Genomic DNA, 57671 nt, shown 5'->3' on the forward strand with positions numbered 1-57671 from the left:
ACCAATTTGCCATCACCTACCCCTTTCGGACTCGGCTTAGGACCCGACTAACCCTACGATGACGAGCATCGCGTAGGAAACCTTGGGTTTACGGCGTTAATGATTCTCACATTAATTATCGCTACTCATGCCTGCATGCTCACTTCTATTCGCTCCAGCACTCCTTACCGGTATACCTTCGACGCAAATAGAACGCTCTCCTACCACTTGACAAAGTCAAGTCTACAGCTTCGGTACTTACTTTAGCCCCGTTATATTTTCCGCGCAAAATCACTAGACCAGTGAGCTATTACGCTTTCTTTAAAGGATGGCTGCTTCTAAGCCAACCTCCTGGTTGTTTAAGTAACTTCACATCGTTTTCCACTTAAGTAAGATTTAGGGACCTTAGCTGGTAGTCTGGGTTGTTTCCCTCTTGACGACGGATTTTATCACTCGCCGCCTGACTGCTGTGATTACATATAAGGTATTCGGAGTTTGATAGGGTTTGGTACATTGGTGTATGCCCTAGCCCATTCAGTGCTCTACCCCCTTATACTACGACACAACGCTATACCTAAATATATTTCGGAGAGAACCAGCTATCACGAAGTTTGATTGGCCTTTCACCCCTATCCACAAGTCATCCCGGGGCTTTTCAACGCCTATGGGTTCAGTCCTCCACTAGTTCTTACACTAGCTTCAACTTGCTCATGGATAGATCACTTCGTTTCGGGTCTGCAGCATCTGACTAAGCGCCCTATTCAGACTCGCTTTCGCTACGGCTTCGCGTGTGCTTAACCTTGCCAGACACCACAACTCGCAGGCTCATTATGCAAAAGGCAGTCCATCACCCTGGTTTGCACCATAGGGCTCTGAATGATTGTAAGCAAATGGTTTCAGGTTCTATTTCACTCTGATCACCTCAGTTCTTTTCACCTTTCCCTCACGGTACTTGTGCACTATCGATCTGGTATTAGTATTTAGGGTTGGATCGTGGTCGACCCAGCTTCAGACAAAATTCCACGTGTTTCGCCCTACTCAGGATACTGCTAGCTAAAGTTTGGTTTTCGCATACGGGACTATCACCCTCTATGGCTATACTTTCCAGAATGTTCTGCTAACCTCACTTATTGCACATTGCAGTCCTACAACCCCCAATGCAAGGCATTGGGTTTGCCCTCTTACGCTTTCGCTCGCCGCTACTGACGTAATCTCTATTGATTTCTTTTCCTGAGGGTACTAAGATGTTTCAATTCCCCTCGTTCGCTCCTATATTAGGTAATGTATATCTCTATACATTGGGTTGCCCCATTCGGAAATCTACGGATCAAAGCTTCTTGACAGCTCCCCGTAGCTTATCGCAGTCTAGTACGTCCTTCATCGCCTTTACCAGTCAAGGCATCCACCATTCGCTCTTAGTAGCTTACCTTTTTACCTTTTTTTAGTTGATTCTAAAACGCATCACTTCCTTGTTAAAGTTTTTATAATAAGACTTCTTTAATATCTGTCTTAAGACGGAAAGCATTTAAACACTTATATTAAGCAACAATATAAGCTGTGAAGTTTAAAACTTATTCTTTAAAAAAAGAAATAAAGAAAGAAAATTAAATATATTTTTTAATTTTTTATTTAAATATTTATTTATGATAAAAAATAATTAATAAAGCACTAAAAACATTATTTTAAATTCTTTTTAGTTTTTTAAAGAAAAAGACAGTGAAGTTTTATTCTTTAACAAGTTCAGTAAAATTGTTTTTAAAACTTGCTTGTGACTTTTAACATTGGTAAGTAAAAGAACATTTAGGTTTAAAACCTAAAATAAACATATAAAATATTATTTTAGTTTTTAAATCAATTTATATACTTATTTTAGGTTTTAATTTCAAATCTTAATTTAATGGTGGGCCTAACAAGACTTGAACTTGTGACCTCACCCTTATCAGGGGTGCACTCTAACCAGCTGAGCTATAGGCCCTTATCATGGTGGAGAATAGCGGGATCGAACCGCTGACCTCCTGCGTGCAAAGCAGGCGCTCTCCCAGCTGAGCTAATTCCCCATAAATTAGCTTTTCATCAATCTTTGAAATCTAAACAAGGACGATTGAGTTTATATGAAGTAATAGTTGTGAGACTTATTACTTTGTACTCTAGAAAGGAGGTGATCCAACCGCAGGTTCTCCTACGGTTACCTTGTTACGACTTCACCCCAGTCGCTGATTCCACTGTGGACGGTAACTAGTTTAGTATTCCGGCTTCGAGTGAAATCAACTCCCATGGTGTGACGGGCGGTGAGTACAAGACCCGGGAACGTATTCACCGTAGCATGGCTGATCTACGATTACTAGCGATTCCGGCTTCATGCTCTCGAGTTGCAGAGAACAATCCGAACTGGGACATATTTTATAGATTTGCTCCACCTCGCGGTATTGCGTCTCATTGTATATGCCATTGTAGCACGTGTGTCGCCCTGGGCATAAGGGCCATGATGACTTGACGTCGTCCACACCTTCCTCCTCCTTACGAAGGCAGTCTATTTAGAGTGCTCACCCGAAGTGTTAGCAACTAAATACGTGGGTTGCGCTCGTTGCGGGACTTAACCCAACATCTCACGACACGAGCTGACGACAGCCGTGCAGCACCTGTCTCTAAGTTCTAGCAAGCTAGCACCCTCATATCTCTATAAGGTTCTTAGGATATCAAGCCCAGGTAAGGTTCTTCGCGTATCTTCGAATTAAACCACATGCTCCACCGCTTGTGCGGGTCCCCGTCTATTCCTTTGAGTTTTAATCTTGCGACCGTACTCCCCAGGCGGTACACTTAATGCGTTAGCTGCATTACTGAGATGACTAGCACCCCAACAACTAGTGTACATCGTTTAGGGCGTGGACTACCAGGGTATCTAATCCTGTTTGCTCCCCACGCTTTCGCGCCTTAGCGTCAGTTAAGTTCCAGCAGATCGCCTTCGCAATGGGTATTCTTGGTGATATCTACGGATTTTACCCCTACACCACCAATTCCATCTGCCTCTCCCTCACTCTAGATTACCAGTTTCCCAAGCAGTTTAATGGTTAAGCCATTAGATTTCACAAGAGACTTGATAATCCGCCTACGCGCCCTTTACGCCCAGTGATTCCGAGTAACGCTTGCACCCTCCGTATTACCGCGGCTGCTGGCACGGAGTTAGCCGGTGCTTATTCCTTAGGTACCGTCAGAATTCTTCCCTAAGAAAAGGAGTTTACGCTCCGAAAAGTGTCATCCTCCACGCGGCGTTGCTGCGTCAGGGTTTCCCCCATTGCGCAATATTCCCTACTGCTGCCTCCCGTAGGAGTCTGGACCGTGTCTCAGTTCCAGTGTGACTGATCATCCTCTCAGACCAGTTAAGCGTCATAGCCTTGGTAAGCCATTACCTTACCAACTAGCTGATACTATATAGTCTCATCCTACACCGAAAAACTTTCCCTATTCAACTTATGTTAAGTAGGAGTATGGGGTATTAGCAGTCGTTTCCAACTGTTGTCCCCCAGTGTAGGGCAGATTAACTATACCTTACTCACCCGTGCGCCACTAATCCACTTCTAGCAAGCTAAAAGCTTCATCGTTCGACTTGCATGTATTAGGCACGCCGCCAGCGTTCACTCTGAGCCAGGATCAAACTCTCCATAAAAATTATAGAAAAGTTTAATCTTTTTCTTCAAAGAAAAAGTATTTAATATATTTTAGATTAATAAAGAAAACTTTATTAACCCTAATAATTAATATAAATTTTGATTTATTATTGATTATAAAATAATAAATCTATTAATCTGGCTCAATCGATCACTTATTTAGATTTCAAAGATTGACTATAAGATTTGAATAACAATATTAAATTAAAAGAACAAAAACAAAAAATCTTTTTAAATCATTAAAAAATAAAATACTTTTTAATCTTTTAAATTAAAACATTTATAATGATTATATTAGAAGTTTTATTTTTAATAATAACTTTAAAATAAAAAATATTTTAATAATTATAAATTAAAGCAAAGCTTTAATTAAAAATTAAAACTATAATTTATTCTAATAATATTTGTGAAACTTCTTTTAAGATTTTAAGCCCTTCTAAAAAAGGAAATGAAAGTATAACTAATTAAGCTTAAAGGGGGTTTAAAGTGTTAATAAGTTTGGAAGAAATTTTGAATTGTTTTAAGATCTTTAGTTTTAGTTAATGCCAACATAAGCAAAATTCTAGCTTTTTGAGGATTTAAATCTTGAGCACAAATAAAACCCAAATTTTCATCTTCCTTGCTTAAAATAACTTCTCCTGTTTGTATGCGTGAACTGATTACAACAATAAGATTTTTTTTCATAAGTTCTTTTAAGATATTTTTTTGGTTTTTATGTATATTCCCTGATCCACTTCCTGCAATTACTAAAGCTTGACTTCCATTTTCGAACAAAGCTTTTGCTGCAATACCATTTCCATCATTAGAATAAGTGTAAAGTATATCTACCTTAGGTAAATCTTCAAGATAATCAATATCAAATGGTGTATTTTTAGTATGCAATTTTTCAATTGTATTGTAAAAATATACCTTTCCATCTAAAATATATCCTAAATCTCCAAAATCTGGAGAAGAAAAAGCATCCAAATTTAAAGTGTGAGTCTTCACTGCTGCTCTAGCGCTTAGAATTCGATCATTCATAACAATCATAACACCTTTGCTTTTAGATTTTACATTAATAGCTAAAGCTACAGCATTATAAAGATTCTTCGATCCATCTGCACTCATGGCCGTAGAAGGACGCATAGCACCAGTTAAGATTACTGGTTTATCGCTTTTAATTGTCAAATGTAAAAAATATGCACTCTCTTCCATGGTATCCGTTCCATGAGTTATAACAACAGCATCTATTTCATCTTTAGCTAAAAGCTTGTTTATTTTTTTAGCAAGTTTTAACTGAATTTCATTAGACATATCAGAGCTATCTATATTAGATACTTGATAACCTACAATTGATGCAATTTCTTTAATTTGAGGCACAGCATTAAGTAAAACTTCTATATCTAGAGCTCCTGCTTTATATCCTGTTGTACTAATAGCATCATTTATAACTCCTGCTATGGTTCCACCTGTTGCTAAAATCGCGATTCTTGGTTTCATTGATCAATCCTACGTATTTTTTCTTCAGTCAAAATTTCTTTAATGATAAATTGAGGAGTTAAAAGCCCTCTAAATTCATTTTTTGAAATACTTCCTAATATGTTAATATTTTCATTAATATTTGGCTCTTTATCGAAATTAAAAAACAAAGCTTCAACAATTTTATTTTTTTTAGATAAAACTAATTTCAAATGTTTTTCATTTTTTCCTAGAATTTTTTTATTTTTTACTTTCACATTTTCTAAAATAAAAAAGGGGCGAGGATTTTTATGTCCAAAAGGTTCAAAAGCTTCTAAAATTTCCAACATTTCAAAATCAATTTCATTTGGATCTAAAATCCCTAAAATTTCATCAGTATCTAAAAATTCATTATCAGGAATTTTTGCACATTCTTCTTGAATAAGAATTTTAAATTTTTCAAAATTTTCAGCACTTAAACTCATACCTGCAGCACCTTTATGCCCCCCATAATTACTTAATAGAGAATTAGCCTTAGAAATTAAAGATAAAATATCAATCTTCCCAACACTCCTAGCACTTCCTTTTAAATAATCATCATTTTGAGAAAATACAAAAGCTGGTTTATTAAAATGCTTAGATAAACGACTAGCTACTATACCTAAAACCCCTTCATGCCAGTTTATCCCAGAAACCACAATACAGGAATCTTGGTCATTAATTTGACTTAAACTTTCTTCAAAAAGTTGTTTTTCTTCATCTTTTCTATTTTCATTAAAATTAACAATTTGCTCTAAATACTCTAAAGCTTTATCTAAATCTTTTGTATGTAAAAATTCATAAGAAATGCTAGCATCGTCCATTCTTCCAGCACTATTAATAAGTGGAGCGATCAAAAAACCTATACTATCTAAAGAAAATTTATCCTTTTGATAATAATTTTTAATAGCCTTAAAAGCTGCTCTTTTTGATTTGTTAATATAATCAATTCCTCTTCTTACTAGAGCACGATTTAAATCTCTAAGTTCCATCATATCAGCAATAATAGCAATAGCTAATAATTCTAAAAATCGACTCATATCGTATTTTAATTTACAAACCTCTTTTAAAGCAGCAATTAAATACCATGCCACTTGTGCTCCACAAATTTCAATATCTGGAAATTCGCAATCTTTTTGCTTAGGATTAATTATTGCAAAAGCATCAGGCAAAATATCTTGAGGCATATGATGATCAGTAATGATTAAATCAATTTTTCTTTCTTTGCAAAGTTTAGCAGCCTCAAGTGCTGCTATACCATTATCTACAGTAATGATTAAATTCACATTTAATTCATTAATAATTTCAGAATTTAATCCATAACCATCTTTAAAGCGATTTGGAATTCTAACTATATAATCAAAACCTATATCATCAAAAAATTCTGCCATTATCACACATGATACTATACCATCGACATCATAATCGCCCACAATAGCAATTTTTTCATTTTTTTCTATCGCAACTTTTATACGCTCTGCTGCTTTATAGATATCTTTTAAACAACACGGCAAGGGCAAATCACAAAGTTTAGTATGAAGGTCTTTTTCAAAACGTGAAGCTAAAATTTTTTTAACTTCACTTTTATCAATCTTTTTCATAATTAATTGCTGCCTCAATAAATCCAAAAATTACTGGATTTGCATGCTCTAATCTTGAAGTAAATTCAGGATGAAACTGCACAGCTAGAAAAAATGGATGAGAATTTAATTCTATAGCTTCAATAAGTCCTTGACTTTCCCCACTTACAATAAGGCCATTATTTTCAAATTCTTTACGGTATTTTGGATTAGCTTCATAACGATGACGATGACGCTCTTTTATACTTTTTGCATTATTATAAACTCTTGCTAAAATCGTTTTAGGCTTAATTTCACATTCATAAGCGCCCAAACGCATCGTTCCACCCAAAGGTGTTTTGGCTGTTCTAATTTGTTTTTTTCCACTAAAATCAATAAATTCATCTATTAAATAAATGATAGGATTTTCACATTTTTCATCAAATTCATTTGAATTGGCATCTTTTAATTTTAAAACATTTCTAGCAAATTCCACTAAAGCTAGTTGCATACCTAAACAAATTCCTAAAAAAGGAATTTTATTTTCTCTTGCATAACTAATTGCTTTTATTTTTCCCTCTACACCACGGCATCCAAAACCACCTGCAACTAAAATTCCACTCACATCTTTAAACACCTCAGATGATTCTAAATTTTCAAGCTTTTCGCTATCAATCCATTTAAGATCTACTCTAGTATCAAGTGCTGCACCCGCATGTATAATTGCTTCAGTAAGACTTTTATAACTTTCTTTTAAATCAACGTATTTTCCTACAAATGCAATTTTAACTTCATTGCTTGGTGCAATCACTCTTTTTACTAAACTATTCCAATTTTGCATATCAGGTTTTAAAATTTTAAGATTTAATATATTTGCAATTGGATTTAATATATCTTGTTTTAAAAAATTAAGCGGAATTTGATAAATACTTGCCGCATCTATACTTTCTATAACGCAATTTTTTTCCACTCCGCAAGAAATAGCAATTTTATCTTTTAAATCTCTATCTAAAGATTTTTCACTACGACAAATAATCATATCAGGACTAATCCCTATGCGTCTTAATTCCCCTACGCTATGTTGAGTAGGCTTAGTTTTTAATTCCCCTGCTGCTTTTATAAAAGGTACTAGAGTAAGATGAATATTCATGGCATTATTTTTACCCACCTCTAAACGCAAAGCACGAATAGCCTCTAAAAAGGGAAGTCCTTCTATATCACCAACCGTTCCTCCAATTTCTACAATTAAAATATCTTTTCCTTCGCCGGCTTTTTGAATGCGATCTTTAATCTCACCTACAATATGAGGGATAACTTGAATTGTTTTTCCAAGATATTCTCCACGCCTTTCTTTTTCAATAACGCTTTGATAAACGCGTCCTGTTGTAAAATTATTATCTTGAGATAAACTTTCATCCAAAAAACGCTCATAATGACCCAAATCTAAATCCGTTTCGGCTCCATCATCAGTTACAAAAACTTCTCCATGCTCAAAAGGACTCATAGTTCCAGGATCAACATTAATATAAGGATCTGCTTTAAGTATGCTTACTTTCAAACCCGAATTTTTTAAAAGCGTTGCGATGGAAGCTGCAGCAATTCCTTTTCCTAAAGAACTTAAAACGCCACCGGTTACAAAAATATATTTTGTTTGTTTTTTCATTGCTTGTATCAACCTTATTTTTTAATTTAATTATAACTTGATAAAACTTTTTATTTCATTAGAATTTTAAGTAAAAAATGTAAGAATTATAAAAAATAAAATTTCACTTTTCAAGGAAAAATTATGAAAATTACCTTGCTTTTCCATACTCCGCTTTCTGTATGCTCTCACGCGACAAGAACTTGTTGGCAAAGTTTTGAAAAAGGTGATTGTGGTGGCGAAAAAGATAAAGAACTTATTGATCGAGTTGGCAATAAATTTAAGCATGCTTCAACTTTAGAACATTTAAATTATACTTTTTATATCCAAGGAATTTCAAGAGCTTGCTTACAAGAAGTTACACGTCATCGTCATACTAGCCCTAGTGTAAAAAGCACAAGATATACTTTAAAAGAGCTTCGCGATGAAAATGAATTTAAAGTTGGAGATTTTGAAAATGCTAGTCGATATTTGGTACTTTGTGGAAATGAAGAAGTAGATAACGCTAGCATTAAAGCTTTGGAAAATTTAAGACTAATTTTACAAAAAAGTATTAGTCTAGATATAGCTAAATACTGCTTACCAGAAAGCTATAAAACCGAGCTAACTTTAACTATAAACGCTAGGAGTTTGCAAAATTTCATTTCACTTCGCAGCTCAAAATCCGCTCTTTGGGAGATTAGAAATTTAGCTAATGCCTTATTTGAGGCTTTGCCAGAAGAACATAAATTTATCTTCGAACACTGTTTAAATAAAAATACAGAGTAACCTTAAATTAAAAATATTTTTATGATTTAATTCAATAAATTTAATAAGAATTTCTTTAATTTTTGTTACTTTTTAACCCAAATTATCATTATAGTTTAATATTAATATTTATTATATAAAAATTTTTATCAATAAATAAAATATTTCTATATAATAAAATTGGGTAATTTTATATTTATAAATTAATTAATAAAGGAGTATTAAAATGAGTATAAAAATTAAAATGTCTTTAATAGCTAACCTTATAACTATTTTTTGTTTAGTTGCCTTAGGTATAGTTACTTTTATCTTTGTTAGAGAAGCTTTGTTGGCACAAATTGTTTCAATACAAACTAATTATGTTAAAACTGCAAAAAGTTCTATGGCAAATTATAATGAAACTAAATTATCTGTTCTTAAAGAACTTTCTAAAAGTTTAAATAAATTACCTTCTAGTAGTTTTGCTGACGAAAAATCAATCTTAGAGAGTACTGGTATAATTTTTCAAAATTATAGAAAAGGAGGTGATTTATTAGCGGCTTATATTGGATTAGCAAATGGTGAATATATTGGAAGTGATCTAAGAAGCGATAAAAAAAATGTCAATGCTATAATTTATGGTAAAGATAATGGATATGATGCAAGAACTAGGGATTGGTTTAAGAATGCAAAAGATAAAAATGATTTATATGAATCCCCTGCTTATATAGATGCAGCATCTAATCTTCCATGTTTTACTTATTCTATGCCTTTTTATAAAGATGGTAAATTTATAGGCGTATTAGCAATTGATGTTTCAAATGCTAATTTACAAAAACAATTTGATAAATTATCAGGAGATGTATTTGTATATGATAAAGGAAATTATGTTTTCGCTTCTTCAAATAAAGCATTTTTAGGACAAAATTCCAATATTTTAAATATTGAAAAGAAATTTGAAAACATGGGTGAATACAAATCTTTTTCCTATACAAGAGTTCAAGGGGGTGATCGACTAGCGATGTGTTCTAAATTTAATAATTATACAATCTGCTCATCCGAATCAGAAGAAGAAGTTCAAAAATATGTTTCCAAAATAGCTTATATGCAAATTATTATAGTAATTGTAGTAATTATTATTAGTGTGATATTAATCTACACACTTACTGCCAAACTTCTCTCCCCACTCACCATCATCCAAAACGGTCTTAATGCTTTCTTTGATTTTATCAATCATAAAACAAAGAATGTTTCTACTATTAATATAAAAACTAATGATGAGTTTGGTCAAATCTCAAAAGCCATTAATGAAAACATCCTTATTACTAAACAAGGTTTAGAACAAGATAATCAAGCTGTAAAAGAATCAGTCTCTACAGTTCAAGTTGTAGAAAAAGGAGATTTAACAGCAAGAATTACTGCAAATCCAAGAAATCCTCAACTTGTAGAACTTAAAAATGTTTTAAATAAACTCTTAGATGTCTTACAAGAAAAAGTAGGTTCTGATATGAATGCTATTCATAAAATCTTTGAAGAATATAAGAGCTTAGATTTTAGAAATAAATTAGAAAATGCTAGAGGTAGTGTTGAAGTTACTACTAATGCTTTAGGTGAAGAAATCATTAAAATGTTAAAACAAAGTTCTGATTTTGCTAATCACTTAGCAAGTGAAAGTTCTAAATTACAAAATGCTGTTCAAAACCTAACTAGCTCTTCTAATTCTCAAGCAGCTTCTTTAGAAGAAACTGCTGCTGCTTTAGAAGAAATTACTTCTTCTATGCAAAATGTTTCTGTTAAAACCTCTGATGTAATCACTCAATCAGAAGAGATTAAAAATGTTACAAGTATTATTGGAGATATTGCAGATCAAATCAATCTTTTAGCATTAAATGCTGCTATAGAAGCAGCACGTGCAGGAGAACATGGACGAGGCTTTGCTGTTGTGGCTGATGAAGTTAGAAAACTAGCAGAAAGAACTCAAAAATCATTGAGTGAAATAGAAGCTAATACTAACTTACTTGTTCAATCTATTAATGATATGGCAGAATCTATTAAAGAACAAACTGCAGGTATTACTCAAATCAATGAAAGTGTAGCTGCTATTGATCAAACCACTAAAGATAATGTTGAAATTGCTAATGAGAGTGCAATCATTTCTAATACTGTTAGTGATATAGCTAATAATATATTAGAAGATGTTAAGAAGAAAAGATTTTAAGAATCTTTTCTTTAAATTATAATCAAATGATTATTCTTTAAATCATAATCTTTAAACTATTATCTTAAATCATTATTTTTAAATAGTTATTTTTAAATAACTATTTTTTATGATAATTGAAGATTCATTATTAAATTAAGCAATTTAATCTTTTAATGGATTTTTTATTAAAAGATTAAAAGCTTTATTTTTGATTTAATAATTTCTTTAATTTTATCTTTTGTAACTAAATTTTTAAGTTCATTACTTTCTGCTTTAATTCCATTCATATTTAAATGCCATAAAGCATTTTCTATAGCTTCATCTTTTTTTTCTTTCTACTATGCGTGTTTCATCAAAAATAAATTTATAAAAAGTTATATTTTTCTAAATATTAAAGATTTTTATTTATTTTATTAATGCTACTTTAAATTAAAGATTTATTGATATTAGTTTTATTTATTTGTATAGTTAAAAGAAACATTTTACAATTATATTTTAATTATTTTTTTGGGAATGAATATGAATTTGTGGGATAAAAAGGCTAAAAGCTATGCAAGATATGCAAAATTAAACGATATCCAAAAGCAAACTTTTAAGAAGTTAAATGAATTAAATATTGATTTTACAAATAAAAATATTGTAGATATAGGTTGTGGCACAGGTGTTTGGACTTTACATTTAGCGCAAAAAGCAAAAAGTGTTTTAGGTATAGATAATTCTAAAGCTATGCTTGAAATTTTAAAAGAAGATGCTATAAAAAATAATATTAATAATATTAAAATACTTCATTTAGATTTTGAAAATTTTTATAAAGAAAATCAAGAAAACTTTGATATAGCGTTTTTAAGTATGTCTTTAGCTTTGCAAAATGAAAATGATTTCAAAGCTTTTTTAAATTTAGCTTCTCAAAGAATATATCTTGGCTGGGCTGATTATAGAAAAAGTGATTTTTTAGACCCAATATTTAAACATTTTAATACTGAATTTAAAGGATTTAATAAACAAGATTTAGAAAGTTTTTTACTAGAAAAAAATATAACTTTTTATAAATTTATTTTTGATGAAACACGCATAGTAGAAAGAAAAAAAGATGAAGCTATAGAAAATGCTTTATGGCATTTAAATATGAATGGAATTAAAGCAGAAAGTAATGAACTTAAAAATTTAGTTACAAAAGATAAAATTAAAGAAATTATTAAATCAAAAATAAAGCTTTTAATCTTTTAATAAAAAATCCATTAAAAGATTAAATTGCTTAATTTAATAATGAATCTTCAATTATCATAAAAAATAGTTATTTAAAAATAACTATTTAAAAATAATGATTTAAGATAATAGTTTAAAGATTATGATTTAAAGAATAATCATTTGATTATAATTTAAAGAAAAGATTCTTAAAATCTTTTCTTCTTAACATCTTCTAATATATTATTAGCTATATCACTAACAGTATTAGAAATGATTGCACTCTCATTAGCAATTTCAACATTATCTTTAGTGGTTTGATCAATAGCAGCTACACTTTCATTGATTTGAGTAATACCTGCAGTTTGTTCTTTAATAGATTCTGCCATATCATTAATAGATTGAACAAGTAAGTTAGTATTAGCTTCTATTTCACTCAATGATTTTTGAGTTCTTTCTGCTAGTTTTCTAACTTCATCAGCCACAACAGCAAAGCCTCGTCCATGTTCTCCTGCACGTGCTGCTTCTATAGCAGCATTTAATGCTAAAAGATTGATTTGATCTGCAATATCTCCAATAATACTTGTAACATTTTTAATCTCTTCTGATTGAGTGATTACATCAGAGGTTTTAACAGAAACATTTTGCATAGAAGAAGTAATTTCTTCTAAAGCAGCAGCAGTTTCTTCTAAAGAAGCTGCTTGAGAATTAGAAGAGCTAGTTAGGTTTTGAACAGCATTTTGTAATTTAGAACTTTCACTTGCTAAGTGATTAGCAAAATCAGAACTTTGTTTTAACATTTTAATGATTTCTTCACCTAAAGCATTAGTAGTAACTTCAACACTACCTCTAGCATTTTCTAATTTATTTCTAAAATCTAAGCTCTTATATTCTTCAAAGATTTTATGAATAGCATTCATATCAGAACCTACTTTTTCTTGTAAGACATCTAAGAGTTTATTTAAAACATTTTTAAGTTCTACAAGTTGAGGATTTCTTGGATTTGCAGTAATTCTTGCTGTTAAATCTCCTTTTTCTACAACTTGAACTGTAGAGACTGATTCTTTTACAGCTTGATTATCTTGTTCTAAACCTTGTTTAGTAATAAGGATGTTTTCATTAATGGCTTTTGAGATTTGACCAAACTCATCATTAGTTTTTATATTAATAGTAGAAACATTCTTTGTTTTATGATTGATAAAATCAAAGAAAGCATTAAGACCGTTTTGGATGATGGTGAGTGGGGAGAGATATCGTGATACAATAAAATACATTAAAATTGTACTTAATACCACAATAACTAATACTAAAATGATTTGAATTAGTGCAATTTTATTAATGGATTGATAAATTTTATCTGTAGGTTCTGTTATACAGGCTGTATAGTTTAATACTGGAGAACACATACCTAAATTTTCAACTCCACCTGCTTTAATTAAAAAGGGTTGAAATTCTCCGTATTGTTTTAAGTTTTCTAGTAATAAAGAGGGGTTTTGAAAACCATTTTTCATTTCAGAAGGATTTGAAGAGACAAATATATTTTTATTTTTATCAATTAAAAAAGTATTGCCTGGTTGAATTTCAAAAGTTTTTTGAAGCATTGTTAAACTCGCATCAATTGCTAAAATACCGATAAATTTACCATCCTTGTAAAGAGCTTTAGAATAAGTAAATATAGTTTCATTGCTCACAGGATCAATATAATAAGGTTGCACATAAATTGAATTTATTCTTTTGGCTCCTTGATACCATTCTCTTGTGGTTGCATCATATCCATTATCTTTGCCATTTATCCTTAAACTTTTTCCATGTTTTTCACTCTCAATATCACTTACAACATTATTACCATTTGGCAAACCTATAAACAGCTACAAGATTTGCAGAGTGTTTGTAAGATCTAAACATATCTCCTATATTCGCCAATAAAGCCTCTTGAGAATTTAACTTTTCATAAGGAAGTGCTAAAATATCTTCACTAAGTTTTTGTAAAGATGAAAGATTTTTAGCTCTAAAATTTTCCATTTCAGTTTTTGAAACTTTTAAGGCATTGATTTCGGTCTTTTCTATGGTTTTAAATAATGCGTTTTTTGTAAATAAAAAACCCACAACTCCTAAGATAACTAAAGCAATAATTGCTATGACATTTGTTACAAGTGAAAGTTTAAATTTTAAACTTTTCATTATAAATTTTCTCCTTTTTTAAAAAATCAAATAAGATACATTAACTCTTAATTATATAAAAAGTAAAAATTAAAAATAAATAAAATTTATTAAAAATCAAAAATTGATATTAAAAAATGTTACAAAAATACTCATAAAATATTCATCATGTTTAAAAAAATTTATATTAAATTTTTTAAATTAAATCATTTATTTTTTGTTACTTTTAATGATAAAAAATTTTTAAAAATTTATTTTTAATATTAATATTTTTAATTTTTGAGAATAATTTAAAGTAAAAAGTTTTAGAAAATTTATTATTTAGGATTGATTTGGATTTGGTAAAACAGCATTCATACTACCCATATTTGTATTTTGAGGAGTTGAATCGATTTGTTCTAAAAGTTTTATAGTTTCATCAAATTCAAAACTTTCTTCAGGATTTTGTCCTAAAAATTTTTGCATAAAATCTTTTTTAGCAATAGCTTCATCAAGTTCTCTGTCGCTTCCTTTTTGATAAGCACCAATACGAAGCAAAACTTCATTTTCTTTTAATAAAGAATTTAATCTTTTAAATTTTCTTGCTAAGAGTTTGTGTTCGGGTGTGATGATATCTCCCATAACCCTTGAAGCTGAATTTTGTATATTAATAGGGGGATAAATTCCAAAATCAGTAAGTTCTCGACTCAAAACTATGTGTCCATCTAAAATCGATCTGCTTTGATCTGCAATAGGATCACTCATATCATCCCCATCTACCAAAACAGTAAAAAAGGCTGTTATGGTGCCTTTTCCCTCTTCCTTTCCGGTTCTTTCCATCAATTGTGGCAAAAGGCTTAAAACACTAGGCGGATATCCTTTGGTTGTAGGAGGTTCTCCTAGGGCAAGTCCTATTTCTCTTTGAGCCATGGCAAAACGTGTTACACTATCCATAATAAAAAGAACATCTTTACCTTGTTCTTTGAAGTATTCTGCTACACTCATAGCACAAAATGCACCATATTTACGCATCAAAGCACTATCATCACTCGTTGCTACGATAATAACAGTATCGTCAAGTTTTCCACCTAAATTTTTTTGAATAAACTCAGGAATTTCACGACCCCTTTCACCGATTAGAGCTACCACTTTTATAGGAGCTTTTGAATTTTTAACTATCATACCCATAAGAGTAGATTTTCCCACTCCACTTCCTGCGAAAATACCTAATTTTTGTCCTACTCCGCAAGTTAATAAAGCATCAATAGTTTTAACACCTACAGGGAAAACTTCTTCAATTAAACCTCTTTTCATTGCATCAATAGGAGCACGCATAATGGGCATATATTTACTCACTTCAATAGGAGCTTTTCCATCTTTAGGGCGCATAAAAGGATCAACTACACGCCCTAAAAGTTCATCACTCACTCCTATTTGCATTCCAGCATCACTAATAAAAGCACGATCGCCGATTTTAAAACCTTCGATAAAACTAAAAGGACTTAAATAACTAAATTGCTCTTTTATTTCTACAACCATAGCTAGAGTATTTAAATTTGGATTTTCATTAGAAACAAGTTTGACAATATCTCCAACCCCTGTTTTAAGTCCTCGAATTTCTATACTAGTAGCTGATATTTTTGTAATCTCTCCAAAAACGGCACTTAAATTTTCTTTACCGAGTTTAGATCGAAGTTTTTCTAAATTCATTTAAAAACGAACCTGTTTGGGAGAATTGATAAGTTCAAAAAATTCTTTACGTGTTTTTTCATTTTTTAAGAATAATCCTCTAAGAGCTGAAGTAGAAGTAGTAGAATTAACTTTTTGAACTCCACGCATTTCTACACACATATGGCGTGCTTCTATAACAACTCCTACCCCTTTTGCATTAACATTTTCCATAAGCGCATCAGCAATTTGTTCTGTAAGTTGTTCTTGAATTTGTAAACGTCTTGCAAAAATTTCTACCAAACGAGGAATTTTACTTAAACCTACAACTTTTTGATCGGGAATGTAAGCTACATGAACACGTCCAAAAAATGGTAAAAGATGATGTTCGCAAAGGCTATAAAATTCTATATCACGGACTAAAACCATTTCATTATTAGAGCTTTCAAATAGGGCATTATTTAAAATATCTTTAATATTTTCATGATAACCTTTAGTTAAAAATTGAAAAGCTTTAAAAACACGATTAGGAGTTTTTAACAATCCTTCTCTATTAGGATTTTCTCCTACGGATTTAAGTATAGTTGCTATACATTTTTCAAATTCTTTTTGCAAAATTATCTCCATAAAGGTTTATTTTAATTTTTATCATTTTATCATAAATTGCTTTAAAATTTTATGCAAGTAATAAGGAAAAATTTGCTATTATTAAAGCTAAATTTTATTTTGTAAGGAAAAATAATCATGGAAGTAAAAGCAAAGCAATTAGATTCTGTAAATGCGACTGCTAGTGTAAAAATTCCTTCGGGAATGATTAAAAGTGAAGTAGAAAATTTAGCAAAAAAAGCTTCTAAAAATATAAAAATGGATGGTTTTAGACCAGGAAAAGTTCCAGTCGCAGCTGTGCTTAAAAGATATGAAAAAGAATTGACTCAAGATGCAGAACAAAATCTTTTCAAATCTGCTGTAGATAATGCTTTAAAAGAGTTAAAAAAAGAAGCCAAAGAGCTTGTTGGTGAGCCTTATTTTGAAAAATTTGATCGTCAAAATGGAGAAATCATTGCAGAATTAGCACTTTCTTTCAAACCAGTTCTTAAGCTAGATGGTTATGAAAAACTTATCCCAGAATATCAAACCCCTAAGGTTACAAAAAAAGAAATTGATGAAAAAAAAGAAGAACTATTAAAAAGATTTGCAACTCCTGAAGCTATTAAAACAAAAAGAGCTTTAAAAGAAGGAGATTTTGCTAAATTTGATTTTGAAGGTTTTGTGGATGAAAAGCCTTTTGATGGTGGAAAAGCTGAAAACTATATTTTAGAAATAGGTTCTAAACAATTTATACCAGGTTTTGAAGAAGGTATGGTAGGAATGAAAATAGGAGAAGAAAAAGATATTAATGTTACCTTTCCTAAAGAATACGGCGCTTCTCATTTAGCAGGAAAAGATGCAGTATTTAAAGTAAAGCTTCATGAAATTCAAGAACTTAAAATGCCAGAACTTGATGAAGAAATGGTTAAAAAACTTTTACCAAACGAAGAAAAACCTAGCGTAGAGCTTTTAGAGGAAAAATTAAAAGAGCAAATTAAAAATGAAAAATTATTTAAACTTGTAAATGATGAGTTAAAAGCTAAATTTGCAGACGCTTTAATTGCGGAATATAATTTTGATTTACCGCGTGGTATAGTAGAGCAAGAAACAGACATGCAATTCCGTGCAGCATTTAATACTTTTAGTGAAAAAGAAATTGAAGAGATTAAAGCTGATAAGGAAAAATATCAAGAAAAACGTGATTCTTTTAAAGAAGAAGCACAAAAAAGCGTAAAATTAACTTTTATTATTGATGAACTTGCAAAAATTCGAAATATAGAAGTAAGCGATCAAGAACTTGTTCAAGCAATTTATTTTGAGGCATATCGTTATGGAATGAATCCAAAAGAACATTTGGATAATTATAAAAAACAAGGAGCTTTACCAGCTGTAAAAATGGCTTTGGTTGAAGAAAAACTTTTTAATGATATTTTTATGCCAAAAACAGAAAAATCGAGTAAAAAACAAAAAGAGGATAAATAATGGTTATTCCTTATGTTATTGAAAAATCAAGTCGTGGAGAAAGAAGTTATGATATCTATTCTAGACTTCTAAAGGATAGAATCGTAATGCTTAGCGGTGAAATTCATGATGAACTTGCGGCTTCAATTGTAGCTCAACTTCTTTTTTTAGAGGCCGAAGATCCACAAAAAGATATTTACCTTTATATTAACTCTCCAGGTGGAGTGATTACAAGCGGTTTTAGTATTTATGATACTATGAATTACATCAAACCGGATGTATGTACTATTTGCATAGGTCAAGCAGCTTCTATGGGGGCATTTCTATTAAGTTGCGGTGCAAAAGGCAAACGTTTTGCATTACCTAATTCAAGAATTATGATTCATCAGCCTTTAGGTGGTGCTAGAGGACAAGCAACAGATATAGAAATTCAAGCTAAAGAAATTTTAAGACTTAAGACTATACTTAATGATATTTTGGCTGAAAATACTAAGCAAAAAGTTGCTAAAATAGCTAAAGATACAGAAAGAGATTTTTTTATGTCGGCGCAAGAAGCTAAAGAATATGGTTTAATCGATAAGGTTTTAGAAAAAAGTTTTAAGTAATTTTTAAGGTGATAGCATTTTATGGTTAGAAAGATTATTACTTATCCTAATCCGAGATTATTTTTAAAATCAGAACCTGTTATAGAATTTGATTCAAATTTACATCATTTGCTTGATGATATGTATGAAACAATGATTGCAAGTCAAGGAGTAGGTTTAGCTGCCATACAGGTTGATATCCCCTTAAGAGTCTTATTGGTTAATATTCTAGATGAAAACGGAGAGCAAAAAAAAGAAGATTTGCTTGAAATCATTAATCCTGAGATTATACCTTTAAGCGAAGAAACAATTGTCTATACTGAGGGTTGCTTGAGTATTCCTGATTTTTTTGAAGAAGTACGGCGCTATAATCATATTTTGTTAAAATATCAAGATCGTTTTGGAGAACACAAAGAATTAGAAGCTAAAGATTTCTTAGCTGTAGCCATTCAGCATGAAAATGATCATTTAAATGGTCATTTATTTATAGAAAAAATTTCTTTTTTAAAAAGACAAAAATTTGATAAAGATTTTAAAAAGAAATTGAAAAATCAAAAAAAAATTAAATGAAAAAATTAAAATGCATCAGTTATGATGAAAATTTAGATATTATTGATGTAGAATCAACCTTTACAAGAGGTTTGCCTAATTTAAGTATAGTAGGACTTGCAAATACAGCGATAAAAGAAAGCATTGAACGTATAAAAGCGACACTTTTAAGTTGCGATTTTGTATTTCCAGCTAAGAAAATTACTATCAATTTAAGCCCATCAGGAATTCCCAAAAAAGGATCGCATTTTGATTTAGCTATTGCTATACTTATTTTACTTCAAAATGAAGAATTAGATGATTTCTTTGTAGTAGGAGAATTAGGACTTGATGGAAGTATAAAAAGTACAAATGAACTTTTTTCTCTCCTTTTATTTTTATCTGCTAAAGTAAATCATGCTAAAGTTGTTGTCCCAAAAAACATAGCTTTAAAAGCGTCTATGATTCCTAATTTAGAGATTTATGGACTTGAAAATTTGAACGAGGCAATTGAATTTTTTAAAGAAAAGAATTATGAAAAATTTAAATTTTTACAAAATCATCCCTTATTTAACAATCCTTTAAAAATCAATGGTGAAATTTTTATCTCTAATAATCAGTTTGATTTAGATTTTAAAGACGTAAAAGGGCAAGAGAAGGCTAAAAAAGCTTGTATGATTGCTGCACTTGGAATGCATAATATACTTTTTGAGGGGAGTCCTGGGAGTGGAAAAAGTATGTGTGCAAAACGCTTAGTTTATATTATGCCTCCTCAAAGCTTAAGTGAAGTGTTAATACAAAATGCTTATATGTCTTTAAATTCTAAAGAATGTGAATTCGCTAAAACAAGGGCTTTTCGTCATCCGCATCACACCTCTACTAGAGCCAGTATTTTTGGAGGGGGTGCTAAAAATGCTAAAATTGGAGAAGTAGCGCTTGCAAATGGAGGGGTTTTATTTTTTGATGAATTTCCGCATTTTAATAAACAAATCATAGAAAGTCTAAGAGAGCCTTTAGAGGATTATAAAATTCATATTTCAAGAGTAAATTCTAAGACTACTTATGAAACAAAATTTAGTTTTGTTGCAGCACAAAATCCTTGCCCTTGTGCTAATTTATTTTCGAAAAATTTATCTTGCACTTGCACAGATAATGAAATTAAAAAATACAAAAACCATATTTCATCTGCTGTGATGGATCGTATTGATTTGTATGTTGCTATGGATGAAATTAGCAAAGATGATAAAGCAAGTATAACTTCTAAAGAAATGAGTGAAAAAATTTTGCAAGGTTTTATTTTTGGAAAAAAACGAGGACAAAAAGAATTTAATGGAAAATTAAAGGATGAAGATTTGCAAAATTTTTGCCCCTTGGAAAAAGATGCTAAAGAAACACTTGATTTAGCAATTTCTCGCTATAACCTTTCTTTAAGATCTATTAATAAAGTTTTAAAAGTTTCAAGAAGTATAGCAGATTTGCAGGAAAAAGAAATTATTAATAAAAGTCATATTTTAGAAACTTTAAGCTTCAGAATAAGAGGTTAATGATGGAAAATAAAAGCATAGCTATTTTTATTGATGCGGAAAATATTCCTGCAAAATATGCTCAAAGTATTTTTGATATTGCTTCAGATTATGGAGAGATTATTATCAAGCGAATTTATGGAGATTGGACCCAAAAAAGTATCCAAAATTGGAAAGAGCAAATTGCGCAATATTCGCTCATTGCTATGCAACAATTTAATTTTGCAGCCAATAAAAATTCTAGTGATATGTATTTGATTACAGAAATCATGAGTATATTTTATGAGAAAAATATTGATATTTTTGTAATTGTTTCAAGTGATAGTGATTATACTTCACTCATTCAAAAACTTAGAGAAAATAAAAAGCAAGTTATTGGAATGGGGCTTGAAAAATCAATTCAATCTTATGTGAATGCCTTTAGCGAATTCTTTTATCTAGATCAAAATGAAAATAAGAAAAAAACTGTTTTAAGCAGTGATTATTTAAGGACTTTAGTCAATATAACAGAACAACTTATTGATGAAAAAGGTCGTGCAGAATATGCTCAAATTCGCACCAATATGAATAGAAAATATTCTGATTTTAATCCTCAAAATTATGGATTTAAAAATTTTCGTGCTTTGATACAAAAATTTTTATCCAAGATGAAAAAATTTAAAGAAAAAAGAGAAAAAAATATTTATTTTTTAGTGGCCAAAGACGATGAAAGCTATTACTGATAATATACGACTTTTAGAACAAAATGCTATAAATAAAGGCTTAAGCGAAACTATTTTAATGGAAAACGCTGGCGCGGCTTTAGCAAGGTTTGTTTCACAAAAAGCTAAAAAATTAAGGGTTAAAAATTCTGAAATTTTATTTTTATTAGGTGGTGGTAATAATGCAGCAGATGGGCTTGTTGCTATAAGACATCTTAAAAAAGTTAAAGCTTATAAATTGGGTCTTAGGGAAAATGATACATTTAAACATCAAGAGCAAATTTTAATCAATTTTGGCTTTAAGATGATAAAAAAAGAACCTAAAATTCATAAATTTAAAATTATTGTTGATTGTATTTTAGGTACAGGTTCTAATAGGGCTTTAGATGAAAAGTATTGTTTATTGTTGGAAAAAATCAATAAAAGTAAAGCTTTAAAAATAGCTTGCGATATTCCTACAAATTTAAATTTTAATCCTTGTTTTAAAGCTGATATTACAGTTTGTATGGGTGCTCTAAAAGAAATTTTATTAGAAGATTTTACTAAAGAATTTGTAGGGAAAATAAAACTTTTAAATTTGGGTGTAAATATGAAAAAATTTGCCCCTAGTCAATGCAATCTTTTGGAAAAAAAAGATCTAAAAACGATCAAAAGAAATGTAAATTCTAACAAAGGCAAATTTGGTCATGTTTATATAGTTGGAAATTCAAGTGCAGGAACTTTATCAGGACTTGGAGCGCTTAATTTTGGGAGCGGACTTGTATCTTTAGTTGCTAAAAAAACTTTCTCTCCTCTTTTAATGCTAAAGCGAAAAATTTCAAAAGAAGCCACAGCTATAGCTTTGGGTATGGGGCTTGAAAATTTAGATTTTTTAAAAGATGAAATATTGCAAAATATTCCTTTGGTATTAGATGCCAATTGTTTTTTAAGCGAAGCAATTTTGTGGTATTTAAATAGAGAAGATGTTGTAATTACTCCACATCCTAAAGAATTTACAAGACTTTGGAAAATGTGCTTTGATGAAGAGTTGAGTGTGGAAAATTTACAGAAAAATCGTTTCTTTTATGCCAAAAAATTTGCTAAAAATTATAATTGTGTTTTAGTTCTTAAAGGGGTAAATCCTATTGTAATACAAAAAGAAAAAATATTTGTAATTAATCTAGGCAATGAAGCTTTGGCAAAAGGTGGAAGTGGGGATGTTTTAAGTGGAATGATAGCTACACTTTTAGGGGCTAAATTTAAAGCTTTAAAGGCGGCTAAAAATGCTTGTTTAGCCCATGCTTTAGTTGCTAAAAAATATAAATTTAACAAAAATAGCTTTGATGCAATTAAACTTATAAAAGGATTAAAATGCTTGTAAAATTAGCAATTCTTTTTAGCGGAAACGGAAGTAATTTAGAAAATATTTTAGAAAAACTTCACCAAAAAACCATAAGAGGTAATACTTATGAAGTAGTACTTTGTCTTTGTAATAAAAAAAATGCCTTTGGTATACAAAGAGCTAAAAAATATGGACTTGAAAGTGTGATTGTTGAACATGAAAATTTTTCTTCTAGAGAAGAATTTGATCAAGTTTTGGTAGAAAAAATTCAGCAAAGTGGAGCAGATTTGACAATATTAGCTGGATTTATGAGAATTTTAAGTCCTATTTTTACAAAAAATATTAAAGCAATTAATCTTCACCCTTCCTTACTCCCACTTTTTAAAGGAGCTCATGCCATAAAGGAGAGTTTTAAGAGTGACATGAAGGTAGCTGGAGTGAGTGTGCATTGGGTTAATGAAGAACTTGATGGTGGAAAAATCATTTCACAAAAAGCTTTTGAAAAAGAAGAAATGAATTTTAGTGAATTTGAAAAAAAAATTCATGATTTAGAGTATGAGATTTTACCTGATAGCGTGATAAAAATATTTGAATCTTAATAAGGAAAAATAATGTTTGAATGGATTTTTAACTTTGATTCTTGGATTGTTTTGATTACCTTAACAGCGCTTGAAATTGTGCTTGGGATCGATAATATCATTTTTTTAGCTATTTTGGTAGCTAAATTACCTCCAAAATCTCGGGATAAAGGTCGTATTTTAGGTCTTGCTTTTGCAATGATAACAAGAATTTTACTTCTTTTATCGCTTTTTTGGGTTATGAAACTTACAAAACCTTTATTTGATATCGTGGGTAATGAAATTTCTGGTAGAGATTTGGTACTTTTATTTGGCGGACTTTTTTTGATTGTAAAATCAATGAAAGAAATTAAAGATCAAATTCTACATAAAGAAGAAAATGAAAGTCAATTTAAGGCAAGCAATAAATTATGGGTAGTTATAGCTGAAATAGCAGTTATAGATATAGTATTTTCTTTAGATAGCGTAATTACAGCTGTAGGAATTGCTAAAGATGTTACGATTATGATTATAGCAGTAATTTTTGCCGTAGGGGTAATGCTTTTTGCTTCTAAACCCATTGCTAATTTTGTTGAAAAATATGCTAGTATAAAAATTTTAGCACTTACATTTTTAGTATTAATCGGGGGTGTGTTAGTAGCTGAAGGTTTTGATATACATATAAATAAAGCTTATGTTTATGTTGCCATGATTTTTGCTTTAATTGTGCAAATGTTAAATATTTTAGATCAAAGAAAGGAAAAAAATGCCTAAAGATGTTAATGGAGTTGAATTAAATTCAGGAGATAATGTAAGTGTGATTAAAAATCTTAAAGTAAAAGGGGCTAGTACTACTTTAAAAAGAGGAACAACAATAAAAAATATTAAATTAAGCTCAAAAGATAATGAAATTGAAGCAAAAGTAGATAAATTTGGAACCATTGTTCTTAAAACAGAATTTTTAAAGAAGATTTAGGTAAAAAATTGCGAATTTTGCTCATACTGCGAGGAAATTATTATGCAGGACAAGAAGAATTTATCATTGAAAATCAATTGCAAGATTTTACACTCGATTTGAATTTTTTTCGCTCTCTTTCTGGAAGTGTGAAAGAAATTCCGAGTGAATATAGAAATTTAAACACTAAAGATGATACTCAACTTTATAAAATTTTATTCACTCTTTTAGAATTACGTATGCAAAAAGGTGAATTTTGTGTTGTTAATACATATGATCAAATCTTAAAAAACTATAAAGAATTAGCAAATAAGTATCGTTACTCAATTTATATTGTAGAATTTAAAAGTTCTTTAGAGCAATGCTTTAAAAAAAATATACAAAAAGCTAAAGAAAAAGGCTTTTTAATTCCTTATGATCTTTTAGAGAGAATGCATTTTTTACTAGAGAAAATTCCTAAAAAGTATCCAATTTTAGCTCCAGATAATTGGAGGGAATGTCTTTATAAGGTTCCTAATTTAAGCAATTATAAAAAAATTCATCATATAGGAGATATCCAAGGATGCTATAGCGTTTTAAGAGAATATATTAAAAAGATTAAGGAAGATGAGTATTATATTTTCTTAGGAGATTATATCAATAGAGGCATAGAAAATGGTAAGGTTTTAAAATTTTTATTAAAAATTTGTGAAAAAGAAAATGTGTGTTTACTAGAAGGAAATCATGAAAAATATCTTATAAATTGGGCAAATGGAGAATTTGCCAATTCCAAGGAATTTAATGAAAATACATTAAAAGATTTTAGAAAAGAAAAACTCACTCCAAATGATGCACAGAAATTTTATCCTTATTTAAAAGAATGTTTGTACTATAAATTCGAAGATAAATTAATTTTTTGTTCTCATGGGGGTGTGGATGTTTTACCTTCTAATCCTTCTCAGATTAGCTTTATGCCAAGTTATGATTTTATTTATGGAGTTGGACATTATGAAAATAGTCAAAGCATCGCTAATCAGTTTTGCAATTTAAATAAAGAAAATATTTATCAAATTTTCGGACACAGAAACAGAGAAAAACTACCAACTCAAATTGCAAAGCGTGTTTTTTTATGTGAAGGAAAAATTGATGCTGGGGGATATTTGCGTGTTGTAACCTTAAATAAGCAAGGATTTAAATGCATAGAAATAAAAAATAATATTTACAAGAAGAAATAGTTAATCTATCTCTTCTTCATTGCCAGTTTTTTTTACAATTTTAACTCGTTCTATGGAATTGCCATCCATTTTTTTAACTTCATAATAGCACAATTCATCCTCAATACGATCACCTACTACCGGTAAACGACCTAATAAATTAAAAACATAACCCCCTATAGTTACTTGTTCAAGATCTTCATCGTAGCTAATTAAAAGCATCTCTTCAACCGTTTCTATATCACAACGTCCTTGAAATTCATAAATATTTTCAGCGAGTTTTTTATAGCTATCTTCTTCATTTTCGTTTTTAATTTCACCAATAATTTCTTCCATAATATCTTCTACGGTTAAAATTCCAGCAGTGCCACCATATTCATCAACAACAAGTGCAGTATGGGATCTTTCTTTATTCATTCTTACTAAAACTTTTGAAATACTGATGTTTTCAGGAACTAAAATAAGAGGTTTAACAAAAGAGTCTAAATTTTTATCTTTAGAATTAAGTTCATTTTGAACTATATCACGTATATGAATCATCCCTAAAATACTATCTTTAGAACCATCTATATAAGGAAAACGTGTGTGTTTATGATCACAAATAATTTGCATATTTTCTTCATAAGTTTTTTGCTTATTTAAACAAATCATATCTTTACGTGGTGTCATAATTTCTTTTGCAACTGTATCTGAAAAATCAACTGCATTGCGGATAATTTCAGTTTCAAATTCGTCTAAAATACCGCCTTTTTGACTTTCGCTTGCAATGATTTTAATTTCTTCTTCGCTATGGGTTAATTCACTTTCTTTAGCAGGTTTAATTCCAAAAATTTTTAAATTAATTGCCGCTAGAAAATCAAAAATTTTAATAAAAGGCAAAAACAATATCCAAAACCAATTTAGAGGTCTGGCTATCCAAAGTACTGCTTTATCAGCTATAGCTATAGCTATAGATTTTGGCACAAGCTCTCCTAAAACCACATGCAAGAGAGTGATAATGCTAAAAGCAATAATAAAAGAAATAGTATGGATAAAAACAGCATTAAAACCTAGTTTTAATAAAGCAGATTCAAGCATTTTTGCAATTGCTGGTTCACCGATCCAACCTAAAGCAAGGGAACTTAAAGTTATACCTAATTGACAAGCGCTAAGATAAGTATCAAGTTTAGAAGTAACTTCTAATGCCTTTTTGGCACCTGGTTTTTTTTCTTTAATCATTTCTTCGATTTTTGTTCGTCTTACTTTTACAATACTAAATTCAGATAAAACAAAAAATCCATTTAAAAGCACTAAAAATAATGCAACAAAAACCATAAATATAGAATATCCTAAATCAAAAGATGAAGAAGGTAAAGTTTGATTTAAATCAAAAACCTGACTGGGGTCCAATGAAACTCCTTATAAATTAAAATAAAATATTTAATTATACACAATTAAAAGTAAATTTTTTGCTTAATTTTTTATTTTATAATCTATACTGATTTGAAATTCTTTTAAACGTTTATAAATACTTCTAAGTTGGGTAATAGTTGTCCAATTTGTAATAAAAACACTAAAAGAACTTCTTACCTGATCAAACGCATTATTTATCTGCATTACAATTCCAAGTGTTATAATACCTCCAAAAAGACTTGGAGCCATGATTAAAAAAGGAATAATAACAATGATTTGCTCAAATAAAATTAGCCAAATATTAAAATAACCATAATGTAAAAAAAGCCTTTTGTAATTAAATTTAAGTCCAGTAAAAAGTTCTATTATGGTTTCGTTTTTTGCAAATTCTTTTCGATTATCTTCTGCATAAACCAATTCTTTTCTAAAAGCTGCTTCTGATTTTTGATTGTTATATTCTAAGCCTGGAAGTTTAATCCCTACAAACCAAGAGGCTATCAAGCCACCTAAAGAAATAAAAAGAGCAACATAAACGAGCAAGCCATCTATATTTTTTAAAAAATATAAACTTGAATTTTCATTTAAATTGAAAAATAATGCTTTAGTAGCTAAATCGCTTAAATTCCATAAAATAGGAATAAAAGCCACAAGAGTCATCAAGGCTTTTACAAATGAAAGTCCAAGGCTTTCTACAATTTTGGAAAAATTATAAACATCTTCTTGAATTCTTTGAGAACTTCCTTCGATATTATCATCTTTATTTTTCCAAAATTTTAAATAAGAAAAAGTCATAGCTTCTCGCCATTTAAAAGCATAAATACTCGCGAAATAAATATTGATTGTTGCAATAATAACATAAGGGATAGCAATTCCTAAAAAAACAAAAATGAGTGAATAAAAATCTTGCAAATCATAGAAAGGTTTCTCAAGTATTGCGGGTGTATAAAGAAAATGTTGCAATAGGGTTTGATAATAATAAATTGCCAATTTATTAATAAAATTCGCATTTTCAAAAGAATTTTGAGCCTGTTCGTTAGCTTTGATAATGCTTTGTACCACTGAATTAATTTGATCTAGAGATAAATTTTGTTTTAAAATATTTTTATCTTTAATTTCTTGAGAAATTCGAGTTGAATTTTGTTCTTTATAGGATTTTTGATCTTTTAAAATTGTAATAATTTGCTTAAAAATATCTTTGTCAATATAGGATGAATTTTGCATAGCCTCAATATCTTGTCTTTGTTTGTTTTCATTTTGAATTTCTTGAATTTTTTTAGCTTTAGCTTTTTCATATATAAGACTTTGATTATAATCTTTAGAGTTAATATGAAGTTCTCTAAGTAAAGAAGGTGTGATTTTAAAATTTTGTTTAAATTTTGCTTCGTCAAAATTTAAAATAATAGCATTAATTTTTGGTTTTTGTATAGCATTATAAAAGTCATTATACCAAGAATTAAGCGCTACATTAAAACTTGTTTGAAGATATAAAAAAAGCAAAAGCAAAAAGAGTCCTAAATAAGCCCATAAAGCCCATTTTTTAGAAGCAAAAAAAGAACGAAACATTAATCCCCTTATTTAATTATATTTTGATATTCTACTTTAGCAAGGTAAAAAATGATATAATACGGCATTTAGCTTATTAAAGGAATAAATAATGAAAAATCTTTTAATCATAGGTGCAGGAGGAGTTAGCCGCGTAGCTACCGTAAAATGTGCGATGAATTCTGATACTTTTTCTAAAATCACTTTAGCTAGTAGAACTAAAAGCAAATGTGACGAAATTGCCACTTTTATTAAAGAACGTTTAGGAGTGCACATTGAAACTGCTCATATTGATGCTGATGATAGTAATGCAGTTGTAGAGCTTATTAAAAAAACTGGGGCGCAAATTTTACTTAATGTTGCTCTACCTTATCAAGATTTAAGTTTAATGGATGCTTGTATAAAAGCAGGAATTCATTATATAGATACGGCAAACTACGAACATCCTGATTTGGCCAAATTTGAGTATAAAGAACAATGGGCAAGAAATGAAAAATTTAAAGAAGTTGGAATTTTAGGACTATTAGGAAGTGGATTTGATCCTGGAGTTACCAATGTTTTTTGTGCTTATGCGCAACAAAATTTGTTTGATGAAATTCATTATATTGATATTTTAGATTGTAATGCAGGTGATCATGGTTATGCTTTTGCAACTAATTTTAATCCCGAAATTAATCTACGTGAGGTATCAGCTAAAGGGCGTTATTGGGAAAATGGACAATGGATAGAAACAGAGCCTATGCAAATAAAAATGGAGTGGGATTATCCAGAAATTGGGGTTAAAGATAGTTATTTGCTTTATCATGAAGAACTTGAAAGTTTGGTTAAAAATATTAAAGGGCTTAAAAGAATTCGATTTTTTATGACCTTTGGCCAAAGTTATCTTACTCATATGAAATGTCTTGAAAACGTTGGAATGCTTGGAATTAAACCTATAATGCATCAAGGAAAAGAAATTATTCCTATAGAATTTTTAAAGACTTTATTGCCAGATCCTGCAAGCTTGGGACCAAGAACTAAAGGTTATACAAATATAGGTTGTGTAATACGTGGAATAAAAGATGGCAAAGATAAGCAAATTTATATTTATAATGTTTGTAATCATGAAGAATGTTATAAAGAAACTGGCGCACAAGCTGTAAGTTATACTACAGGAGTTCCAGCAATGATAGGGACTAAACTCATTGCTAAAGGAATTTGGCAAGGTAAAGGCGTGTTTAATATGGAAGAATTTGATGCTAAGCCTTTCATGGATGAGCTTAATTCTAGTGGGCTTCCTTGGAAAATTATCGAAATGACGCCAAGTTTAGGAGAGTAAGTGTAAAATCACTTACTTTTGTCCTATATAAATGAAATGTTGAACACTTCCTTCAAAATTGTAAAGATTGATAAGTTCATAATCACCCCAAAATAAAGGTTTAAAAGGCTTAAAGTCTTCTTTTAATTCTTCAATATCTTTAGTGAAGCGAATAAAAGAAGATCCACTTAATCTACCACTTGGACATTCTTTGACTTCACATAGGCCATTTTCCATAATTTCTCCTCTTTCATACATACTATAACCTTTATCGCTCATCATAGTTGCAAAGATGATAGCACCTTCATTGCAAATATCATACAATTCTTGAACAGTTTGTTTAAAGCTTTCAAAAGGAAGATAATAAAGACTTTGATTGGCTAAAATTAAATCCATTTTTACATTAAAAAGATTTTTTATGCTTGAATTAGGGGTAATAACATGAAAATTATTAGAGTTTAATTTAGGATCTCTTTCCCAAATTTCTTTTAAACTAGGAACTATATCTAAGCCATAAGCCTTATACCCCCCCCCAGTAATATCTTGAAGATATTTAGAATGCACACCATTACCACAACCAAAATCTAGTAAATTTCCACTTGTTTTATTGAGTTTGTATTTTAAAATTCTTTCGTAAAATCTTATAACATGACCATCAGGATATTGTAATCCATAACCCTCTTTTTCATATTTTTGAGTATAAGCAGATAAAGAATTATCCATAATTTTTCCTTTATATTTAAATGTAAAGTTTAATATTATACAAATAAAATAAAAATTATAACCTTAAAATAAAGATGCTAGCAAATAAATATTTTTGATTTAGGCTTTAATATTTTTAAAAAATTAGAAATTTCAATTTCATCTTGAGTCATTTTTTATCTTTAATCTATTATTGTAGATTTTTAAGTATATTTTAGTATTATTTTTTTAGGTTGCGGAGAAAAACCTCCTATTTAAATTGAAACTTTTGAACAATATAATCCATATCTTTCATTCAAAATCAAAATTTTTAAAAATTACTTATTTGGTGGATTCTGTGAAAATCACTGATATAATTCCTAATCATGAAAAATGCAAAGTTTAGGTATCTTAGATGAAGGTAAATTTAAAATTGATAAAGTATTCAAATATGGAAAATTTGGGACTATAAGTGGATGCGCTAAATTGTTAGAAATTATAAGAAAAACAGATAAAGAGAATAGAATTTTAAATTTTAATTATTCCGCATAAAGCGGAATAAAATTATTTTACCGGATGAAGTTCGTTAGTGTAAAAGCTAATAGAATTAATTCCTTCTTTTAGAGCCCATTCATAAGCTTTTGATACAAAATCCCAATTAATATGAGCATAGAATTTTTCTAAATAAGCAGGACGGGCATTGCGATGATCAACGTAATAAGCATGTTCCCAAACATCTACTACAAGTAAAGGAATTTTATCTTCAGTGATAGGAGTAGCAGCATTTGAAGTCGCAACTAATTCTAGTTTTTGATTTTTGCTATTATAAACAAGCCAAAACCATCCAGATCCAAAAAGACCAGTAGCACCTTTAATAAATTCAGCTTTAAAATTATCTAAAGAACCAAATTCTTTTTCTAAGGCTGCTTTTAAATCCCCTTTTGCCTCACAGGCATTAGGAGTAATGCAATCAAAATAAAAATCATGATTATAAACTTGAGCTGCATTATTAAAAATTCCACCATTTGATGATTTGATAATACTTACAAGATCTTTGTTGGCAAATTCAGTTTCTTTTATAAGATTATTTAAATTGGTTACATAAGTATTATGATGTTTCCCATAATGATAATTAAACGTCTCAGCACTTAAAAAATCGCCAAAAGCATTGATATCATAAGGTAGTTTTCTTAATTCAAACATATTTTCTCCTTTTTTATTTTTGGTGAAAAATTGTAGCATAAAAAATCATAAAATAAAGTAATTTAATAAACTTTTATGAAAAATATTTTTTAGATTGATTTTTGAAAGATTTATAGTGGTGACCCATACGAGACTCGAACTCGTGTTACCGCCGTGAAAGGGCGATGTCCTAACCGCTAGACGAATGGGCCTTTTTTTGTATTTTAAAAATTAATAAAGCGAAATTATATATTTTTAATTCTTAAATATTCATTAAAATTATTTTTTATATGAAAAAATTAATATTTTTTGATTATAATTTCATTTTTTTTGGAGTTTTTATGGATTATTTGAGTCTTATTTTACTCTCTTGTGCTTTAGCAATGGATGCTTTTGCAGTTTCTTTATGCAAAGGATTTAGTGTTAAGAGGTTAAATTTAAAACATTATTGTATTGTAGGTGCTTATTTTGGCGGTTTTCAAGCTTTAATGCCTGTTTTTGGTTATATTATTGGTTTAAGTTTTGCATCTTTTGTAGCAAGTATTGATCATTGGATAGCATTTATTTTGCTTGGCTTTATTGGAATAAAAATGATTAAAGAAGCATTTGAAAACGAAGATTGTGATATTAATGCTAATCAATTTAATTTTAAAATCATGTTTTCTTTAGCTATTGCAACCAGTATTGATGCTTTAGCGGTTGGAATTAGCTTTGCATTTTTAGAAACTCCCTTATTTATAGCAGTTTTATTTATTGGTTTTATTACTTTTGTATTTTGTATTTTAGCTTTAAAAATAGGTAATAAATTTGGAGTTTTCTTAAAAAATAAAGCTGAATTTTTAGGAGGAGCTGTTTTAATTATTTTGGGTGTGAAAATTTTAATCGAGCATTTATTTTTTAATGCATAAATTTTTGTTTTAAAAACTCGAAAGATTCATTAAAATTTAAAGATACACTTTGAAATTTTTTGTTAAAAGTTCTTTGTCGTTTGGCAAGTTGTGCAGTGTGTGTTGTGATTAAATTTTCAAGTTCATTAAGAGAAATTTTGCCATTTAAATATTCTTTGCATTCTTTTAGACCTATACAATTTAAAGCTTTAGTATCATGATGAAATTTAGAAAAAAGCTCTTTAGCTTCTTCTAAAAGACCATTTTTAAGCATTTTTTCAGTTCTTATTTTTATACGATCCCTTAACAAATTACGTTCCCAAATAATTTCATAAATTTCTATATTTTTTAAAATTCCTTGCTTACGAGTTTGTTTTAAAAAAATACTTGGAATTTCTTTTGTGATTTCATAGATACTTAACCATTTTCTCAAACGATAGGTGTCGTTTTTTTCTATTTTAAAATCAGGATCAATTTTGCATATTAAAGAGTAAATTTCATCATTACTTAGATCAGTTTTTATTTCTTCTATTTTTTGACTTAGACCATCTATCATAGTTTTTAAATAAAATCCAGTTCCACCTGTTATAATTAAAGGCAAATTCTTTAGCTTGGCAAATTCTTTAGCTTTTTGATACTCTTTAATAAATAAATCTACATTAAAATGTTCATTAACGCTGATTAAATTTATGCCAAAATAATGAAAATTTTCGAGTTCTTCTTTGGACGGTTTAGCACTTGCAATATTAATTTCTTTGTATACACAAAGACTATCAAGGCTTAAAATAACTGCATCAAAATTTTTGGCCAATAAATTAGCTAGATGAGTTTTTCCGCTCGCAGTTGTTCCAATAATAGCTATTTCAAAAAACATAACGATAAATTTATCCTAAAATTTATTAAAATTTGAGTAAAATCATAGCAAAAATTTTTAAAGCGGAAAAATGAATTTATTTTGGACAAAATTTAAAGATATTTTAGAACTCATTGTATTTAAGCATTCTATTTTTGCCTTACCTTTTTTATTTTCATCTATGATTGTAGGCTCAAAACTTGCAAATGATACAGCTTGGTTTGGTTTTAAGGCTTTAATTTTAGGTATTATTTGTGCTGTGAGTGCTAGAAATTTTGCCATGGCAAGCAATCGTTTAATGGATGAAGATATAGATAAAGATAATCCACGCTGTGCTAATCGCCCTAATATAAGTGGAAAAATTGGTAAAAAAAGTATTTGGTTATTTATTATTGTAAATGCTTTGATTTTTATACTTTGTTCTTATTTTATCAATACTTTGGCTTTTTATCTTTCTTTGCCAGTGCTTTTTATTTTAGCAATTTACTCTGCTTTTAAGCGTTTTAGCTCTTTAGTGCATTTGGTTTTAGGTTTTTGTTTAGGTTTGGCACCTATAGCTGGAAGTGTTATCGTGATGGGCAAAATTCATATTTATAGTGTTATTTTGTGTTTAAGTGTTACTTTTTGGACTGCTGGTTTTGATTTACTTTACTCTTTACAAGATATGGATTATGATAAAAAAACAGGACTTTTTTCAATTCCTGCACAATTTGGAGCTAAAGCAACTTTGTTAATTTCTGCCTTTTTTCATATTTTAGCGGTGTTATTTTGGTTGCTTTTTGTCTGGCAAGTTTGGGGTATAGCTTTAGGATATATTTCATTATTAGGTATATGTGTTTGTGCCGTGATTTTACTTTTTGAACATAAAATTGTTCGCAATAATTTTAATCATATTAATAAGGCATTTTTTACTTTAAATGGTTATTTGAGTATGATATTTTTTATTTTTATTTTGGTTGATTTATTATGGAATTAAAATTATTTAAAGCCGGATTTGAAGCTGAATTAGAAAGTTGCAAAATAGAAGATAATTATTTTTTGCAAGAATATCTTAAATTAGGAGCTATTTCACAACTTTCAAAATGGAAAAAAATGGCAACTCGTATCGATTTTAGCGATGGAGAAAAGATAATTTTTGATTTAATTTTAAGTTTAAAAGAAGATATTTTAAGAGTTGAAAGTGCTATAAATAAGAATGAAAAATTTATACCTTTAAAACAAAAAGCTATTGTAGAATCTTTAAATTTTGAACATCTTAATTTTTTAGAAAATATTTTAGAAATTGATAAAGAATATTATATAAGGTTTAGTCTTAATAATCAAAAAATGGCGCTTTTTGCAAAAGCTAAAAGTCAAACTTTAGCACAAATTATTAAGATTAAACCTGAAGATAAAACAGCATTTGATGCCTTTGTAGTTGAGGTACAAAGAGATATGATTAGGAATAAAAAGGAGCTAGAATTATGAGTAATGATGTAATTTATTTAGTTTTTGTATTTGTGCTTTTAGTTGCAATGTTAGCTTATATTAATATTAAAGAAAGAGAAAATAATACAAAGCTTGCAAAACTTCAAGGAGTGATCGAGGATATAACTAAGGAAATACATTATTTTCGTAAAGAGCTTGGAGTAAAAGAAGAAGGTGAAAATGATGAAGAAGACTACAAAATCACCCTTTTAAAGGAAGAAATGCAAATTGAACTTGAAAAACAAATCAGCGCTAAAATCACTCCTGTTTTAAGAACTCTTAAAACGATGGAGCATATTATAGAAGATTTTCAAAATGAACAACAAAATCGTCTTTTAAATTTAGAACAAAAAGCACAAAGTATGACCAAGCTTACTCCAAATTATGATACAGAAGAGCAAAAAATTATTGATCTGTTTAAAGAAGGAAAAACTATAGAGCAAATTGCCAAAGACTTAAGAATAGGAATTGGAAATGTCGAACTTGTTTTAAAATTTAAACAGCTTATAAAATGATATTTAGGGGTTTTAATGCTAATAGACCAATTTGGTAGAAAAATTAATTATCTTAGAATTTCAGTAACACAACGATGCAATTTTCGTTGTCTTTATTGTATGCCAAAAATTCCATTTAATCACCAACCAAAAGAAAATTTGTTGAGTTTTGAAGAACTTTTTTTATTTGTAAAAGCAGCCATTGATGAAGGAATTGAAAAAATTCGTATCACTGGAGGTGAACCTTTATTGCGTAAAGATTTAAGCATTTTTATTAAAATGATTCATGATTATAAAAAAGAGCTTGATTTGGCTATTACAACTAATGGATTTTTATTGAAAGATTTTGCTAAAGATCTTAAAAATGCAGGATTAAAACGCTTAAATGTTTCTCTAGATACTTTGGATGAAAAAAAGGCAAAAAAATTAGCACAAAAAGATGTTTTATCGAGTGTTTTAGCTGGAATTGAAGAGGCTTTAAATGTCGGATTAAAAGTTAAATTAAATACCGTTGCACTTAAAAATTTAAATGATAATGAGCTTATAGCTCTTTTAGAATTTGCTAAATCTAAAAATATGCAAATTCGTTTTATAGAATTTATGGAAAATACTCATGCCTATGGTAAGTTACAAGGTTTAAAAAGAGATGAAATCATTCAAATTTTAAGTCAAAAATATGACATAAAACTGATTAAAAAAGCAGAAAAAGCTCCAGTGAGTCTTTATAGCGCTAATGATTATGAATTTGGGATTATAGATCCACACAGTCATGAATTTTGTGATTCTTGTAATCGCATCCGTCTTAGTGCTGAAGGACATTTAATACCTTGTCTTTATTTTGATGAAGCTTTGAGCATCAAAGAAGCAATTAAAAAAGGCGATGTTAAAGCTGCTGTAGAAATTTTACAAGAAGTTTTACGTAATAAGCCTGAAAAAAATAAATGGAGTGTTGTAGATAATGAGACTTCAATGCGTGCCTTTTATCAAACTGGGGGTTAAAATTGCAAATTGTTGAAATTTTTTTAAGTATCCAAGGAGAGGGTAAATATGCTGGAAAATTAGCTATTTTTATTCGTTTTGCAGGTTGTAATTTCAATTGTAGTGGTTTTGGGGTTGAAATTAAAAAAGATGGAAAAATTCTAAAAGGTTGTGATACTATAAGAGCTGTTTTTACTCAAGAATTTAAGCAAAAATATAAAATTTTAAATGCAAATGAAATTTTTAATCAAGTAATAAAACTTAAAGATAAGTTTAATCCTATCATAGTAATTACAGGTGGAGAGCCTTTAATTTATCATCAAAATCCTGAATTTATTACTTTAATCAAATCTTTATTAGAGGAAAATTTTGAAGTTCATTTTGAAAGCAATGGTAGTATAGAAATTGATTTTTTAAAATATTCTTTTTACAAAGAATGCATTTTTGCATTAAGTGTTAAATTAGAAAATAGCGGAGTAGATCGTCATAAGCGTTTGAATTTTAAAGCTCTTAAATCATTTAAAAATAATTCCAAAGATAGTTTTTATAAATTTGTATTGGATGCAAATACATTAAAAACCTCTTCGGAAGAAATTTCAGAAATTTTAAAAGAAGCTCCTAATGAAGTTTTTTGTATGCCTATGGGGGAAAATCAGATTAATTTAGATAAAAATGCTAAAAAAATTGCTGAATTTTGTATCAAGAATGGATATAATTATTCTGATAGAATTCATATTCGTTTATGGAATGATAAAGAGAGCGTATGATTATTAGAAAATTATTTGAATTTGAAAATGCCCATATTGTTAGATTTTGCTCTTCAAAACGTTGTAAAAGTAGCATACATGGACATTCTTACAAAGTCGAAGTTTTGCTTGAGAGTAAATATTTGGATAATGCTGGAATGGTTTATGATTTTGGACTTTTAAAAACTTATATTCGTCAAATTATTGATAGTTTTGATCATGCTATTACACTTTTTAATCAAGATGATCAATCTTATTTGCACGAGATGAAAAAATATTCTCAAAGATGGATTACTTTGCCTGTTAATGTGAGTGCTGAAAATTTTTGTCGCGTGTTTTTTATACTTATTGATGCTTTGCTTAAGCAAACAAAGATGGTTAATGGAGAGCAAGGCGTGAATTTGCAAAGTATTATAGTCCATGAAACAAGAACAGGCTATGCTCAAGCTTTTAAAGATGATGCTTATTCAGATATTTTGCCAAAAATTTCTCTTAATGATATTGAATTTTCACCAGCTATTAAAGCAGAGTGGAATGATATAGATTTTTATGACAAATTAAAAAATTCATATATTTTTACAAATCCTAAGGAGATCTAATGGGCAAAATTTTAATTACTATTATAAGTTTTCTTATTGCTTTATCAATTAGTGCTTGCAGTGATAATGATGAGTTAAATTCTAAAAAACAAAATTCTATAGAGGATAAAGTTGAGTTAGAAAAAAATGATGAAACAACGCAACTAAGCGATACAAATTTGCCTTTACCTGTGGATGATGAATCGGACAATTTTAATATAACTTATAATACAAATTCGAGTATAGTAGGTTCTTTATATAAACAAAAATGTGCCAGTTGTCATGGAGAAAAAGGAGAATTAAAACCTAAAAAAAGTGTAGCTATTAGGAACTTAAGTTTTGAAAATTGGACTTTAAAAATTCAAAAATTAAAAGATAATTCTCATGCTTTTTTAACAAAAGAACAAAGCGATAATTTAGCAAAATATATTATTAAGGTAAAATAATTATGGAACAAAGTTATCATTTTTTTATAGCATTGCATCTTTATAGTCTATATGCAAGTGGATTTTTAATGTTTTTTTATTTGATTTTAACTCAAGGCAATTTCAAAACAGAATTTATTTTTATCCGTAGAATTCGATTATTTTTGCCCATATACTATACTTTTTTAGCTTTTATGCTTTTTACAGGTTTTTTACTTTTAGCCATGAAAAAATTTCAAATGAGTTTAAATTTTTGGTTAATGATTGCATCTTGGATTTTAATTTTAGCATTAGCAATTTTTCATTTTATACAGTTTAAAAAAGCTCGCAGAATAAGACGTTATATTGCTTTTAGATGGATGAGTTTTTTGATTTTATTTTGTGAAATGTTATTGTTATTTTTGCCTTTTGTTTTAAAAAAATATTTATAAAATGCAATTTTTGTATCATGAGCAGGCTGGTGAGGAAATTTTAAAATTAAAAGGTGAAGAATTTGCTCATTTAAAGGCAAGAAGGGTTAAAGAAAACGAAATATTAATTTTAAGAAATTTAAAGGATAAGTTTGCTTATACCTATAAAATTTCTAATGTGGAACGTCATTCTTGCCAATTGCATTTTTTAGGTAAGGAAAATAAAACAACATATAAAAATACCGCTTTAAATTTAGCTTTAGCTGTGATAGATATCAAGATTTTAGAAAAAACACTTCCTTTTTTAAATGAACTTGGGGTCGAAACTTTACATCTTGTTTTTACTGATTTTTCGCAAAGAAATTTCAAAATAGATTTAAGTCGCTTTGAAAAAATTATCATCGCATCTTGTGAACAATGCGGAAGAGAAAGTAAAATGAAAATACAAATTTATAACCATGTAAAAGATTTTTATGAAAAATTTCCAGAAGCTGTTTTGGTTGATTTTGAAGGAGAAGTAAAGGAATTTGATTTAAATAAAATTTATTTTGTGGGTCCTGAAGGAGGATTTAGTCAAAGTGAGAAACAAATTTTTAAAGAAAAAATTAGATTGAAAGCTCAAAATATTCTTAAAAGTCAAACTGCTATTATATCAATTGCCTCAAAAATACTTCTTTAAAAAACACTTAAATTAATCTAATTTTTATATTATATTTACTATAATCACCGTTTATTGTTTTATTTTTTTAAGGAAAAGTTATGAAAAAAGAAATTCACCCAGAATATGTAGAATGTAAAGTTAGTTGTGCTTGTGGCAATACTTTTGTAACTAAGTCTAATAAAAATGAATTAAGAGTAGATATTTGTTCGAGTTGTCATCCTTTTTTTACAGGAAGTGAAAAAATAGTTGATGCTGCAGGTCGTGTAGAGAAATTTAAGAAAAAATACGCAATGCAATAATTATGCTCTATTTTATTCCTACTCCGATAGGAAATTTAGGCGATATATCTTTTCGTGCTTTAGAGCTTTTAAAGACTTGTGAAATTTTTTTTTGCGAAGATACAAGAATAAGCAAGTCTTTGCTTTTATCACTTTCTCATAAATTTAAAATTGATTTTAAAACTAAAAAAATGATTTCTTTTCATTCTCATAATGAAAAGGAAATTTTAAAGAATCTAAATCCAGAAATTTTTTCTCAAGATATAGCTTTTTTAAGTGATGCAGGTATGCCAGGTATTAGCGATCCTGGGTATGCTTTAGTTGATTTTGCTTTGAAAAATGGTATTAAATTTGAAGTTTTACCAGGTGCAAATGCAGCTTTAGTTGCTCTTGTAAGTTCAGCTCTAAGTGAAAAAGAATTTGTTTTCATGGGTTTTTTAGCTAATAAAGGCAAAGATCGTATAAAAGATATTCAAAGAGCTTTAAATCATTCTTATGCGAGTATTATTTATGAATCGCCTAAGCGAATTTTATCTTTGGTAGAGCAAATTTCTTTTATAGATGAAAATCGTGAAATTTTTGCAATAAAAGAAATTTCTAAAAAATTTGAAACAAAATTTAAAGGTAAAGCCAAAGAAGTTTTTAATGAACTAAAAGAAGCAAATTTGAATGGAGAATGGGTACTTGTTATTTCAAAAAATCATCAAAATTTAAATTATAATTCTTTATTAGAAAGTGATATTTTAGAGCTTGATATTCCTCTGAAAACCAAAAGCAAACTTTTATCCAAAATCAATGGAAAAAGTCCAAAAGAAATTTATGCAAAACTGCTTTTAAGTCAAAATTAGATACAATCAAATTTATGATAGTTTATGGAAAACAAATATTTTTTTACATTCTAGAGCATCATAAAGATCTAATTAAAGAGCTTTATTTGGCTAAAGAATGCGATAAAGAAATTTTTAAGAAAATTGCAAATTTTGGATTTAAAATTAAAAAACTTGATTTTAAAACAGCTCAAGCTTATGCTAAAGGTGGAAATCATCAAGGTTTTTTACTTGACATTGAAGAATATCAATTTAAAGAATTAACTTCCTTAAAAAAAAGCGATTTTATAGTGATACTTTGCGGTATTAGTGATGTTGGAAATATAGGTTCTATTGCACGAACTAGCTATGCTTTAGGAGCTGGTGGAATTATTTTTATTGGAGAAAGATTAAATATGGAGGGAGTGATACGTACAAGTAGTGGTGCGGCTTTGGATCTTGATATTGTTTTAAATCGTGATATTTTATCAGTTATAAATGAGTTAAAACAAGTTGGATTTAAAATTTTTGCTAGTGCAAATGGAGGAAAAGAAATTCATGATTTTAGATTTGAAAAAAACAAAAAAGCTCTCATTTTAGGAAGTGAGAGTTTGGGATTGAGCCAAAAAATAATAAATAAATGTGATGACTGTTTAGGTATAAAGATGAAACATGGTTTTGATAGTCTTAATGTCAGCGCAGCTTTTGCAATACTTTGTGATAGGATGATAAATGCTTAATTGGAAAAAAATTGAAGATTTTAATTTAAAAGAAGTTGTGGATAAAACACAAATTGAACTTGATTTTTTAAATGCCTTGATTAAAAAAGATTTTTCAACTTTGCACCGTTTTAATGTAAAAGGTTTTATAAAAATTTTGAGTCGAGAATATGATCTTGATTTTACTGATTTTAATGAAGAATACGAAGCTTATTTAAATGAAAATAATTTAAATACCATTAAAAATAATAATAATATAAAAATTACAACTCCAAAGCTTGATGCTTACCATCAAAAATCAACTAATTTTGCCGCTTTGATTATACTTTGTATTATAGCTATTATTCTAGCTTTAGGAATTTATTATTTTGACACAATTAAAGGTTTTTTTAAAAACGAACAAAATAATTCTAGCACAGCAGTTGTAGATATTATAGGACAGGCGCAAAATAATTTAAAATCTTTAGAAGGCAATGTAGTTGTAATTAATAATGAAACTAAAGAAAAATTAGATGAAAACGTAAGTTCTGAAATAATATCTAATGATCAAGATTCTCAAACACAAGGTCAAAATACAATTCAAGAAACAGATGAAAATATAACAATAGAAAATAATAAAACTGACGAAGATATTATACTTAAAGAACAAAATACTGAATTAGATAGTATTAATAAAAATGCTCATTTTAAAATTTCTACTAAAACTTGGATTGGTATTATTGAATTGCAAAAATATAAAAAAACAAGTTTTGTCAAAAGTCAAGATTTTACCCTTCCTTTAGATGTTGATCAGCTGGTTTTAACGGGTCCTTCTGCTTTAAGTATTATTGATGAAAACAATAAAGAGCATCAATTTCCAGCTGGAAGCCCTAAACGCTTTTTAATTAAAGATGGTAAAATTAAAAATATTACATTAGCCGAATTTATGAAATTTAATAAAGGCAGAGAATGGTAAGAATATTTTTTTCCTTTTTCTTTTCTATACAGACGGTATTTGCGATTTCAAGTTTAGAATTAGCCCAAAATTTGGTTAATGATTCTAGTAAAAATTCTCAACTTAATCTTTTATTTGCAAATTCTTCTTATTTAGATGATAAGGGAAATTTAGATATTGCTAATATTTCAAGAGTTTTAAAAACCAATTCTTTACTTAATTTAAATTTGCCAAATTCTCAAACTTTAAAATTAAATTTTAGAGCAAAAGCTGATTCAGTTATTTTTTTTAAAATTTTATCTGATGCTTTGGTTGAGAGTGGATATGTTTATTTTATTCCTACAGAGTTAATTTTACATGAGGGAAATATTGATTATACAGTGCAAGTTGATTCCCAGTATATATTGGATCCAGGAACCTTGTATAGATTATTGAAAAAAAATTCAGTTTATATAGATGATATCAAACAAATTGGACCTTATTTTTATCAATATGATTTAAATTTTGATAATGCAAAATTAGATACTAATGTTAACATTGCTTTAAATTCTTTAACTATTTTGGAAAGACCTCTTAAGGATTATATTTTCACAACTAAAAATGCCTCTAAATTAGTCATAGATGCAAGCGATGCTGATTTTTGGTTTCCTAAAATATTGTTTTTGGATAAAAATCTCAATTTAATTAAAAGTATAAAAAATAATAAACAAAATAATCATTTTGAAGAATTTATTCCAAGTGGGTCGGTTTATGTTATAGTAAGTGATATGTATAGTTTAGATAATATTCGTAGAGGTTTAAAGGTGCTTTTGAAAAAATAAAAGGAAAAAAATGTTTGATGAAATTCGTTTTAATACTATAGAAAGATTGCCAAATTATGTTTTTGCAGAAGTTAATGCAATAAAAATGAATGCAAGACGTTTAGGGAAAGATATTATCGATTTTTCTATGGGAAATCCAGATGGAAAGACTCCGCAGCATATTATTGATAAATTATGCGAAAGTGCTAATAAAGATAAAACCTCAGGTTATTCCGCTTCAATTGGAATTTTTAAATTAAGATTAGCTATTTGTGATTGGTATCAAAGAAAATATAATGTTAGCCTTGACCCTGAAACCGAAGTTGTTGCAACTATGGGCTCTAAAGAAGGATTTGTTAATCTTGCTAGAGCAATTATTAATCCAGGTGATGTAGCCATAGTTCCAACTCCTGCTTATCCTATACATACTCAAGCTTTTATTATAGCTGGGGGCAATGTAGTTAAAATGCCTTTGATCTATAATGAAAACTTTGAATTAGATGAAGATAAATTCTTTCAAATTTTAAACACAACCTTACAAGAAAGTGTTCCAAAACCTAAATATTTAGTTGTTAATTTTCCGCATAATCCTACAACAGTAATTTGTGAAAAAAGTTTTTATGAAAAATTAGTTCAAATTGCAAAAAAAGAAAGGTTTTATATTATTTCAGATATTGCCTATGCTGATTTAACATATAATTCTTACAAAACTCCATCAATTTTAGAAATCGATGGTGCTAAAGATGTAGCTGTAGAAACTTATACTCTTTCAAAATCTTATAATATGGCTGGTTGGAGAGTGGGTTTTGTAGCAGGAAATAAGCGTTTAATTAATGCTTTAAAAAAAATTAAATCTTGGTTTGATTATGGCATGTATACTCCAATACAAGTAGCAGCAACCGTTGCGTTAAATTCTGATCAAAGTTGTGTTGAAAAAATTAGATTAAATTATGAAAAAAGAATGCAGGTTTTAATCGAGTCTTTTTCTAATATAGGTTGGAATTTATCAAAACCTAAAGCAAGCATGTTCGTTTGGGCAAAACTTCCACCTCAAAAAGCTTATTTAAAAAGTTTAGAATTTTCAAAGCAACTTTTACAAGAAGCTAATGTGGCTGTTAGCCCAGGAGTTGGCTTTGGAGAAGCTGGCGATGATTATGTGCGTATTGCTTTAATAGAAAATGAAAATCGCATACGTCAAGCTTCCAGAAATATAAAAAAATATCTTAAAGAATAATCATGAAAGTAGCGATTTTAGGTTATGGAACCGTAGGTAGCGCAGTTGTTAAAACTTTACTAGAAAATCAAAAGATAATTAAGGCTAGATGTGGACAGGATATTATTCCAGTAATTGCTTTAGCAAAAACTCCAAAAAATAATGCTTTAATTCCAATAACAACAAATGTCAATGAAATTTTAAATCGAGATGATATCGATGTTTTTGTTGAGCTTATGGGTGGAATCGATAAACCCTATGAACTTATAAGTGAAATTTTAAAAAAAGGAAAAAGTGTTGTAACAGCTAACAAAGCTTTATTAGCTTATCATCGTTATGAGCTTGAAAATTTAGCTAAAAATTTAGCATTTGGGTATGAAGCTAGTGTGGCTGGAGGTATTCCAATTATTAAAGTTTTAAAAGAGGGCTTAAGTGCTAATAATATTATAAGCATAAAAGGTATTTTAAATGGTACCTGTAATTATATTTTAACTTGTATGCAAGAGGGAATGGATTTTAACAAGGCCTTAAAAAAAGCTCAAGAATTAGGTTATGCCGAATCAGATCCAAGTTTTGATATACAAGGTAAAGATGCTGCCCATAAGCTTTTAATTTTAGCCAGTATTGCTTATCATTTGGATGCCAAGCCTGAAGATATTTTAATTGAAGGTATTGAAAACATAGGATCTGAAGATATGTATTTTGCTAAAGAGTTTGATTTTACAATTAAACTTTTAGGTATTGCTAAGTTAAAGAATTCTTGTGTAGAATTGAGAGTTCATCCTACTATGATCAGCAAGGATAAAATTCTCTCAAAAGTAGATGGCGTGATGAATGCGATTTCTATTGAAGGAGATTTGCTAGGAGAAAGTTTATATTATGGAGCTGGAGCTGGAGGAATGGCAACTGCAAGTGCTGTTATTTCAGATCTAATTGATGTTGCAAAGGAAAATCTTAGATCACCTATGTTAGGTTTTAGAAAAAATATTGAATTTAAACTTTTAAAACAAGATGAAATTTATACAAAATATTATTTAAGAATTAAAGTTGAAGACAAAATAGGCGTGCTATCTGAAATCACACAACTTATGTCTAAAAATTTAATTTCAATAGATAGTTTTTTACAAAAATCTAAAAAAGATGAAAACTATACAACTTTATTTTTTACCACACATTTTACTTATGAAAAAAGTATCAAAGCCTTGATTAAAATATTAGAAAAACAAGACTTTGTTAAAGATAAGCCTTTTATGATGCGTATAGAAGAGTAAAATGGGATTAAAAGCTTATCTTGATGGAATTAAAGGAGAAGATCAAGCTTGTATTTTTTTAAAAAAACATAAATTTACTATTTTAGAGAGGAATTTTCATTCTAAATTTGGTGAAATTGATATTATCGCTATAAAAGATGATATATTGCATTTCATAGAAGTTAAATTTACCCAAAATAGCTATGATATTTATGAACGTTTTGATTATAATAAATATCAAAAAATCATCAAAACTATTAAAGTTTATCTATTGAAAAAAAGATTAAATAATGATTTTCAAATTGATCTAATTTGCGTTAAAAATAATATAATAGAATTTATTGAAAATGTTAGTTTTTAAGCTGATATTTAAAAAAATAAATTAAAATTAGATAAAACTACGAAAGGAATAAAAAAATGGGAAAGTATATAGAATTAACTTCTGAAAATTTTTCACAAGTAAAAGAAGGTGTCGCGTTAGTTGACTTTTGGGCTCCTTGGTGCGGACCTTGCAGAATGCTTGCTCCTGTAATTGATGAACTTGCAAATGATTTTGAAGGAAAAGCAAAAATTTGTAAAATCAATACAGATGAACAAGGTGATTTAGCAGCAGAGTATGGAGTAAGATCAATTCCTACTTTAATATTTTTTAAAAATGGAGAGGTTGTAGATCAACTTGTAGGTGCGCAATCAAAACAAGCTATCACTGATAAACTTAATTCTCTACTTTAATCTTAAAAAGCTAGTATATTCTAGCTTTTTCAAATTTCAAATTTATACTAAATAATAATTTTTATTATCTACTATTAAGAATAATTTTTATATTATTATTAACAAAAATAAAAATAAAAGGAAAATATATGTTAGATTTAGCAATTATAGGTGGAGGTCCAGCTGGTCTTAGTGCCGGTCTTTATGCAACTCGCGGTGGCTTAAAAAATGTAGTAATGTTTGAAAAAGGTATGCCAGGAGGGCAGATCACTTCAAGTTCTGAAATTGAAAATTATCCAGGTGTGGCGCAAGTTATGGATGGAATTTCTTTTATGGCTCCTTGGAATGAACAATGTATGCGTTTTGGTCTTAAACATGAAATGGTCGGTGTGGAGCAAATTTTACAAAATGATGATAAAACTTTCACTATTAAATTAGAAGGTGGAAAAACAGAAACAGCAAAAGCCGTAATTGTTTGCACAGGATCAGCTCCAAAAAGAGCAGGTTTTAAAGGAGAAGATGAATTTTTTGGAAAAGGAGTGAGTACTTGTGCAACGTGTGATGGATTTTTTTATAAAAATAAAGAAGTAGCCGTTTTAGGTGGTGGAGATACAGCATTAGAAGAATCTTTATATCTTGCTAATATTTGTTCTAAAGTTTATCTTATCCATCGTAGAGATGAATTTAGAGCCGCTCCTTCAACGGTTGAAAAAGTAAAGAAAAATGAAAAAATTGAATTGATCACTAGCGCGAGTATTGATGAAGTTTATGGTGATAAAATGGGTGTTAGCGGAGTAAAAGTGAAGCTAAAAGATGGAAGCATTAGAGATTTAAAAGTTCCAGGAATTTTTACTTTTGTTGGTTTAAATGTGAGAAATGAAATTTTAAAGCAAGATAATGGCCAATTTTTATGTTCTATGGAAGAAGGTGGGCAAGTGAGTGTTGATCTTAAAATGCAAACGAGTGTTTCTGGGCTTTTTGCTGCAGGAGATTTGAGAAAAGATGCTCCAAAGCAAGTTATTTGTGCTGCAGGAGATGGGGCTATAGCTGCACTTAGTGCTATGGCTTATATAGAAAGCCTGCATTAATATTTTTAGGTTAGAAAATTTCTAACCTAATTTTGATAATTATAAAAATCTTCTTTCAAAAATAAAAATAATTTATTTTAAAAATTTTTTACATTAATACAGAAGTATTGCTTAAATATTTAGCATTATTTTAACTTCATTATTTAATAAATCAATTTATCAAAATTTTATACTAAAAAATTTATAAGAAATCTCATTATTTGTTATTGAATAATTAATAAGAGCTTAGAATAATTAATAATTTTTATGATTTTATATGTAATATTTCTTAATTTCAGTGTAAATTAATAGGGGGGGGGGATTATAATTTTTTCGAATTTAATTTTAAGGAGAAAGAATGAGATTAATCATTTGTATTTTATTGCCTTGGCTCGGTTTTTTTACTATAGGCAAACCCTTTTCTGCAATTATATGTTTTATTTTGCAAATTACCCTTATTGGCTGGCTACCCGCTATGGTCTGGGCTGTATATGCTCTTAACCAATATAAAACAGATAAAAAAATTGCAAATATTTTAAAAAACCAAGAAGGGAAAATTTAATGAAATATTTATTATCTATTATTTTAGCTTTTATTTTAGGCGCTTGTTATCAAAAAGGTTTAGAAGTTAATCAAGATAAATTAAATTCTATTGTTATAGGAAAGAGTACTCAAGAAGATGTAGAAAAAATTATAGGTTATCCTGTAAGAAAAACAAGTTTGGGCAATAAAGAGGTATGGTATTATGATTTTACTAGAATTTCTTCTGTTCCTGGATTTGATAAAGACGAAAGCACAGTTTTTGAATTTAATAAAAAAGGCATAGTAGTTAAAAAATATAAAACTTCAGGTTCTGGAAATTCAAATCCTTTGTTAGGTGGGTAATTTAAATCAAAGAAGAAGTCAAAAAAAGAAGCGAACTTTATGCTAAAAAAGAAAGAGTTTTTATAGAAAAAGAAGAAATTGTCAATAAAAACAATAAATTATTTAGAGTAAAGACTCAAACATCAATCAGTCCTGATGGGGAAGAAGAAATCACAAAGACTGAAACATACCAAATTACTAGATAAAGGAAAAAAATGAAAAAAATGTTATTTGCGATAGTTGCAGTATTTTTTATTGCTTGTGGTGGAGATAAACTTGTTAAATTTGAATACGAAAAAGGAAATAAAGAATTATTTGAAAAGGCAAATAATCTTATTAAAGAAAAATATCCAAATTATAATCTTTACTCATGGAAATCGCTAGAAAATATTTCAAGTATTCAAGAAGCTAAATATAGAATGAATACTATTGAAGATAGTATTTCTAATCAAGGGTATTGCAAAAATGATGAAGAACATTATTGTAATTATATCTTGTTAGAAAAAAATGGAAGATATAGATTAATAGAAGTTAATTGTAACAAAGCGTATAGTTATACAAATCCCTTTGGTGTAAAAATAGAAAGTCCAGATAAATGCAAAATAAGGGAAATACCAATATTACAAAAATAAAAGACTGAATATGGAAAAATTAACCCCTTCAATTTTGCCTTCAAACTGGATAGATACCATAAGCTATACAATAGAAAATGCAGTATCGCCTATGTTTCAAAAAATGTTTCAAGGCGTTCATAACGCCTTGTTTAGTGGAATGGGAGCAAGTATTTTTGCAATTTATTGCATTATATGGCTTTTAAGACAAACGCAAAATGGATATATAGCATTTTAATGATTTAAATGTTCTTACATTTAAAGATATAAATAATAATATTAATTCTTTCTTTATTTACACCTTTTAAACGAAATAACAGGATTAATCAAAAAAATAATGTGAAGAAATGAAATAGTAAAAATATAATAATTTTCTCCAAAAAAGGAGAAAATTAAATTTTTCAATGAAAACTCAAATAAGGCATAATAAATTTAATCCAAGGTATTCCCACAAGAAAATAAATTACCATGTAAATTAAAGCAAAAATTCCACCTAATAAGAAAAACTGAGGTCCTTTGATATAATTACTTCCAAACCATAAAGGAGAAGATCCTGTTCCATAAGGAGTGATGATACCCATAAAGCCCATTGGTAATGTAAGTATTAGCATAACTTCTGCTGGATTTGCTCCCTTGATAGAGCTAGCTAAAGATACAAAAACGGCGATGATGGCTGTAACATAAGCAGTTCCTGAGGCGAAGAAATATCTAAGCCAAGAAAATAACATTAAAAGTAAAACTGTAGCAATAAATGGCTCAAAACCTGAAAGTTTATGTCCTAAAGAATTAGCTAAATAATCTAAAAATCCGACATTTTTAAGTCCACCTGCCATTGTAACAAGAGTTGCAAACCATACGAGAGTATTCCAAGCTGGCTTGTTGCCTAAAAAATCTTGCCAAGTAATTATTTTGCAAGCTATCATTAAAATAATCATGATTAAAGCTGTAGTTGTAGCATTGATTTTAAAAAAGCCTGATCCAACCCAAAGCACTAATCCAATAAGAGCAATAATAAGCATAAAAATTTGAGAAGTTGGCATTTTTCCTAAGGCTTGATATTTTTCATTTGCCCAAATAGCTATTTCTTTTGATCCTTTAACTTCTGGTGGATATATGAAATATCCTAAAATTGGAGTAATAACAAAAAGTATTAATCCTACTGGCAAAAAGGCTAAAAACCAACTAAGCCAATCTACGACCATAACTCCATTTTTAGAGATTAAAGAGAGAGCAAGTGGGTTTGGAGCTTGACCTGTAAGAAAAATAGAACTCGTAAGGCAAGAACTTGCTAGACCCATCCATACAAGATAAGCACCGATTTTTCTAGGATTTTTATCCGCATAGCTTTCAAACATAGGGGAGATGTTGCTGACTATAGGATAAACCGTTCCTCCACTTCTTGCAGCATTACTAGGTATGAAAGGAGCTAAAACTAAATCTACTATAGCAATAGCATAACCTAAACCCAAGGTAGATTTTCCAAGTTTTGAAACGAGATAAAGAGCCAATCTTTCACCCAATCCTGTTTTTGAAAAACCAAGTCCTATAGTAAAAGCAGCAAAAATAAGCCAAACTACAGAATCAGAAAATCCTGATAGTCCCCATTTTATCGCGACAGAATCTTTAATAATGGTTTCTATGTTATTAGAACCAACAGGTCCAACTTTAAATAAAACAGCTAAGGTAACCGCTATAACTCCAATTAAAGCAGGTGAAATAGGTTCTAAAATCAAGCCTATAATAAGACCTATAAAAATACTAAAATAAAGCCAAGCGTTAGCATTTAAACCTTCTGGTATTGGAATAAAATAAACGATTAATCCAACCACAAAAGGTATAAAAAGTTTTACATAAAACATATTTGTCCTTTTTAGAATTTAAAAATAAATTATATCTTAAGAATCTTATATTTAAATTTTAAATTAATAAAATATTTAAAGTTAAAAATAAATTTTTAACTTATGGTTCTAACAATTAAACTTGTAGGTAATTTGAAGTATTTTATAAGTTCTTCTTCTTTTTTTCGCATTTCTCCATTATCTTTTTCATGATCAAAGCCTAATAAATGAAGCATAGCATGAATAAATAACAAGCTTAATTCCTCTTCATAGCTATGGCCAAATTCTTTCGCTTTTTCTTGGGCTAATTCTGTGTTGATGACTATAGAGCCTAAAGGAATATTTTCATCTATATTTTCAAGTGGAAAAGATAAGACATCAGTTGTTTTATTTTGATTTCTTTGATTTAAATTAATTTCTTGCATTTCTTTATTATTAACAAAAATAAGTTCAATATCTTTCGGACTTAAAAAATTGGCTATTTTTTCCAAAAATTCATATTTTTCATCGCTAAGTATCATAGACCTTCCTTGATTAAATTATATAAATTTTGAATTTCTTCATCATTAAAAATTCGAGAATTTTGATTTTCATAAAAATATTTAATTTTTTTTTCTTCAAATTCATATCCTAAAGCACAGTGATTATGTGAAGGTAAAAAAGCTCTTATAAGAGTGATTTGATTTTGAATTTTTTCTTCACAAGAAAAACAAATAAAATCTCGAAATAATCTACCTTCAAATTCTAAAATTTTAAGATAAGCATCCACTATAACTCTTTTAGGATTTTGTTTTTCAAATCGTTTAACACATTCTTCTAAAAGTAAAAAATAAAATTCTTCAATCACTTCCGTATCTTTTAAATGATTAAATAAAAGACGAATAAATTCTTGCCAAATAAACATTTTTTCTCTATGCATAATCCAAGAAAAATTTAAATGTAATACATCTTTAAGTCTTGGAAGAAAATTTGGATGCTCATCTAAGGAAAAATCAATTTTATATCCATTTAAAATACTAGAATGTCTTACTCCATAAAAACGATAAGTTTTTATAAATCTTTTTGGACTTAAGATAGAAACGATCAAATCCTCATCTTTTACCTTTTGAGTATGAAGTATAAAACCCTGCATAGCAATTTATAAGAAATTTAACTTATTATTTTAACTCCATAAGCTTTAAGCAAAGAAAAAGCTGAATATTCTAAATTATTATCAAAACTAGCAGTAGAATTTTGATATAGGATAATTTTAGAATCAGGATTTGCGCTAAAAGCCAAAATAATATTAAAAAATACACAAATATGTGAAACAAGACCGCAAAAATAAATTTCTTTATATGAATTTTGATTGATGAAATTAGCAAAATCTAAACTACCAAAAGTATTTTTATAAAAAATTTTATGGGCTTTTTGCAAAAAAGGATCAAATTCACTAGGCATTTTCCAACCAAGAGTTCCTTTAATGCAATGTTTTATAGGAAGATTTAATCCTTCTTTGCTTTTTAAATAATCTTGATCATGTGTATCACAAGTAATAAGAAGATGTGTAGTGTTAAAGTCAATTTGATTTAAATGATTAAGAATATTTTGTTTAATTTCTAAAGCTTTTTTAAAACCTAAGCTTCCATTGATAAAATCATTTTGATAATCAACAATAACAAAAGCTTTTTCCATAACTTTTAATTTTGATTAATCCAAAAGGTTTCCATGTGTAAATTAGAAAAAGCAGTTTTTAAACTAGTAAAAAGTTTAGGATGCTCTTTTTCTAGGCTAGCTAATAGTTGTTTGGATTCTTCTCTTGCATGTGGAAATTTTATATTTTTTTCACTAAGTTTCATACCTGGACAAAACTCATTTCCTATGACTTGAAGTTCATTTTGAATAGCATTATCTCTAAGTTGCCTTTCTCTAACAAAAATTAAAGGACGTATTACTGTTATGCCACGTTTGCTTTTATAGATTGGAGCTAGCGTTCTTAATGATCCATTGTAAATAAAATTCATAAAAAAACTTTCTACCGCATCATCTAAATGATGAGCAATAGCAAGCTTATTAAAACCTTTTTCAAGAGCATAAGTATATAAAGCTCCACGACGCATTCTTGAAAAATAGCTACAGAAACTAGAATTTTCTCTTATGGTATCGCCTGATACTTCATAGATATTAGAATCAAGAATATTATGTTTAATTCCATGTTCTTGACAATGAGCATGCAATTGAGAATAATCTTCTCCCATACCATAACTTAAAGTGACAGCTTCGAGCTCAAATTTAAAAGGAGCATGAGCTTGCATACGATTTAAAAGATGTGCTAAAGCTAAAGAATCCTTGCCACCACTTAAACCTAAAAGAACACGGTCTCCATCCTTAATAAGTCCAAATTTAGCATTTGCTTGAGCAACTTGTCTTATAAGCTTTTTGCTGAGGTTTATCATAATTTCTCGCACATTTTAAGAACAAAATTAGCTGAAATTTTTGCAGAGTTAATTACAAATTCATCAAAATCAAATTCAGCTTTTTCTCCAGCTTTGTCGCTCATAGCTCTTAAAATAAAACAAGGTATTTTTAAAGCATCACAAACTAAAGCAACACTTGCACCTTCCATTTCACAAGCATCAGCTTTAAAAATTTCTCTTATTTTTGCTTTTTTTGCTTCATCACAGATAAATTCATCTCCAGTTGCAATGATTCCTGATTTTAGTTTAATATTTAATTCTTTGGCAACTTCTAAAGCAAGATTATTTAATTTCTCATCTGTTTTTATAAAAATATCATTTCCAGGAACAAAACCAAGTGGATGCCCAAAAGCTGTTATATCAAGATCGTATTGAGCTAATTGTGTAGCATAGAGCAAATCACCTATTTCTAATTCTGGATTAAAAGCACCTGCTACACCTGTAAAAAGTAAAATTTCGGCTCCAAATTTTTCGATCATTATGCTTGCACTTAGGGTTGAATTGACTTTTCCTATTTTAGAATAAGCTAAGATAAGTTCATGATTTTTATAATTTGCTAAATAATAAGTATTATTTGCATATTTAATACTTTTATATTCTTTTAAAATCTCAAGTAAAGGAGTTATTTCTTCTGGCATTGCACCTAAAATTGCTATTTTCATTTTATGACCTTTAAAAATTCATCAATATCGCTAAAATTAGTTAAAGAATAAGTTTCTTTTGGGCTTATTTTTTTATTTAAGCCTTTAAGGATATTTGAACCAAATTCTACAAAGCAATCAATTTCATTTTCATAATTTTTAATACTTTGTTTATAAAGAACAGGAGAAATAAGTTGAGATTTAAGTAATTTTAATGCTTGTTCTTTATCGGTATAAATTTTAGCATTTGCATTTGAAACTACAGCTTTAAAATTTGGTTTGAGTATTTTTTCAAGCTCTATGCAAAGTTTTAATGAAGCATTTTCTAATAAAGGGCAATGACTTGCAACACTCATATTTAAAAGCATTACTCTTTTTGCTCCAGCTTTTTTAAATTCATTTTCATAACTTATAAGATCAGATTTTAAACCTGCTACAACAATTTGACCATCACAATTATAGTTCGCTGCGAATATTTTTTTGCTTTCTCCTTGAGCTTTTTTGCAAATATTCTCTACAATTTGATCTTCTAGCCCTAAAACAACTATCATTCCTGCTTCAAGTTTAGAACAATCTTCTTGCATAAACAATCCTCTTTTATTGACTAAAACAAGGGTTTGTAAAAATTCCAAAGCTCCATTAACTGCTAAAGCCGAAAATTCTCCTAAAGAATGTCCTAATGAGAATATAGCCTTTAGATCTGATTTTTGTTCCATTAAAGCTGTATAGGCCATTAAAGAATTTAACACAATAGCAGGTTGGGTATATTCGCTTTTATTTAACTGTTCATTTTCTTCAAAAAGTAAATGCTTAAAATCAATCTTGCAAAAATCACTTGCACTTTCAAGAAGTTCTTTTGCGTTTTTAGAATTTTCATAAAAGCTTTTTCCCATTCCAGTAACTTGAGATCCTTGTCCTGGAAATATATAAGCAATATTTATTAGTGACAACCGCAACCTCCGCCACCGCAGCAACCTCCGCCACCATGATGATGATCGTGATGTCCTCCACTACAACCGCAACTATGGCTTCCTGCAATAATTCCTGTTAAAATTTCATCTTCGCTAGCTGGTCTAACATCAACAATATTAAGCGAAAAAAGCAAATCTCTTCCGGCATAAGGATGATTATAATCAACAACAACATCATTTTCATTGATTTCTTTAACGGTTACGCGAACGGTTTCGCCATTCTCACCTTCACCAAAAAGCTCCATACCTATTTTTAAGTCAATTCCTGCAAATTGTTCTTTAGGTAATGTTTGGATAGCATTAGCATCGTATTCGCCTAAACCTTTTTCTTTTTTAATTAAAACATCACTATTACTTGGACAATTAAGCTTCATAATTTCTTCTTCTAAGCTTTCTAAAATTTGTCCTTTTCCAACTATAAAAGAAATGGGTTGAGCATATAAATTAGATTCTAAAACTTCTTGAGTATTTGCATCTTTAAGTTCGTAAAACATTGAAACGACATTATTTTTTTCTATTGACATTTTTTTCCTTTTTTATTTTCTATTTGGTGAAGCTTTTGCTTCGGGTGTATTTGGATAATTTTTCTTTAAAGCTTTATAAAATCCATTAGCTGCTTTTGTATTGCCTATTTTATCTAATGAAATTGCAGTATGATATAAAAGCTTTGGAAAATAATCTCCTTTGGAACTGATAGCAGAGCTTTTTTTGTAAAAAACAATAGCATCATTGTAATTTTTTTGTTTATACTCTATCTCTCCTAGCCAAAAATTTGATCTTGCTGGTTTATATTTTTGTGCTATAAGATAATTTAATTTGGTTTTACATTCTTCATATAAATCTTTATGGAGATCTTGTATTGCTAAGTCTAAAATTTCATTGTTTTTTTTCTTTTTCCATGAATCATCTATAGTTTTATTCACATCTTGAATTTCTATATTATTTGTAGCATGATTGTCTTTTTTTTCATTAAAATTATCATCAGTATGGTTATATGAAGTGTTTGATGAAATATTGTTTATGCTCAAATTTATATCTTTAAGTTCTTCCTTGGATACATAATTTGCATTAATAGAATCTACTAAAGAACTAAGTTCTGTTAAAATTTTTTTAAATTGTTTATTATTGGCTTCTTGGATTTTTCTGCTTTCTTCAACATATTTTTTTAAATTTTGAATTTCTACAGTTAGGTTATTTTCTAAACTATCATTTTTTGATTCTAACTGAGTTAATCTAGAATTAGATTTTGCATATTGAGAATTAATACCCTCTAAGGTACTTTGCAAACCTTCAATTCTTTCTTGAATTTCATCAATTCTTGCATTTATTTGAGAATTGTTATTGCTTAAAGAATCAAGTTTTTCTTTGAGTAATCTTTCGCTCGAGCTTAAACCATATGCATTATTACTTGTTATATCTCCTGCTCCAAAAGCCGAGTTTTCAGCATGAAGTAAAGTAGCTCCAGTAAAAAGAGCTACTAAAAGTATTTTTTTCATAGATTATTTTGAAAGTTTAAATTCAGCACGTCTATTTTGTGCATCGCAAGCTTTTGTTTTTTCTGTACAAACTGGATTTGTTTCACCATAACTTTTAATAGAAATTCTATCTGAATTTACCCCTTGAGCTACTAAAGCTTCTTTAACAGCTTTTGCTCTTTTTAAACCTAAAGCTTGGTTATATTCATCAGTTCCCCATTCATCGCAATTACCCTCAACTGTGATATTAGCTCCACTTACTTCAGTATTGAAGATATTTGCATTATTATTGATAACATTTTGCATATCTGGACGAATATTGAATTTATCAAAATCAAAATATACTTTGTTTAAAGTATCATTAAGTTGAGAAATTCTTGAATCAATATCCCAATTATCTCTTCCACTTGAACCTTTGTTAGAATCTACACTAGTATCACTACTTACGCTAGTACTTTTTGTGCTACATCCACTAATGATCACTGCAAACGCGGCAATCGAACTAAAAATAATTTTTTTCATTTCCGACCTTTCCAATATGAATAGATTTAAAGGTATTATATCTAAATTTTTTATTAATTGCAACTCATAATACTAATTTTACCAATCAATAGATTGAATTTTTCCAAGCTTTAAAGGAAAGTAAAAAGTTTTATTTGCATTTACTCTTATAACACCTAAAGCACTTTGTGCACCAAGATACTTAATAAAAACTATACTACCACCATCACTAGAAAATCTTGGAAATAAATTTTTTCCATTGGCTGTAAGTTGTCTTACATCGTTACCATTAATTGATGTTAAATAGATATTAAAAACTCCATATTGATTAGCTTCTCTGCTAGAATATACTAAAAAATCCTTATAAGTGGAAACTGCTGAGTTATTTTTTCCGTGAAAAACAGCTTGTTCAGCACCACTAGAGCCATCTAAATTTTTTAAGAAAATATTTGGATAGCCTAAACGATCACTGACAAAGACCATTTTGTCATCATTATTTCCTATAAAATTACCATTAACATCAATGCCAGAATAATTAGTAAGTTGTGTTAATTTTTTACTGCTTAGGTCATATAGATAAATATCAGGTTGATCTTTTGGAGCCATAGTGATAAGAAGCTTATTGCCATCTGAGCTTACATCACTAGCTACAACCATACCACCACTTGATAAAATTTTATTGGCTTTATTAGAATTTAAATTATAACGATAAAGTGTAGGCATATTGTTATCATAAGCTGTGTAATAAAATATAGTTTGCTCTTTATTGCCCCATTTTGGGAATAAATTTAAACCGCCATCAATAATAACTTTTTGATATGTTAGAGTATAATCAGCTATGATAATTTGACTTCTTTTAGAGCTTGAATTTCTGGCTATTAAAATTTTATGATCCATCCAATCAATCGGAGGTAGACCTAAAGCACTAACAGAAGCTTTGATACTTTTATGTGCTAAAAAAGGATATTGATCAATACTATTTAATGTATAAGTTTGATTTGATTTTTCAATTCCTCCAGCTTTAATTTTAACATTTAAATTTAAGCTATTTCCATTTTGGCTTAGAGCATATTCAAAAACATAATTATTTTTTTCAGTAGCATCGCTTACAACATCAAAATTTGAACTTACTTTTAAATCATTGACAATTATATTATAAAAACTGCGTTTTAAAGCAGCATCATTTATATTAGAATTATCTTTAACGATAATTTTTGGTAAAACTACACCTGAATTAACGACCGTAATTGTTGGATCTTCAGCCCAAAGAACACCCACAAAGAGCAAAAAAAC

At 28.9% G+C, this 57671-nt stretch carries 61 protein-coding genes, 3 tRNA genes, 2 rRNA genes and 2 pseudogenes (2 of these 68 running past the window's edge); 39 read left to right on the top strand and 29 right to left on the bottom strand.

What is annotated here, in order from left to right; genetic code table 11:
- The 7 genes from CMOL_RS06700 to pyrG all read right to left on the bottom strand — a co-directional run.
- Positions 1–1408: ribosomal RNA gene (locus tag CMOL_RS06700) — 23S ribosomal RNA — on the bottom strand (it extends 1502 nt beyond the left edge of the window).
- 469 nt (positions 1409–1877) lie between these two features.
- Positions 1878–1954 (bottom strand) — tRNA-Ile (locus CMOL_RS06705).
- Between the two features lie 6 nt (positions 1955–1960).
- Positions 1961–2036: transfer RNA gene (locus CMOL_RS06710), tRNA-Ala, on the bottom strand.
- 94 nt (positions 2037–2130) lie between these two features.
- Positions 2131–3643 (bottom strand): 16S ribosomal RNA (locus tag CMOL_RS06715).
- Together the 16S and 23S rRNA genes with 2 tRNA genes alongside form the textbook arrangement of a ribosomal RNA operon.
- A 490-nt stretch (positions 3644–4133) precedes the next feature.
- Complete coding sequence (locus tag CMOL_RS06720) at positions 4134–5123, bottom strand: type II asparaginase (protein ID WP_239820192.1); 990 nt, start codon at positions 5121–5123, stop codon at positions 4134–4136.
- Positions 5120–6721 carry a single-stranded-DNA-specific exonuclease RecJ gene (gene recJ / locus CMOL_RS06725; RefSeq protein WP_200283631.1) on the bottom strand — a complete coding sequence of 534 codons (1602 nt, stop codon included), beginning with the start codon at positions 6719–6721 and terminating at the stop codon, positions 5120–5122. Before recJ ends, CMOL_RS06720 begins: the two co-directional genes overlap by 4 nt.
- Positions 6708–8342 carry a CTP synthase gene (gene pyrG / locus CMOL_RS06730; protein WP_200283628.1) on the bottom strand — a complete coding sequence of 545 codons (1635 nt, stop codon included), beginning with the start codon at positions 8340–8342 and terminating at the stop codon, positions 6708–6710. The genes recJ and pyrG overlap by 14 nt, the downstream gene beginning before the upstream one ends.
- Positions 8343–8465: 123 nt before the next feature.
- On the opposite strand from pyrG, the gene thyX reads away from it, so the two are divergent.
- Positions 8466–9089, top strand: a complete 624-nt coding sequence (thyX, locus tag CMOL_RS06735; protein ID WP_239820193.1) for an FAD-dependent thymidylate synthase — start codon at positions 8466–8468, stop codon at positions 9087–9089.
- Positions 9090–9294: 205 nt separating this feature from the next.
- A complete protein-coding gene (locus tag CMOL_RS06740; RefSeq protein WP_239820194.1) occupies positions 9295–11265 on the top strand; it encodes a methyl-accepting chemotaxis protein in 1971 nt (656 codons plus the stop codon).
- Between the two features lie 167 nt (positions 11266–11432).
- On the opposite strand, the pseudogene CMOL_RS07905 reads toward CMOL_RS06740, so the two are convergent.
- Positions 11433–11628: pseudogene (locus CMOL_RS07905) on the bottom strand (class I SAM-dependent methyltransferase); the annotation flags it as partial.
- Positions 11629–11766: 138 nt separating this feature from the next.
- On the opposite strand from CMOL_RS07905, the gene CMOL_RS06745 reads away from it, so the two are divergent.
- A complete protein-coding gene (locus tag CMOL_RS06745) occupies positions 11767–12474 on the top strand; it encodes a class I SAM-dependent methyltransferase (RefSeq protein WP_239820195.1) in 708 nt (235 codons plus the stop codon).
- A gap of 167 nt (positions 12475–12641) precedes the next feature.
- Here the strand turns inward: CMOL_RS06745 and CMOL_RS06750 are convergent, their stop codons facing one another.
- From CMOL_RS06750 to folE, 4 genes are all read right to left on the bottom strand, one after another.
- Positions 12642–14288: a methyl-accepting chemotaxis protein gene (locus CMOL_RS06750; protein ID WP_425599694.1), complete on the bottom strand. Its 1647-nt coding sequence runs from the start codon at positions 14286–14288 to the stop codon at positions 12642–12644.
- Positions 14275–14613, bottom strand: a complete 339-nt coding sequence (locus CMOL_RS07910; RefSeq protein WP_337214324.1) for a hypothetical protein — start codon at positions 14611–14613, stop codon at positions 14275–14277. The genes CMOL_RS06750 and CMOL_RS07910 overlap by 14 nt, the downstream gene beginning before the upstream one ends.
- 300 nt (positions 14614–14913) lie before the next feature.
- On the bottom strand, positions 14914–16281 hold the full coding sequence (fliI, locus tag CMOL_RS06755) for a flagellar protein export ATPase FliI (RefSeq protein ID WP_200279668.1): 1368 nt from the start codon (positions 16279–16281) through the stop codon (positions 14914–14916).
- Positions 16282–16854: a GTP cyclohydrolase I FolE gene (gene folE / locus CMOL_RS06760; RefSeq protein WP_200279671.1), complete on the bottom strand. Its 573-nt coding sequence runs from the start codon at positions 16852–16854 to the stop codon at positions 16282–16284.
- A gap of 129 nt (positions 16855–16983) precedes the next feature.
- Between folE and tig the strand changes: the two genes are divergently transcribed.
- The 10 genes from tig to CMOL_RS06810 are packed head-to-tail and all read left to right on the top strand — an operon-like array spanning position 16984 to position 25671.
- Positions 16984–18309, top strand: coding sequence for a trigger factor (gene tig, locus CMOL_RS06765; RefSeq protein WP_239820196.1), 1326 nt, complete (start codon positions 16984–16986; stop codon positions 18307–18309).
- Positions 18309–18893 carry an ATP-dependent Clp endopeptidase proteolytic subunit ClpP gene (clpP, locus tag CMOL_RS06770; RefSeq protein WP_200279676.1) on the top strand — a complete coding sequence of 195 codons (585 nt, stop codon included), beginning with the start codon at positions 18309–18311 and terminating at the stop codon, positions 18891–18893. The genes tig and clpP overlap by 1 nt, the downstream gene beginning before the upstream one ends.
- A gap of 21 nt (positions 18894–18914) precedes the next feature.
- Positions 18915–19442 carry a peptide deformylase gene (gene def, locus CMOL_RS06775; RefSeq protein ID WP_239820197.1) on the top strand — a complete coding sequence of 176 codons (528 nt, stop codon included), beginning with the start codon at positions 18915–18917 and terminating at the stop codon, positions 19440–19442.
- Entirely contained in the window at positions 19439–20944 is a 1506-nt protein-coding gene (locus CMOL_RS06780; RefSeq protein WP_239820198.1) for a YifB family Mg chelatase-like AAA ATPase, read from the top strand. The genes def and CMOL_RS06780 overlap by 4 nt, the downstream gene beginning before the upstream one ends.
- Before the next feature lie 2 nt (positions 20945–20946).
- A complete protein-coding gene (locus CMOL_RS06785) occupies positions 20947–21645 on the top strand; it encodes an NYN domain-containing protein (protein ID WP_200279685.1) in 699 nt (232 codons plus the stop codon).
- Complete coding sequence (locus tag CMOL_RS06790) at positions 21629–22984, top strand: NAD(P)H-hydrate dehydratase (protein WP_239820199.1); 1356 nt, start codon at positions 21629–21631, stop codon at positions 22982–22984. Before CMOL_RS06785 ends, CMOL_RS06790 begins: the two co-directional genes overlap by 17 nt.
- Positions 22975–23544, top strand: a complete 570-nt coding sequence (gene purN, locus CMOL_RS06795) for a phosphoribosylglycinamide formyltransferase (protein WP_239820200.1) — start codon at positions 22975–22977, stop codon at positions 23542–23544. The genes CMOL_RS06790 and purN overlap by 10 nt, the downstream gene beginning before the upstream one ends.
- Positions 23545–23556: 12 nt before the next feature.
- Complete coding sequence (locus tag CMOL_RS06800) at positions 23557–24276, top strand: TerC family protein (protein WP_239820201.1); 720 nt, start codon at positions 23557–23559, stop codon at positions 24274–24276.
- The gene (locus CMOL_RS06805) at positions 24269–24478 is read left to right on the top strand and encodes an alkylphosphonate utilization protein (protein WP_239820202.1); all 210 of its coding nucleotides are present in this window, start codon (positions 24269–24271) and stop codon (positions 24476–24478) included. The genes CMOL_RS06800 and CMOL_RS06805 overlap by 8 nt, the downstream gene beginning before the upstream one ends.
- A gap of 8 nt (positions 24479–24486) precedes the next feature.
- Positions 24487–25671, top strand: a complete 1185-nt coding sequence (locus tag CMOL_RS06810; RefSeq protein ID WP_239820203.1) for a metallophosphoesterase family protein — start codon at positions 24487–24489, stop codon at positions 25669–25671.
- Here CMOL_RS06810 and CMOL_RS06815 read toward each other — a convergent pair whose 3' ends face one another.
- Both CMOL_RS06815 and CMOL_RS06820 read right to left on the bottom strand, forming a co-directional pair.
- Complete coding sequence (locus tag CMOL_RS06815) at positions 25672–27039, bottom strand: hemolysin family protein (RefSeq protein ID WP_200279702.1); 1368 nt, start codon at positions 27037–27039, stop codon at positions 25672–25674. It lies immediately after the preceding gene.
- A 63-nt stretch (positions 27040–27102) separates the two neighbouring features.
- Positions 27103–28605, bottom strand: a complete 1503-nt coding sequence (locus CMOL_RS06820) for a putative transporter (RefSeq protein WP_239820204.1) — start codon at positions 28603–28605, stop codon at positions 27103–27105.
- A gap of 91 nt (positions 28606–28696) precedes the next feature.
- Here CMOL_RS06820 and CMOL_RS06825 point away from each other — a divergent pair, with 91 nt between their 5' ends.
- Positions 28697–29902: a saccharopine dehydrogenase family protein gene (locus tag CMOL_RS06825; protein ID WP_200279708.1), complete on the top strand. Its 1206-nt coding sequence runs from the start codon at positions 28697–28699 to the stop codon at positions 29900–29902.
- Positions 29903–29914: 12 nt separating this feature from the next.
- On the opposite strand, the gene CMOL_RS06830 is transcribed toward CMOL_RS06825, so the two are convergent.
- Positions 29915–30604 carry a class I SAM-dependent methyltransferase gene (locus CMOL_RS06830; protein ID WP_239820205.1) on the bottom strand — a complete coding sequence of 230 codons (690 nt, stop codon included), beginning with the start codon at positions 30602–30604 and terminating at the stop codon, positions 29915–29917.
- Between the two features lie 351 nt (positions 30605–30955).
- Between CMOL_RS06830 and CMOL_RS06835 the strand changes: the two genes are divergently transcribed.
- Entirely contained in the window at positions 30956–31114 is a 159-nt protein-coding gene (locus CMOL_RS06835; protein WP_239820206.1) for a hypothetical protein, read from the top strand.
- Between the two features lie 12 nt (positions 31115–31126).
- Here the strand turns inward: CMOL_RS06835 and sodB are convergent, their stop codons facing one another.
- Positions 31127–31765: a superoxide dismutase gene (gene sodB, locus CMOL_RS06840; RefSeq protein ID WP_239820207.1), complete on the bottom strand. Its 639-nt coding sequence runs from the start codon at positions 31763–31765 to the stop codon at positions 31127–31129.
- A gap of 116 nt (positions 31766–31881) precedes the next feature.
- A tRNA-Glu gene (locus CMOL_RS06845) sits at positions 31882–31956 on the bottom strand.
- A 129-nt stretch (positions 31957–32085) separates the two neighbouring features.
- Between CMOL_RS06845 and CMOL_RS06850 the strand changes: the two genes are divergently transcribed.
- Positions 32086–32652 carry a manganese efflux pump MntP gene (locus CMOL_RS06850; RefSeq protein ID WP_200279717.1) on the top strand — a complete coding sequence of 189 codons (567 nt, stop codon included), beginning with the start codon at positions 32086–32088 and terminating at the stop codon, positions 32650–32652.
- Here CMOL_RS06850 and miaA read toward each other — a convergent pair.
- Positions 32642–33505, bottom strand: a complete 864-nt coding sequence (gene miaA / locus CMOL_RS06855) for a tRNA (adenosine(37)-N6)-dimethylallyltransferase MiaA (protein ID WP_239820208.1) — start codon at positions 33503–33505, stop codon at positions 32642–32644. The genes CMOL_RS06850 and miaA overlap by 11 nt on opposite strands.
- 70 nt (positions 33506–33575) lie before the next feature.
- On the opposite strand from miaA, the gene mqnP reads away from it, so the two are divergent.
- The 23 genes and pseudogenes from mqnP (at position 33576) to CMOL_RS06970 (ending at position 48734) form a co-directional block, all read left to right on the top strand.
- Positions 33576–34460 carry a menaquinone biosynthesis prenyltransferase MqnP gene (gene mqnP / locus CMOL_RS06860; RefSeq protein ID WP_200279723.1) on the top strand — a complete coding sequence of 295 codons (885 nt, stop codon included), beginning with the start codon at positions 33576–33578 and terminating at the stop codon, positions 34458–34460.
- Positions 34451–34951 carry a hypothetical protein gene (locus tag CMOL_RS06865; RefSeq protein WP_200279726.1) on the top strand — a complete coding sequence of 167 codons (501 nt, stop codon included), beginning with the start codon at positions 34451–34453 and terminating at the stop codon, positions 34949–34951. Before mqnP ends, CMOL_RS06865 begins: the two co-directional genes overlap by 10 nt.
- Positions 34948–35466, top strand: a complete 519-nt coding sequence (locus tag CMOL_RS06870; RefSeq protein ID WP_239820209.1) for a DUF6115 domain-containing protein — start codon at positions 34948–34950, stop codon at positions 35464–35466. Before CMOL_RS06865 ends, CMOL_RS06870 begins: the two co-directional genes overlap by 4 nt.
- A 15-nt stretch (positions 35467–35481) precedes the next feature.
- Positions 35482–36444 carry a GTP 3',8-cyclase MoaA gene (moaA, locus tag CMOL_RS06875; protein ID WP_239820210.1) on the top strand — a complete coding sequence of 321 codons (963 nt, stop codon included), beginning with the start codon at positions 35482–35484 and terminating at the stop codon, positions 36442–36444.
- A 2-nt stretch (positions 36445–36446) separates the two neighbouring features.
- Complete coding sequence (locus tag CMOL_RS06880) at positions 36447–37190, top strand: 7-carboxy-7-deazaguanine synthase QueE (RefSeq protein ID WP_239820211.1); 744 nt, start codon at positions 36447–36449, stop codon at positions 37188–37190.
- Entirely contained in the window at positions 37187–37768 is a 582-nt protein-coding gene (locus CMOL_RS06885) for a 6-pyruvoyl trahydropterin synthase family protein (RefSeq protein ID WP_200279737.1), read from the top strand. Before CMOL_RS06880 ends, CMOL_RS06885 begins: the two co-directional genes overlap by 4 nt.
- Complete coding sequence (locus tag CMOL_RS06890; RefSeq protein WP_239820212.1) at positions 37768–38193, top strand: cytochrome c family protein; 426 nt, start codon at positions 37768–37770, stop codon at positions 38191–38193. The genes CMOL_RS06885 and CMOL_RS06890 overlap by 1 nt, the downstream gene beginning before the upstream one ends.
- A gap of 2 nt (positions 38194–38195) precedes the next feature.
- Entirely contained in the window at positions 38196–38603 is a 408-nt protein-coding gene (locus tag CMOL_RS06895; protein WP_200279743.1) for a hypothetical protein, read from the top strand.
- A gap of 1 nt (position 38604) precedes the next feature.
- The gene (locus tag CMOL_RS06900) at positions 38605–39261 is read left to right on the top strand and encodes a 16S rRNA (uracil(1498)-N(3))-methyltransferase (RefSeq protein WP_239820213.1); all 657 of its coding nucleotides are present in this window, start codon (positions 38605–38607) and stop codon (positions 39259–39261) included.
- Positions 39262–39341: 80 nt separating this feature from the next.
- Positions 39342–39542 carry a 50S ribosomal protein L31 gene (gene rpmE, locus CMOL_RS06905; RefSeq protein WP_137624064.1) on the top strand — a complete coding sequence of 67 codons (201 nt, stop codon included), beginning with the start codon at positions 39342–39344 and terminating at the stop codon, positions 39540–39542.
- Positions 39543–39544: 2 nt separating this feature from the next.
- Positions 39545–40369, top strand: a complete 825-nt coding sequence (gene rsmI / locus CMOL_RS06910; protein ID WP_239820214.1) for a 16S rRNA (cytidine(1402)-2'-O)-methyltransferase — start codon at positions 39545–39547, stop codon at positions 40367–40369.
- A gap of 14 nt (positions 40370–40383) precedes the next feature.
- A complete protein-coding gene (locus tag CMOL_RS06915) occupies positions 40384–41067 on the top strand; it encodes a TrmH family RNA methyltransferase (RefSeq protein ID WP_200279752.1) in 684 nt (227 codons plus the stop codon).
- A complete protein-coding gene (locus tag CMOL_RS06920; protein WP_239820215.1) occupies positions 41060–42001 on the top strand; it encodes a hypothetical protein in 942 nt (313 codons plus the stop codon). Before CMOL_RS06915 ends, CMOL_RS06920 begins: the two co-directional genes overlap by 8 nt.
- Complete coding sequence (locus CMOL_RS06925) at positions 41995–42801, top strand: hypothetical protein (RefSeq protein WP_239820216.1); 807 nt, start codon at positions 41995–41997, stop codon at positions 42799–42801. Before CMOL_RS06920 ends, CMOL_RS06925 begins: the two co-directional genes overlap by 7 nt.
- A gap of 10 nt (positions 42802–42811) precedes the next feature.
- Positions 42812–44014, top strand: a complete 1203-nt coding sequence (locus tag CMOL_RS06930) for an LL-diaminopimelate aminotransferase (protein WP_239820217.1) — start codon at positions 42812–42814, stop codon at positions 44012–44014.
- A gap of 2 nt (positions 44015–44016) precedes the next feature.
- Positions 44017–45264: a homoserine dehydrogenase gene (locus CMOL_RS06935; RefSeq protein WP_200279761.1), complete on the top strand. Its 1248-nt coding sequence runs from the start codon at positions 44017–44019 to the stop codon at positions 45262–45264.
- Position 45265: 1 nt separating this feature from the next.
- On the top strand, positions 45266–45604 hold the full coding sequence (locus CMOL_RS06940; RefSeq protein WP_200279763.1) for a YraN family protein: 339 nt from the start codon (positions 45266–45268) through the stop codon (positions 45602–45604).
- A gap of 50 nt (positions 45605–45654) precedes the next feature.
- Positions 45655–45975: pseudogene (gene trxA / locus CMOL_RS06945) on the top strand (thioredoxin); the annotation flags it as partial.
- A 128-nt stretch (positions 45976–46103) separates the two neighbouring features.
- The gene (gene trxB, locus CMOL_RS06950; RefSeq protein WP_200279768.1) at positions 46104–47042 is read left to right on the top strand and encodes a thioredoxin-disulfide reductase; all 939 of its coding nucleotides are present in this window, start codon (positions 46104–46106) and stop codon (positions 47040–47042) included.
- Between the two features lie 337 nt (positions 47043–47379).
- Positions 47380–47583, top strand: a complete 204-nt coding sequence (locus CMOL_RS06955) for a YqaE/Pmp3 family membrane protein (protein ID WP_200279770.1) — start codon at positions 47380–47382, stop codon at positions 47581–47583.
- Positions 47583–47906, top strand: coding sequence for an outer membrane protein assembly factor BamE domain-containing protein (bamE, locus tag CMOL_RS06960; RefSeq protein WP_200279773.1), 324 nt, complete (start codon positions 47583–47585; stop codon positions 47904–47906). The genes CMOL_RS06955 and bamE overlap by 1 nt, the downstream gene beginning before the upstream one ends.
- Positions 47907–48100: 194 nt before the next feature.
- Complete coding sequence (locus tag CMOL_RS06965; RefSeq protein ID WP_239820218.1) at positions 48101–48517, top strand: hypothetical protein; 417 nt, start codon at positions 48101–48103, stop codon at positions 48515–48517.
- A 10-nt stretch (positions 48518–48527) separates the two neighbouring features.
- Complete coding sequence (locus CMOL_RS06970; RefSeq protein WP_239820219.1) at positions 48528–48734, top strand: hypothetical protein; 207 nt, start codon at positions 48528–48530, stop codon at positions 48732–48734.
- Positions 48735–48897: 163 nt separating this feature from the next.
- Here CMOL_RS06970 and CMOL_RS06975 read toward each other — a convergent pair whose 3' ends face one another.
- From CMOL_RS06975 to tolB, 11 genes are all read right to left on the bottom strand, one after another.
- The gene (locus CMOL_RS06975) at positions 48898–50355 is read right to left on the bottom strand and encodes a DASS family sodium-coupled anion symporter (RefSeq protein ID WP_200279786.1); all 1458 of its coding nucleotides are present in this window, start codon (positions 50353–50355) and stop codon (positions 48898–48900) included.
- Between the two features lie 95 nt (positions 50356–50450).
- Positions 50451–50855: an rRNA maturation RNase YbeY gene (gene ybeY, locus CMOL_RS06980; protein WP_200279788.1), complete on the bottom strand. Its 405-nt coding sequence runs from the start codon at positions 50853–50855 to the stop codon at positions 50451–50453.
- The gene (gene recO, locus CMOL_RS06985; protein WP_200279791.1) at positions 50852–51466 is read right to left on the bottom strand and encodes a recombination protein RecO; all 615 of its coding nucleotides are present in this window, start codon (positions 51464–51466) and stop codon (positions 50852–50854) included. The genes ybeY and recO overlap by 4 nt, the downstream gene beginning before the upstream one ends.
- A gap of 17 nt (positions 51467–51483) precedes the next feature.
- Positions 51484–52008 carry a cysteine hydrolase family protein gene (locus CMOL_RS06990; protein ID WP_239820220.1) on the bottom strand — a complete coding sequence of 175 codons (525 nt, stop codon included), beginning with the start codon at positions 52006–52008 and terminating at the stop codon, positions 51484–51486.
- Between the two features lie 5 nt (positions 52009–52013).
- Positions 52014–52769 (bottom strand): PP-loop family protein, encoded by a 756-nt coding sequence (locus CMOL_RS06995; protein WP_239820221.1) that lies wholly within the window; start codon positions 52767–52769, stop codon positions 52014–52016.
- Positions 52766–53452 (bottom strand): 5'-methylthioadenosine/adenosylhomocysteine nucleosidase, encoded by a 687-nt coding sequence (locus CMOL_RS07000; RefSeq protein ID WP_200279800.1) that lies wholly within the window; start codon positions 53450–53452, stop codon positions 52766–52768. Before CMOL_RS07000 ends, CMOL_RS06995 begins: the two co-directional genes overlap by 4 nt.
- Positions 53449–54372, bottom strand: coding sequence for an ACP S-malonyltransferase (gene fabD, locus CMOL_RS07005; RefSeq protein ID WP_337207260.1), 924 nt, complete (start codon positions 54370–54372; stop codon positions 53449–53451). Before fabD ends, CMOL_RS07000 begins: the two co-directional genes overlap by 4 nt.
- Positions 54372–54926 carry an FKBP-type peptidyl-prolyl cis-trans isomerase gene (locus tag CMOL_RS07010; RefSeq protein WP_200279803.1) on the bottom strand — a complete coding sequence of 185 codons (555 nt, stop codon included), beginning with the start codon at positions 54924–54926 and terminating at the stop codon, positions 54372–54374. Before CMOL_RS07010 ends, fabD begins: the two co-directional genes overlap by 1 nt.
- A gap of 12 nt (positions 54927–54938) precedes the next feature.
- Complete coding sequence (locus tag CMOL_RS07015; protein WP_239820223.1) at positions 54939–55898, bottom strand: tetratricopeptide repeat protein; 960 nt, start codon at positions 55896–55898, stop codon at positions 54939–54941.
- Between the two features lie 3 nt (positions 55899–55901).
- A complete protein-coding gene (gene pal / locus CMOL_RS07020) occupies positions 55902–56399 on the bottom strand; it encodes a peptidoglycan-associated lipoprotein Pal (RefSeq protein WP_200279807.1) in 498 nt (165 codons plus the stop codon).
- Between the two features lie 78 nt (positions 56400–56477).
- Positions 56478–57671 carry the 3' portion of a Tol-Pal system protein TolB gene (gene tolB / locus CMOL_RS07025; protein ID WP_200279809.1) on the bottom strand. It continues 18 nt past the right edge of the window, so 1194 of the gene's 1212 nt are visible here — the last part of the coding sequence; its start codon lies beyond the right edge, outside the window; its stop codon occupies positions 56478–56480.

Origin of the sequence: Campylobacter sp. RM10537 (assembly GCF_022369435.1) — a bacterium.
GTDB classification, from domain to species: Bacteria; Campylobacterota; Campylobacteria; order Campylobacterales; family Campylobacteraceae; genus Campylobacter_D; species Campylobacter_D molothri.

Coding starts and splice junctions, on each gene's coding strand:
- CMOL_RS06720 (WP_239820192.1), bottom strand. CDS start 5,123: ATGAAACCAAGAATCGCGATTTTAGCAACAGGTGGAACCATAGCAGGA.
- recJ (WP_200283631.1), bottom strand. CDS start 6,721: ATGAAAAAGATTGATAAAAGTGAAGTTAAAAAAATTTTAGCTTCACGT.
- pyrG (WP_200283628.1), bottom strand. CDS start 8,342: ATGAAAAAACAAACAAAATATATTTTTGTAACCGGTGGCGTTTTAAGT.
- thyX (WP_239820193.1), top strand. CDS start 8,466: ATGAAAATTACCTTGCTTTTCCATACTCCGCTTTCTGTATGCTCTCAC.
- CMOL_RS06740 (WP_239820194.1), top strand. CDS start 9,295: ATGAGTATAAAAATTAAAATGTCTTTAATAGCTAACCTTATAACTATT.
- CMOL_RS06745 (WP_239820195.1), top strand. CDS start 11,767: ATGAATTTGTGGGATAAAAAGGCTAAAAGCTATGCAAGATATGCAAAA.
- CMOL_RS07910 (WP_337214324.1), bottom strand. CDS start 14,613: ATGAAAAGTTTAAAATTTAAACTTTCACTTGTAACAAATGTCATAGCA.
- fliI (WP_200279668.1), bottom strand. CDS start 16,281: ATGAATTTAGAAAAACTTCGATCTAAACTCGGTAAAGAAAATTTAAGT.
- tig (WP_239820196.1), top strand. CDS start 16,984: ATGGAAGTAAAAGCAAAGCAATTAGATTCTGTAAATGCGACTGCTAGT.
- clpP (WP_200279676.1), top strand. CDS start 18,309: ATGGTTATTCCTTATGTTATTGAAAAATCAAGTCGTGGAGAAAGAAGT.
- def (WP_239820197.1), top strand. CDS start 18,915: ATGGTTAGAAAGATTATTACTTATCCTAATCCGAGATTATTTTTAAAA.
- CMOL_RS06780 (WP_239820198.1), top strand. CDS start 19,439: ATGAAAAAATTAAAATGCATCAGTTATGATGAAAATTTAGATATTATT.
- CMOL_RS06785 (WP_200279685.1), top strand. CDS start 20,947: ATGGAAAATAAAAGCATAGCTATTTTTATTGATGCGGAAAATATTCCT.
- CMOL_RS06790 (WP_239820199.1), top strand. CDS start 21,629: ATGAAAGCTATTACTGATAATATACGACTTTTAGAACAAAATGCTATA.
- purN (WP_239820200.1), top strand. CDS start 22,975: ATGCTTGTAAAATTAGCAATTCTTTTTAGCGGAAACGGAAGTAATTTA.
- CMOL_RS06800 (WP_239820201.1), top strand. CDS start 23,557: ATGTTTGAATGGATTTTTAACTTTGATTCTTGGATTGTTTTGATTACC.
- CMOL_RS06805 (WP_239820202.1), top strand. CDS start 24,269: ATGCCTAAAGATGTTAATGGAGTTGAATTAAATTCAGGAGATAATGTA.
- CMOL_RS06820 (WP_239820204.1), bottom strand. CDS start 28,605: ATGTTTCGTTCTTTTTTTGCTTCTAAAAAATGGGCTTTATGGGCTTAT.
- CMOL_RS06825 (WP_200279708.1), top strand. CDS start 28,697: ATGAAAAATCTTTTAATCATAGGTGCAGGAGGAGTTAGCCGCGTAGCT.
- CMOL_RS06830 (WP_239820205.1), bottom strand. CDS start 30,604: ATGGATAATTCTTTATCTGCTTATACTCAAAAATATGAAAAAGAGGGT.
- CMOL_RS06835 (WP_239820206.1), top strand. CDS start 30,956: ATGCAAAGTTTAGGTATCTTAGATGAAGGTAAATTTAAAATTGATAAA.
- sodB (WP_239820207.1), bottom strand. CDS start 31,765: ATGTTTGAATTAAGAAAACTACCTTATGATATCAATGCTTTTGGCGAT.
- CMOL_RS06850 (WP_200279717.1), top strand. CDS start 32,086: ATGGATTATTTGAGTCTTATTTTACTCTCTTGTGCTTTAGCAATGGAT.
- miaA (WP_239820208.1), bottom strand. CDS start 33,505: ATGTTTTTTGAAATAGCTATTATTGGAACAACTGCGAGCGGAAAAACT.
- mqnP (WP_200279723.1), top strand. CDS start 33,576: ATGAATTTATTTTGGACAAAATTTAAAGATATTTTAGAACTCATTGTA.
- CMOL_RS06865 (WP_200279726.1), top strand. CDS start 34,451: ATGGAATTAAAATTATTTAAAGCCGGATTTGAAGCTGAATTAGAAAGT.
- CMOL_RS06870 (WP_239820209.1), top strand. CDS start 34,948: ATGAGTAATGATGTAATTTATTTAGTTTTTGTATTTGTGCTTTTAGTT.
- moaA (WP_239820210.1), top strand. CDS start 35,482: ATGCTAATAGACCAATTTGGTAGAAAAATTAATTATCTTAGAATTTCA.
- CMOL_RS06885 (WP_200279737.1), top strand. CDS start 37,187: ATGATTATTAGAAAATTATTTGAATTTGAAAATGCCCATATTGTTAGA.
- CMOL_RS06890 (WP_239820212.1), top strand. CDS start 37,768: ATGGGCAAAATTTTAATTACTATTATAAGTTTTCTTATTGCTTTATCA.
- CMOL_RS06895 (WP_200279743.1), top strand. CDS start 38,196: ATGGAACAAAGTTATCATTTTTTTATAGCATTGCATCTTTATAGTCTA.
- CMOL_RS06900 (WP_239820213.1), top strand. CDS start 38,605: ATGCAATTTTTGTATCATGAGCAGGCTGGTGAGGAAATTTTAAAATTA.
- rpmE (WP_137624064.1), top strand. CDS start 39,342: ATGAAAAAAGAAATTCACCCAGAATATGTAGAATGTAAAGTTAGTTGT.
- rsmI (WP_239820214.1), top strand. CDS start 39,545: ATGCTCTATTTTATTCCTACTCCGATAGGAAATTTAGGCGATATATCT.
- CMOL_RS06915 (WP_200279752.1), top strand. CDS start 40,384: ATGATAGTTTATGGAAAACAAATATTTTTTTACATTCTAGAGCATCAT.
- CMOL_RS06920 (WP_239820215.1), top strand. CDS start 41,060: ATGCTTAATTGGAAAAAAATTGAAGATTTTAATTTAAAAGAAGTTGTG.
- CMOL_RS06925 (WP_239820216.1), top strand. CDS start 41,995: ATGGTAAGAATATTTTTTTCCTTTTTCTTTTCTATACAGACGGTATTT.
- CMOL_RS06930 (WP_239820217.1), top strand. CDS start 42,812: ATGTTTGATGAAATTCGTTTTAATACTATAGAAAGATTGCCAAATTAT.
- CMOL_RS06935 (WP_200279761.1), top strand. CDS start 44,017: ATGAAAGTAGCGATTTTAGGTTATGGAACCGTAGGTAGCGCAGTTGTT.
- CMOL_RS06940 (WP_200279763.1), top strand. CDS start 45,266: ATGGGATTAAAAGCTTATCTTGATGGAATTAAAGGAGAAGATCAAGCT.
- trxB (WP_200279768.1), top strand. CDS start 46,104: ATGTTAGATTTAGCAATTATAGGTGGAGGTCCAGCTGGTCTTAGTGCC.
- CMOL_RS06955 (WP_200279770.1), top strand. CDS start 47,380: ATGAGATTAATCATTTGTATTTTATTGCCTTGGCTCGGTTTTTTTACT.
- bamE (WP_200279773.1), top strand. CDS start 47,583: ATGAAATATTTATTATCTATTATTTTAGCTTTTATTTTAGGCGCTTGT.
- CMOL_RS06965 (WP_239820218.1), top strand. CDS start 48,101: ATGAAAAAAATGTTATTTGCGATAGTTGCAGTATTTTTTATTGCTTGT.
- CMOL_RS06970 (WP_239820219.1), top strand. CDS start 48,528: ATGGAAAAATTAACCCCTTCAATTTTGCCTTCAAACTGGATAGATACC.
- CMOL_RS06975 (WP_200279786.1), bottom strand. CDS start 50,355: ATGTTTTATGTAAAACTTTTTATACCTTTTGTGGTTGGATTAATCGTT.
- ybeY (WP_200279788.1), bottom strand. CDS start 50,855: ATGATACTTAGCGATGAAAAATATGAATTTTTGGAAAAAATAGCCAAT.
- recO (WP_200279791.1), bottom strand. CDS start 51,466: ATGCAGGGTTTTATACTTCATACTCAAAAGGTAAAAGATGAGGATTTG.
- CMOL_RS06990 (WP_239820220.1), bottom strand. CDS start 52,008: ATGGAAAAAGCTTTTGTTATTGTTGATTATCAAAATGATTTTATCAAT.
- CMOL_RS06995 (WP_239820221.1), bottom strand. CDS start 52,769: ATGATAAACCTCAGCAAAAAGCTTATAAGACAAGTTGCTCAAGCAAAT.
- CMOL_RS07000 (WP_200279800.1), bottom strand. CDS start 53,452: ATGAAAATAGCAATTTTAGGTGCAATGCCAGAAGAAATAACTCCTTTA.
- CMOL_RS07010 (WP_200279803.1), bottom strand. CDS start 54,926: ATGTCAATAGAAAAAAATAATGTCGTTTCAATGTTTTACGAACTTAAA.
- CMOL_RS07015 (WP_239820223.1), bottom strand. CDS start 55,898: ATGAAAAAAATACTTTTAGTAGCTCTTTTTACTGGAGCTACTTTACTT.
- pal (WP_200279807.1), bottom strand. CDS start 56,399: ATGAAAAAAATTATTTTTAGTTCGATTGCCGCGTTTGCAGTGATCATT.